Annotated in this window: 54 protein-coding genes and 1 pseudogene (1 of these 55 running past the window's edge); 27 read left to right on the top strand and 28 right to left on the bottom strand. The window is 66.4% G+C overall.

The window, feature by feature from the left end; translation table 11 throughout:
* On the top strand, positions 1-638 hold the final stretch of the coding sequence (locus J1N50_RS11750) for a S41 family peptidase (protein WP_215353639.1). It extends 826 nt beyond the left edge of the window; only the last 638 of its 1,464 coding nucleotides appear in the window; the start codon falls outside the window, past its left edge; its stop codon occupies positions 636-638.
* A 20-nt stretch (positions 639-658) separates the two neighbouring features.
* On the opposite strand, the gene J1N50_RS11745 is transcribed toward J1N50_RS11750, so the two are convergent.
* The 6 genes from J1N50_RS11745 to J1N50_RS11720 form a co-directional block, all read right to left on the bottom strand.
* Positions 659-2,305, bottom strand: coding sequence for a M20/M25/M40 family metallo-hydrolase (locus J1N50_RS11745; protein ID WP_215353638.1), 1,647 nt, complete (start codon positions 2,303-2,305; stop codon positions 659-661).
* A 113-nt stretch (positions 2,306-2,418) separates the two neighbouring features.
* Entirely contained in the window at positions 2,419-2,865 is a 447-nt protein-coding gene (locus tag J1N50_RS11740) for a MarR family winged helix-turn-helix transcriptional regulator (RefSeq protein ID WP_215353637.1), read from the bottom strand.
* Between the two features lie 103 nt (positions 2,866-2,968).
* Positions 2,969-3,379: an Ohr family peroxiredoxin gene (locus tag J1N50_RS11735; RefSeq protein WP_215353636.1), complete on the bottom strand. Its 411-nt coding sequence runs from the start codon at positions 3,377-3,379 to the stop codon at positions 2,969-2,971.
* A 477-nt stretch (positions 3,380-3,856) separates the two neighbouring features.
* Positions 3,857-5,995, bottom strand: coding sequence for a S9 family peptidase (locus J1N50_RS11730; protein WP_215353635.1), 2,139 nt, complete (start codon positions 5,993-5,995; stop codon positions 3,857-3,859).
* 101 nt (positions 5,996-6,096) lie between these two features.
* Entirely contained in the window at positions 6,097-6,504 is a 408-nt protein-coding gene (locus tag J1N50_RS11725) for a DUF2141 domain-containing protein (protein ID WP_246553410.1), read from the bottom strand.
* Positions 6,452-7,171 (bottom strand): sterol desaturase family protein, encoded by a 720-nt coding sequence (locus tag J1N50_RS11720; RefSeq protein ID WP_215353650.1) that lies wholly within the window; start codon positions 7,169-7,171, stop codon positions 6,452-6,454. Before J1N50_RS11720 ends, J1N50_RS11725 begins: the two co-directional genes overlap by 53 nt.
* A 133-nt stretch (positions 7,172-7,304) precedes the next feature.
* Between J1N50_RS11720 and crtY the strand changes: the two genes are divergently transcribed.
* From crtY to J1N50_RS11670, 10 genes are all read left to right on the top strand, one after another.
* The gene (crtY, locus tag J1N50_RS11715) at positions 7,305-8,462 is read left to right on the top strand and encodes a lycopene beta-cyclase CrtY (RefSeq protein ID WP_215353633.1); all 1,158 of its coding nucleotides are present in this window, start codon (positions 7,305-7,307) and stop codon (positions 8,460-8,462) included.
* Positions 8,459-9,928 (top strand): phytoene desaturase, encoded by a 1,470-nt coding sequence (locus J1N50_RS11710; RefSeq protein ID WP_215353632.1) that lies wholly within the window; start codon positions 8,459-8,461, stop codon positions 9,926-9,928. Before crtY ends, J1N50_RS11710 begins: the two co-directional genes overlap by 4 nt.
* A gap of 117 nt (positions 9,929-10,045) precedes the next feature.
* Positions 10,046-10,627: an LOG family protein gene (locus J1N50_RS11705; RefSeq protein ID WP_215353631.1), complete on the top strand. Its 582-nt coding sequence runs from the start codon at positions 10,046-10,048 to the stop codon at positions 10,625-10,627.
* Positions 10,627-11,589, top strand: coding sequence for a phytoene/squalene synthase family protein (locus tag J1N50_RS11700; protein WP_215353630.1), 963 nt, complete (start codon positions 10,627-10,629; stop codon positions 11,587-11,589). Before J1N50_RS11705 ends, J1N50_RS11700 begins: the two co-directional genes overlap by 1 nt.
* Positions 11,586-12,155 (top strand): nicotinamide riboside transporter PnuC, encoded by a 570-nt coding sequence (gene pnuC, locus J1N50_RS11695; protein ID WP_215353629.1) that lies wholly within the window; start codon positions 11,586-11,588, stop codon positions 12,153-12,155. The genes J1N50_RS11700 and pnuC overlap by 4 nt, the downstream gene beginning before the upstream one ends.
* Positions 12,152-12,670 (top strand): AAA family ATPase, encoded by a 519-nt coding sequence (locus J1N50_RS11690; protein ID WP_215353628.1) that lies wholly within the window; start codon positions 12,152-12,154, stop codon positions 12,668-12,670. The genes pnuC and J1N50_RS11690 overlap by 4 nt, the downstream gene beginning before the upstream one ends.
* A gap of 75 nt (positions 12,671-12,745) precedes the next feature.
* Positions 12,746-13,396, top strand: coding sequence for a 5'-methylthioadenosine/S-adenosylhomocysteine nucleosidase family protein (locus tag J1N50_RS11685; RefSeq protein WP_215353627.1), 651 nt, complete (start codon positions 12,746-12,748; stop codon positions 13,394-13,396).
* A 64-nt stretch (positions 13,397-13,460) separates the two neighbouring features.
* Positions 13,461-14,012 (top strand): tetratricopeptide repeat protein, encoded by a 552-nt coding sequence (locus J1N50_RS11680; RefSeq protein WP_215353626.1) that lies wholly within the window; start codon positions 13,461-13,463, stop codon positions 14,010-14,012.
* Between the two features lie 143 nt (positions 14,013-14,155).
* Positions 14,156-15,988, top strand: a complete 1,833-nt coding sequence (gene typA, locus J1N50_RS11675) for a translational GTPase TypA (RefSeq protein ID WP_215353625.1) — start codon at positions 14,156-14,158, stop codon at positions 15,986-15,988.
* A gap of 282 nt (positions 15,989-16,270) precedes the next feature.
* Positions 16,271-16,840 carry a pseudouridine synthase gene (locus tag J1N50_RS11670; protein ID WP_215353624.1) on the top strand — a complete coding sequence of 190 codons (570 nt, stop codon included), beginning with the start codon at positions 16,271-16,273 and terminating at the stop codon, positions 16,838-16,840.
* A gap of 17 nt (positions 16,841-16,857) precedes the next feature.
* On the opposite strand, the gene J1N50_RS11665 is transcribed toward J1N50_RS11670, so the two are convergent.
* Positions 16,858-19,806, bottom strand: coding sequence for a class I SAM-dependent methyltransferase (locus J1N50_RS11665; RefSeq protein WP_215353623.1), 2,949 nt, complete (start codon positions 19,804-19,806; stop codon positions 16,858-16,860).
* Positions 19,807-19,917: 111 nt separating this feature from the next.
* On the opposite strand from J1N50_RS11665, the gene J1N50_RS11660 reads away from it, so the two are divergent.
* The 5 genes from J1N50_RS11660 to J1N50_RS11640 all read left to right on the top strand — a co-directional run bounded on the left by J1N50_RS11660 (position 19,918) and on the right by J1N50_RS11640 (position 24,831).
* Complete coding sequence (locus J1N50_RS11660) at positions 19,918-20,187, top strand: hypothetical protein (protein WP_215353622.1); 270 nt, start codon at positions 19,918-19,920, stop codon at positions 20,185-20,187.
* Positions 20,188-20,287: 100 nt separating this feature from the next.
* Entirely contained in the window at positions 20,288-21,382 is a 1,095-nt protein-coding gene (locus tag J1N50_RS11655) for a hypothetical protein (protein WP_215353621.1), read from the top strand.
* A gap of 140 nt (positions 21,383-21,522) precedes the next feature.
* Entirely contained in the window at positions 21,523-21,987 is a 465-nt protein-coding gene (locus J1N50_RS11650; RefSeq protein ID WP_215353620.1) for a hemerythrin domain-containing protein, read from the top strand.
* Positions 21,988-22,128: 141 nt separating this feature from the next.
* Positions 22,129-24,474 (top strand): TonB-dependent receptor, encoded by a 2,346-nt coding sequence (locus tag J1N50_RS11645; RefSeq protein ID WP_215353619.1) that lies wholly within the window; start codon positions 22,129-22,131, stop codon positions 24,472-24,474.
* Between the two features lie 87 nt (positions 24,475-24,561).
* Complete coding sequence (locus tag J1N50_RS11640; RefSeq protein ID WP_215353618.1) at positions 24,562-24,831, top strand: DUF3297 family protein; 270 nt, start codon at positions 24,562-24,564, stop codon at positions 24,829-24,831.
* Between the two features lie 104 nt (positions 24,832-24,935).
* Here J1N50_RS11640 and J1N50_RS11635 read toward each other — a convergent pair whose 3' ends face one another.
* The 3 genes from J1N50_RS11635 to J1N50_RS11625 form a co-directional block, all read right to left on the bottom strand.
* Entirely contained in the window at positions 24,936-25,502 is a 567-nt protein-coding gene (locus J1N50_RS11635) for a CHAP domain-containing protein (RefSeq protein ID WP_215353617.1), read from the bottom strand.
* Positions 25,503-25,668: 166 nt separating this feature from the next.
* Positions 25,669-27,978 (bottom strand): putative bifunctional diguanylate cyclase/phosphodiesterase, encoded by a 2,310-nt coding sequence (locus J1N50_RS11630; protein ID WP_425516939.1) that lies wholly within the window; start codon positions 27,976-27,978, stop codon positions 25,669-25,671.
* A gap of 213 nt (positions 27,979-28,191) precedes the next feature.
* Entirely contained in the window at positions 28,192-29,943 is a 1,752-nt protein-coding gene (locus tag J1N50_RS11625) for a fatty acyl-AMP ligase (RefSeq protein WP_215353615.1), read from the bottom strand.
* A gap of 181 nt (positions 29,944-30,124) precedes the next feature.
* Between J1N50_RS11625 and J1N50_RS11620 the strand changes: the two genes are divergently transcribed.
* The 4 genes and pseudogenes from J1N50_RS11620 to J1N50_RS17840 form a co-directional block, all read left to right on the top strand.
* On the top strand, positions 30,125-30,697 hold the full coding sequence (locus tag J1N50_RS11620; RefSeq protein WP_215353614.1) for a RecX family transcriptional regulator: 573 nt from the start codon (positions 30,125-30,127) through the stop codon (positions 30,695-30,697).
* Positions 30,698-30,733: 36 nt separating this feature from the next.
* On the top strand, positions 30,734-31,186 hold the full coding sequence (locus tag J1N50_RS11615) for a DUF192 domain-containing protein (RefSeq protein ID WP_215353613.1): 453 nt from the start codon (positions 30,734-30,736) through the stop codon (positions 31,184-31,186).
* A gap of 60 nt (positions 31,187-31,246) precedes the next feature.
* Entirely contained in the window at positions 31,247-31,633 is a 387-nt protein-coding gene (locus tag J1N50_RS11610; RefSeq protein WP_215353612.1) for an NADH:ubiquinone oxidoreductase subunit NDUFA12, read from the top strand.
* A gap of 174 nt (positions 31,634-31,807) precedes the next feature.
* Positions 31,808-32,044, top strand: a pseudogene (locus tag J1N50_RS17840) (DUF2155 domain-containing protein); the annotation flags it as partial.
* 35 nt (positions 32,045-32,079) lie between these two features.
* Here J1N50_RS17840 and aat read toward each other — a convergent pair.
* Positions 32,080-32,871 (bottom strand): leucyl/phenylalanyl-tRNA--protein transferase, encoded by a 792-nt coding sequence (gene aat, locus J1N50_RS11600; protein ID WP_281414836.1) that lies wholly within the window; start codon positions 32,869-32,871, stop codon positions 32,080-32,082.
* Positions 32,868-33,704, bottom strand: coding sequence for a class I SAM-dependent methyltransferase (locus tag J1N50_RS11595; RefSeq protein ID WP_215353610.1), 837 nt, complete (start codon positions 33,702-33,704; stop codon positions 32,868-32,870). Before J1N50_RS11595 ends, aat begins: the two co-directional genes overlap by 4 nt.
* A 68-nt stretch (positions 33,705-33,772) precedes the next feature.
* On the opposite strand from J1N50_RS11595, the gene J1N50_RS11590 reads away from it, so the two are divergent.
* Entirely contained in the window at positions 33,773-33,946 is a 174-nt protein-coding gene (locus J1N50_RS11590) for a hypothetical protein (RefSeq protein ID WP_215353609.1), read from the top strand.
* 117 nt (positions 33,947-34,063) lie between these two features.
* Here the strand turns inward: J1N50_RS11590 and J1N50_RS11585 are convergent, their stop codons facing one another.
* The 9 genes from J1N50_RS11585 to J1N50_RS11545 form a co-directional block, all read right to left on the bottom strand.
* Positions 34,064-35,557 carry a TadA family conjugal transfer-associated ATPase gene (locus tag J1N50_RS11585; RefSeq protein WP_215353608.1) on the bottom strand — a complete coding sequence of 498 codons (1,494 nt, stop codon included), beginning with the start codon at positions 35,555-35,557 and terminating at the stop codon, positions 34,064-34,066.
* A gap of 192 nt (positions 35,558-35,749) precedes the next feature.
* Positions 35,750-36,007 (bottom strand): ATP synthase F1 subunit epsilon, encoded by a 258-nt coding sequence (locus J1N50_RS11580; RefSeq protein ID WP_054589084.1) that lies wholly within the window; start codon positions 36,005-36,007, stop codon positions 35,750-35,752.
* Between the two features lie 10 nt (positions 36,008-36,017).
* Positions 36,018-36,566 (bottom strand): hypothetical protein, encoded by a 549-nt coding sequence (locus tag J1N50_RS11575; RefSeq protein WP_215353607.1) that lies wholly within the window; start codon positions 36,564-36,566, stop codon positions 36,018-36,020.
* A gap of 4 nt (positions 36,567-36,570) precedes the next feature.
* Entirely contained in the window at positions 36,571-38,109 is a 1,539-nt protein-coding gene (gene atpD / locus J1N50_RS11570; RefSeq protein ID WP_215353606.1) for a F0F1 ATP synthase subunit beta, read from the bottom strand.
* A 21-nt stretch (positions 38,110-38,130) separates the two neighbouring features.
* Entirely contained in the window at positions 38,131-38,688 is a 558-nt protein-coding gene (locus tag J1N50_RS11565) for an NMCC_0638 family (lipo)protein (RefSeq protein WP_215353605.1), read from the bottom strand.
* Position 38,689: 1 nt separating this feature from the next.
* Entirely contained in the window at positions 38,690-39,565 is an 876-nt protein-coding gene (locus tag J1N50_RS11560) for a F0F1 ATP synthase subunit gamma (RefSeq protein ID WP_215353604.1), read from the bottom strand.
* 4 nt (positions 39,566-39,569) lie between these two features.
* Positions 39,570-40,010, bottom strand: a complete 441-nt coding sequence (locus J1N50_RS11555; RefSeq protein ID WP_215353603.1) for an Imm39 family immunity protein — start codon at positions 40,008-40,010, stop codon at positions 39,570-39,572.
* Positions 40,011-41,540: a F0F1 ATP synthase subunit alpha gene (atpA, locus tag J1N50_RS11550; RefSeq protein ID WP_215353602.1), complete on the bottom strand. Its 1,530-nt coding sequence runs from the start codon at positions 41,538-41,540 to the stop codon at positions 40,011-40,013. It lies immediately after the preceding gene.
* A 40-nt stretch (positions 41,541-41,580) separates the two neighbouring features.
* The gene (locus tag J1N50_RS11545) at positions 41,581-42,147 is read right to left on the bottom strand and encodes a F0F1 ATP synthase subunit delta (RefSeq protein ID WP_215353601.1); all 567 of its coding nucleotides are present in this window, start codon (positions 42,145-42,147) and stop codon (positions 41,581-41,583) included.
* A gap of 281 nt (positions 42,148-42,428) precedes the next feature.
* Here J1N50_RS11545 and J1N50_RS11540 point away from each other — a divergent pair, with 281 nt between their 5' ends.
* Positions 42,429-43,106: a dienelactone hydrolase family protein gene (locus J1N50_RS11540; protein ID WP_215353600.1), complete on the top strand. Its 678-nt coding sequence runs from the start codon at positions 42,429-42,431 to the stop codon at positions 43,104-43,106.
* Positions 43,107-43,157: 51 nt separating this feature from the next.
* On the opposite strand, the gene J1N50_RS11535 is transcribed toward J1N50_RS11540, so the two are convergent.
* Positions 43,158-44,315: a serine hydrolase domain-containing protein gene (locus tag J1N50_RS11535; RefSeq protein WP_215353599.1), complete on the bottom strand. Its 1,158-nt coding sequence runs from the start codon at positions 44,313-44,315 to the stop codon at positions 43,158-43,160.
* Here J1N50_RS11535 and J1N50_RS11530 point away from each other — a divergent pair.
* A complete protein-coding gene (locus J1N50_RS11530) occupies positions 44,314-44,742 on the top strand; it encodes a hypothetical protein (RefSeq protein ID WP_246553409.1) in 429 nt (142 codons plus the stop codon). The two genes, J1N50_RS11535 and J1N50_RS11530, sit on opposite strands and share 2 nt — an antisense overlap.
* Here J1N50_RS11530 and J1N50_RS11525 read toward each other — a convergent pair.
* The 6 genes from J1N50_RS11525 to purD all read right to left on the bottom strand — a co-directional run bounded on the left by J1N50_RS11525 (position 44,739) and on the right by purD (position 50,236).
* On the bottom strand, positions 44,739-44,984 hold the full coding sequence (locus J1N50_RS11525) for a hypothetical protein (RefSeq protein ID WP_215353598.1): 246 nt from the start codon (positions 44,982-44,984) through the stop codon (positions 44,739-44,741). The genes J1N50_RS11530 and J1N50_RS11525 overlap by 4 nt on opposite strands.
* Positions 44,985-44,987: 3 nt before the next feature.
* Complete coding sequence (locus J1N50_RS11520) at positions 44,988-46,232, bottom strand: low temperature requirement protein A (RefSeq protein WP_215353597.1); 1,245 nt, start codon at positions 46,230-46,232, stop codon at positions 44,988-44,990.
* Complete coding sequence (locus J1N50_RS11515; RefSeq protein ID WP_215353596.1) at positions 46,222-46,995, bottom strand: helix-turn-helix transcriptional regulator; 774 nt, start codon at positions 46,993-46,995, stop codon at positions 46,222-46,224. Before J1N50_RS11515 ends, J1N50_RS11520 begins: the two co-directional genes overlap by 11 nt.
* A gap of 202 nt (positions 46,996-47,197) precedes the next feature.
* Positions 47,198-48,121, bottom strand: coding sequence for an alpha/beta fold hydrolase (locus J1N50_RS11510; protein ID WP_215353595.1), 924 nt, complete (start codon positions 48,119-48,121; stop codon positions 47,198-47,200).
* A gap of 121 nt (positions 48,122-48,242) precedes the next feature.
* Positions 48,243-48,812, bottom strand: a complete 570-nt coding sequence (locus J1N50_RS11505) for a hypothetical protein (RefSeq protein WP_215353594.1) — start codon at positions 48,810-48,812, stop codon at positions 48,243-48,245.
* 143 nt (positions 48,813-48,955) lie between these two features.
* Positions 48,956-50,236 (bottom strand): phosphoribosylamine--glycine ligase, encoded by a 1,281-nt coding sequence (purD, locus tag J1N50_RS11500; protein WP_215353593.1) that lies wholly within the window; start codon positions 50,234-50,236, stop codon positions 48,956-48,958.
* Between purD and xseA the strand changes: the two genes are divergently transcribed.
* The 4 genes from xseA (at position 50,235) to J1N50_RS11480 (ending at position 56,263) form a co-directional block, all read left to right on the top strand.
* Positions 50,235-51,665: an exodeoxyribonuclease VII large subunit gene (xseA, locus tag J1N50_RS11495; RefSeq protein ID WP_215353592.1), complete on the top strand. Its 1,431-nt coding sequence runs from the start codon at positions 50,235-50,237 to the stop codon at positions 51,663-51,665. The genes purD and xseA overlap by 2 nt on opposite strands.
* Positions 51,666-51,741: 76 nt before the next feature.
* A complete protein-coding gene (locus tag J1N50_RS11490) occupies positions 51,742-51,948 on the top strand; it encodes a DUF2093 domain-containing protein (RefSeq protein ID WP_215353591.1) in 207 nt (68 codons plus the stop codon).
* On the top strand, positions 51,945-52,871 hold the full coding sequence (locus J1N50_RS11485) for a M23 family metallopeptidase (protein WP_215353590.1): 927 nt from the start codon (positions 51,945-51,947) through the stop codon (positions 52,869-52,871). The genes J1N50_RS11490 and J1N50_RS11485 overlap by 4 nt, the downstream gene beginning before the upstream one ends.
* 257 nt (positions 52,872-53,128) lie before the next feature.
* On the top strand, positions 53,129-56,263 hold the full coding sequence (locus J1N50_RS11480) for a TonB-dependent receptor domain-containing protein (protein WP_343227871.1): 3,135 nt from the start codon (positions 53,129-53,131) through the stop codon (positions 56,261-56,263).
* Positions 56,264-56,309 lie beyond the last annotated feature (46 nt).

The raw sequence follows: 56,309 nt of genomic DNA, 5'->3' as shown, positions 1-56,309 counted from the left end.
TCCGCTATAATGGCGGCGGGCTGGTCAGCACGGCGGAACTGATGGGCGACCTTCTGGGGCGGAATCGCACCGCGTCGGAGCTGTTTTCGCAGACGCTTTTCCGTCCGTCGAAATCGGCCGAGAACGACCGGCATTTCTTCGAAGCCAGACCGCAATCGATCGCGCCGACGCGTATCGCCTTTATCGGCACCGGCTCGACCGCCTCGGCCTCGGAACTCGTGATCAACGGGATGTTGCCTTATCTCGGCGCCGATATGACGCTCGTCGGCAGCAACACCTATGGCAAGCCGGTCGGCCAGATCGCGCTCGACAAGGCCGAATGCGACGATCGCATCCGCGTCATCGCCTTCGCGACCGGCAATGCGACCGGGCAAAGCGATTATTATGGCGGGCTCGCGCCCAAGATATCGAACAGCTGCGCGGCGGCGGACGATCCGTCCTTCCCGCTCGGTGATCCGCGCGAGGCGTCGCTGCGCGCCGCGATCGACTTTCTCGCGGGCAACGCCTGCACCACGCGTATCGCCGAGGCATCGGCGGGCGCGCTCGCGCGCGGCGGGAGAACACTGGCGGCCGAGCCCGAAATGCTGATCGCGCAAGCCCCGCGCGCGGCGCAGCGCGAGTTGCCGGGGCTTTTCTGACCGAAAACGCGCGGCGTCCTTCAGTTTCGTGCTGCCGCGCTCGCGTCGCGCACCGCCTTGAATTCGCTACCCGCTTTCCAGCCGGGCCATTTGCCCGAACGCGCCAGCTCGTCGCCGATCCGGTAGAAAACCGAAATATCCTCGATCGCGCCGTCGAGGTTCCAGCTGGCGTCCCATGCGTCGCAGGCTTGGTGATAGCATTTGCCGGTATAGTCATCGACCCATTTCTGGCCCGCGTCCTTCCCGCCGCTTACCAGGTCGGAGGCGCCCGCGATGCCCATCATCAACAGGACGGGGACGCCGCGTTTCGCCATGCTGAAATGGTCGGCGCGGTAGAAGAGGCCGCGTTCAGGGAGGCTTTCAACGCTGACGGTGCGGCCCTGTTTCGCGGCGACGCGGGCAAGATCGTCCTCCAGCGTGCTCTGGCCCTTACCGACGAGGACGACGTCCTTCGCGCGGCCCGCGGTCTGAAGGATGTCGAGCCCCAGATTGGCGACCGTCGTCTCGGGCGGATAGAGCGGGCTTTGCGCATAGGCTTCCGAACCCAGCAGGCCGCGCTCCTCGGCGGTCCAGAAGGCGAAGAGGATGGTGCGGTCGGGTGGCGGGGCGGCCTTGAAATTGCGCGCGATCTCGAACAGCCCCGCAACGCCGAGCGCGTCGTCGTTCGCTCCCGCGCGATAGATGCGGCCCTGCTCGTCGGGCCTCCCCTCGCCATAGGCATCCCAGTGCGCGCCATACATCACGACTTCGTTCGGCCGTTTCGTGCCGGGGATTTTCGCGAGGACGTTCTGGCTCTGGACGACTTCATGCTTCACCGGCACCTCGGCATCGAAGCGGGTGCCAAGATCGACGGGCCTGAAATTCTTGCGCCGCGCCGCGATGCGGAGCTTCGCGAGATCCTGTCCGGCGTCGGCAAAGAGCTTTGTTGCAGTCTCGCCCGAAATCCAGCCTTGCAAGGCGAGGCTCGTTCGCTGTTCGGGCGGGACGACGAGGCCATAGTTTTCGCCGCCGCCGCTTTTGACGACGTTCCAGCCATAGCCGACGCCGTCGCTGTCGTGGATAATCAGGGCGGCGATCGCGCCGCGCCGCGCCGCTTCCTCGAATTTGTAGGTCCAGCGGCCGTAATAGGTCATCGTCCGGCCCCCGAACTTGCCGACGCTGTCCTCGCCCTTGGTGGCGACGAAATCGGGATCATTGATCAGGAAGACCGCGACCTTGCCCTTGAGGTCGGCGCCCTTGAAATCGTCCCAGCCGCGTTCGGGCGCGGTGACCCCATAGCCGACGAAGACCATCGGCGCATTCGCGACGGCCGCAACGTCGGCTGGCTGCAGTGTCGAGACATAGATGTCGGTGCCCTGCACGAGCGGGGTTGTCGTGTTCCCGCGCGCGAAGGCTAGTTTCGACGGCTCGCCGAGCGCGGTGTGAAGAAGGGCGACAGGCTGCGTCCAGCTGCCGTTGGTCCCTGCGGGTTCAAGCCCGAGCGCCTGCAGCCGACCGATCAGATAGCCGATCGTGCGCTCCTCGCCGATCGTGCCGGGCGCGCGGCCCTGAAACTGGTCGGAGGCGAGGGTGCGGACGGTTTCGGTCAGGTTTGCGGCGCTGATCTCCTGCGCGGCGGTTGGGGCGGCAAGGGCGAGGGCCGTGGCGGCGGCGAGGCGCAGGATCATGAAAAGCCTTCCGATTTAGATGGGCGGGCAAGCCTAGCCAGCGCGGCGGCCTTTGTGAACCGCCGTGCTGGCACAGGACGGCGGTTCTGGCGCCATGGCCGCTGCAAGTGCGATCAGGGCGCCGTCGACGCCAGCAGATTGTCGCGCAGCGTCGCGATCGCTTTCTGCACCTTGGCGAAATCGCCGCCGAGGCCGGTTGCCTCGATCAGCTTGTCGCCGATACATTCGTCCTGCAGATCGCGGCCCTTCGCTGTCAGGCGGATGCGGACCTGCCGCTCGTCGGCGGGATCGCGGCGGCGTTCGACGAAGCCCATCTGCTCGAGCTTCTTGAGGATCGGGGTCAGCGTGTTCGATTCGAGGAACAGCTTTTCGCCAAGGCTCCCGACCGTCTGATCGTCCTGCTCCCACAGCGCGACGAGCGCTACATACTGTGTGTAGGTGAGCCCGAGCGGTTCGAGCACCGGCCGGTAGGCGCGCCCGAAGGCAAGGTTCGCCGAATAGACCGCGAAACAGAGATAGTCGCTGAGCGGAGGGGATTTGGCGGTCGCAGGGGTGGTCATGATGGTCCTCTCCAAGGCTGTTCGGTCGGACACGATAAGATCGCAAGACCCGATTGCCAACCGGGCGGCGCTGGGGAGGGGACAGCGCCGCCCGGCAACCGGGTCAGGCGAGAGCGGGCTCTGCCAGGGTCAGTTCGATGTCGATGTTGCCGGCGACCGCCTTCGAATAGGGGCAGATCGCGTGCGCGGCTTCGATCAACTCCTGCGCGACCGCGCGGTCGATACCCGGAACCTGCACGTCGAGGCGGGCGCGAAGGACGAAACCGCCGTCCTTGTGAAGCAGGTCGATCGTCGTGTCGATCTCCGGCGTCACCGGCAGCGCGACCTTTTTCTGCTGGGCGGCGAGGCCGAGTGCGCCGAGAAAGCACGCCGACCAGGCGGCGGCGAAGAGATTTTCAGCGGCGGGGTGCGGTTCGGGAAGCTGGATGTCGAGCAAGCCGTTGGTGCTGCGTGCATAGCCTTCGGCGCCGCCTTTGACGTGCGTGGTGCCGGTGAAGAGAATCTTGTCAGCCATTTCAGAATTCCTTTCGGGATTAAGATCGTATCCGTTTAGATCGGATACGATGTAAATACGCGAGTCGCGGCCGATAGTCAATAGGACGCGATTAAATCGCGTACGATTTAACAGGATGTCGCGTATAAATCTTTGAATTATTGCAGAAGAAATTCAGGGGGCGGCGGCGATTAAGCGGCCAAGTTGCCGTCGAAGAGGCCTTCGCCGCTACGAAGGTTCCGGCCTCGGTATGCGCGAGGGGCGGCCCGCGGGTGTTCATCCCAAGGTAACCGGTGAGGAGCATCGCGGGACGAACAGCGCGCTGATCACCGAGAGGAAATACTGATTCTGGTTGGCCTTTTGCGCGGCCTGCACGGCAGTGCGCTGCGGAGCTGCGCCTGCATACTCGCGCCGCCGGTGTCGGCGGCGCTTGTCTTTTTCCGGAATCCGATGCCGGATCGGGCTGTGCCTATGTGATGGCGGGCTTGCGAGGCCGGGTCAGTCGTCCGCCGGCGGCGACCAGCCCTTCTTGTACTTCTCGAACCAGGCGAGGATCGCCGAGGCTTTCGCGGCCGACTGCGACGGGCGCGCGGCGATCCCGCCGTGGCTGGCGCCGGGCACCTTGATCAGCGCGGTCGGCACACCGCGCAGGCGGAGCGCGGTATAATATTGCTCTGACTCGCTGACCGGGGTGCGATAATCCTCGGCGCCGACGATGACCAAGGTCGGGGTCTTCACATTGCCGACGAGCGACAGCGGCGAAAGCGACCAGTAGAGGTCGGGCTTTTCCCACGGCTCGGCGCCCAGCCAATAGGGGCCGAAGAAGCCGGGGCCGTCGGCGGTAAGCGCCTGCGACGTCCAGTTGATCACCGGCTTTTGCGCGACCGCCGCCTTGAAACGGTCGGTCTTGCCGACGATCCAGCTGGTCAGCACGCCGCCGCCCGAACCGCCGGTGACGAAGAGTGCTTGCGGGTCGGCGATGCCGAGTTCGATCGCGCGATCGACGATGCTGATGAGGTCGAAATAATCGTTGCCCGGGTAGGCCTTGTCGATCTCGTTCGCGAAGGCCGCGCCGTAGCTGGTCGAACCGCGCGGGTTGGCCGAGAGGACGGCATAGCCAGCGGCGGCGTAAAGCTGGTTGTCGGTCGAAAAATGACCGCCATAGGCCGCGAAGGGTCCGCCGTGGATTTCGAGGATCAGCGGCACGCGCTGTCCCTCGCGATAGCCGGGCGGCAGGGTCAGCCAGCCCTCGATCGTCTTGCCGTCGTGGCTTGAGACGGCGGTGATCTTGCGCACCGCGCCGAGCGATTTCACCTCGCGCAGGCTTCGGTTGAGGTCGGTCAGGATGCGTGCACTCCCCCCGCGCGCGAGCTGCACCTCGGCGGGGCGTTGCGCGGTGCCGCCGGTGAAGGCGATCGCGCCGCCGTCGGAGACGCTGAAACTGCCGCCGGTATAGGGCCGGTCGAGCCCGCCGCCGGAAAGGCCGGTCGCGGCGGTGCGTGCCGAGCCGTCGAGACCGATGCGCGCGACCTTGGTTTCGCCATGATCGTCATATTGTGCGTAAACCGATTTGCCGTCGGCGGCCCACTGGATCGCATCGACGCTGTAATCCCAGTTTGCGGTCAGGCTGTGCTTGGCCGATCCGTCGCGGCTCATGACATAGAGCTGGGTGTTCTCGTAAGCGCGCCGCTTGTCGTCGAAGCCGAGATAGGCGATTTTCGAGCCGTCGGGCGAGACGAGCGGATTCGCATCGGGACCGTTGCGGTCGGTGAGCGCGGTCACCGACCCGCTTGCGACGTCGAGCGCATGGACTTCGCTCTCGACCGGGTCGCGCTCCCAATCGGGCTTGCGGTTCGCGCTGAAATAGAGCGTGCGGCCGTCGCGCGACCAGCTCAGGGGGCCGGTGTCGTGATAGGGGCCGAACGTCAGCTGGCGCGGCGAACCGCCGGTCGCGGGAACGACGAAGATCTTCTCGAAACCGGGCTCGACGAATCCCTCGCCGTCGGCCTTGAAGGCCAGCAGGTCGTGGACCTCGAGCGGTTCGGCCCATTTGGCGCCCTCCGGCTTGTTCTTCGGCGCGCTGCCGAAGCTCGGCCCATCGTCCGTGACCAGCATCGTATAGGCGATCGATCGGCCGTCGGGGGACCAGGCGAGCGAGGAGGGCGAGGTCGGCAGGCCGGTGAGGCGCACGGTCTCGCCGCCGGTCATCCAGCGCACCCAAAGTTGCGCCGAGCCGCCCGCGGTCGAGACATAGGCGAGGCGTCTGCCGTCGGGCGACCAGCGCGGCGCGAAGGTTGCGCCCTCGTTGGCGCCCAACGGCGTTTCCTCGCCGGTCGTCGTATCGATCAGCCAGACCGAGTTGACCGCGCGGTCGGTCATGATGTCGTTCTGGCGCCGGACATAGGCGATGCGGCGGCCGTCAGGGCTGATCTGCGGATCGGACGCGATGGCGAGGTCGAAAAGGTCAGCGCCGGTAAAGCGGCGTTCGGGCCCCTGTCGCGCGCTGCCCGCTGCGGAGGCCTCGGCAGAAGCGGTTTCGGCTTCCGCAATTGTTTCGGGGGCAGGAGCTTGCCGGGCGAAGGCGGGCTGAACGGCCAGAATGAGAAGGCTGGCGCCGAGAAAGGCGGGTTTGCGCATCGATAGGGTTCCCCTTTTTCCGTCCACGTCTTTGCGCCTTCGTGCCTTCGCGGGAAACAGGAAAAATCCCGAGCGAGGCGTCATCGCTCGCCACGCTGCGCCTACAACATATATTTCATCCGGATCGACTGGCGCATGTCGCCCGTCACCGCGAAGCTCGCCGACTTGAAGCTCGGGGGTCCCATGCCGATCGAAGGGTTGCGCGAAAAGCCGAAGCCTTCCTTCGGCAGGAACAGCGCCATATCCATCTTGTTGTTGGCATTTTCATCATGCACCACGGCGAGCGCATAGGTGCCGTCGGCGGGCGCGTGGATCAGGAAATTGCCGGCGTCGACCGCCTTGACGGCCATCCGTACCGAGGCCTTGTCCTTGCTGCAATCGGGGAAAGCCTTGGGGTTGGTGGTCAGGCAGACGAGAATCTGGCCCTTGTCGTTGCGCAGGCCGGTGATGCCGACCTCAACCGTCGGCGGCGCGCTCGCGGCGGTCAGCAGCAGCGGCAAAAGAGCCAAGCCCGATATCCGTCCCGCACGCCTTGTCCCAGAAACGGAAATACAGCCCATAATTCCCCCGATAGGCCGCGTGATGCGCCTCGTGATGCGTCGCGGTTATCAGCCAGCGCCCTGCCGGTCCATGAACGAGTGCTCGCGGGAACATCTCCCATCCCATATGATTGCCGACGCCCATCACGGTCATGACAGTCAGCACCAGCCCCAGCACCGCGACATGGACGGGAATGAGGAAGACGAGCGCCGGGATCACCACCGCGCCGGTGATCGCCTCGACCGGGTGAAAGCTCATCGCCGCCCATGCGGTCGGCGGGCGGCTCTGATGATGCACGGCATGGGCGATACGGAACCAGCGCGGCTGGTGCATCCAGCGGTGCGTCCAGTAAAACCATGTGTCGTGGATCAGCAGATAGAGGAACAGGCTGACCGGCAGATACCAGAGGGGGAAGGCATCGACGTCGGTATAGATACGCGTCCAGCCATGCGCCTGCCATCCCCAGGCGACGATTCCCGCAGGCACGCCATAGATGGCGGCGCTCGCAAGGCTCCAGCCGATCTCGCGCTTCATCTGCAGCTCCAGCCCGCGATACAGGCCAGGATGCCTGATCCGCGTCGCGAACGCAAAGCCACCGCTGCTGATCAGATAGCGCACGCCGACGATCGCCGTCATGGCGAGGGCGGAGAGCAGGATGGCGGCGACGGTATCGGTCACAGCCTGTTTCTGCCGGATGAGAGCGGCTTTGTCATCGTCGCATGAAATATCGTCGCTTCCCCCGCGCCCATCGCTTCGCTAGGCAACCTCCATGCCAGCGGCCAACAGCGATTCCTGCGACATAGCCATCGTCGGCGGCGGGCTGGCCGGCGGGCTTGCGGCGCTCGCGCTCGCCGAGAAATGCCCCGCCCTCGACGTGCGGCTGATCGAACCGGGCGCCATCGGCGGCAATCATATCTGGTCCTTTTTCGACAGCGACATTGCGAGGCGCGACCGCTGGCTCGTTGCGCCGCTCGTGCAATATCATTGGGACAGTTATGACGTCGTCTTTCCGGAGCGCCAGCGGCGCGTGCCGATGGGCTATAAGAGCATCACCGGCGAAGCGCTGGCCGACGCCGTGACGGCCGCGCTGCCGACCGGCCGGATCATCGCCGACCGCGCCAAGCATGTCGCGCCCGACCATGTGCTGCTGGCGCGCGGCGGCCGACTGTCGGCAAAGCAGGTGATCGACGCCCGCGGTATCGGCAAGACCGCGGTGCGCGACTGCGGCTGGCAGAAATTCGTCGGACAGGCGCTGCGCGTCGAGGGCGGGCATGGCATCGAACGGCCGGTGGTGATGGACGCGACGGTCGAGCAGCTCGACGGCTATCGCTTCGTCTATCTGCTGCCCTTCGATGCCGAGACGATCTTTGTCGAGGACACCTATTACAGCGACACGCCCGACCTCGATCTGGCAGCGCTGCGCGGCCGCATCGCCACCTATGCGGCGCGGCGGCAATGGAATGTGACGGCGGTGACGCGCGAGGAAACCGGGGTGCTGCCCGTCGTCGTCGCCGACGATTTCGGCCGGTTGTGGCCCGCGATCGACCGCACGGCGCGGATCGGCGTGCGCGCCGGGGTGTTTCATGCGCTGACGGGCTATTCGCTGCCCGACGCCGTGCGCACGGCCGCGGCGCTGCCGACGCTGGTCGATCGCGGCGATCTCGGCGCGCGGCTGCGCGAGCGCGCCGCCGCGTCATGGCGCCGCCAGCGCTTCTACCGCATGCTCGGGGCGATGCTGTTCCGCGCCGCCGACCCGGGCGAACGCTACCGGATCTTCCAGCGTTTCTATGGACTTGCTCCCGGTCTGATCGCGCGCTTCTATGCCGGCCGGTCGAACGCTGCCGACAAATTGCGCATCCTTTCGGGAAGACCCCCCGTACCTGTAAGCCGCGCGCTTGCGGCGCTTTCGAAACTGGACTGGAAATGACTCGCACCGCAATTGTCATCGGCGCAGGATTCGGCGGGCTGGCGCTTGCGATCAGGCTGCAGTCGGCGGGCGTCGCGACGACTATCGTCGAGGCGCGCGACAAGCCCGGCGGGCGCGCCTACCACTGGAAACGCGACGGCTTCACCTTCGACGCCGGGCCGACGGTGATCACCGATCCGCCGTGCCTGCGGGAATTGTGGGCGCTCAGCGGGCAGGACATGGCGGCCGACGTCGATCTCGTCCCCGTCACGCCCTTCTATCGCCTCAACTGGCCCGACGGCGCCAACTTCGACTATTCGAACGACGAGGCCGCGCTCCGCGCCGAGATCGCGAAGCTCAACCACGCCGACATCGCTGGTTACGACCGCTTCCTCGATTATTCGAAGGGCGTGTACGAACAGGGCTATGTGAAGCTCGGCGCGGTCGCATTCCTCGATTTCGCCTCGATGATCCGCGCCGCCCCCGCGCTGATGAAATATCAGGCCTGGCGCAGCGTCTATTCGATCGTTTCCTCCTATGTTCGCGACGAGCGGCTGCGGCAGGCGCTGTCGTTCCATACGTTGCTCGTCGGTGGCAATCCGATGACGACCAGCAGCATCTATGCGCTCATCCACACGATCGAAAAGGATGGCGGCGTCTGGTTCGCGCGCGGCGGAACCAATGCGCTGGTCGGCGGAATGGTCGATCTATTTCAGAGGCTCGGCGGCGAATTGCGCCTTGCCGATCCGGTAACCTCGATCGCCACAAAAGGGAACCGCGTCACCTCTGTCACGACACAAAGCGGTTGGCACGCCGACGCCGACATGATCGCCTGCAACAGCGACCTGATGCACAGCTACGAGGACCTGCTCGATCATCCGCGTGGGGCCAAGGTCGCAAAGAGCCTGTCGCGCAAGCGCTGGTCGCCGTCGCTGTTCGTCGTTCATTTCGGCGCGAAGGGCGATTATCCGGACATCGCGCACCACAGCATCCTCTTCGGCCCGCGCTACAAGGGGCTGCTGAGCGACATTTACGGGGGCAAGGTGCCGGAGGATTTCTCGCTCTACCTCCACCACCCCAGCATCACCGATCCGGGAATGGCGCCGCCGGGCCATTCGACCTTCTACGCGCTGGCCCCCGTCGCGCATCTCGGCAAGACGCAGCCCGACTGGGACGGGGCGTTCGGCGAGCGCTTCGCCGACGCGATCATCGACGAGGTCGAGCGCCGCGTCGCGCCCGGCCTTCGCGCCAATCTCGTCACCCGCTTCCACTATACGCCGACCGATTTCGGCCGCGACCTGTCGGCGCATCTCGGCAGCGCCTTCAGCCTCGAACCCGTGCTGTGGCAGAGCGCATATTTCCGCGCCCACAATCGCGATGACAAGCTCCCGAATCTCTATTTCGTTGGCGCCGGTACGCATCCGGGCGCCGGCATTCCCGGCGTGGTGGGGAGCGCGAAGGCGACGGCAGCGCTGATGCTCGAATAACAAACCTCCGTTCGCCCTGCGCTTGTCGAAGGGCCGTTCTTCCTTCAAAGGCGGCAGGAGAAAGGGCGGGGCTTCGACAGGCTCAGCCCAAACGGAATTTGTGAAAGCTACGAAGCGATGAAACGCCTTGCCGTCTATTGCGGGTCCGCGACCCCGGAAGATCCGATCTATATCGAAACCGCGCGCCATGTCGGCCGCACGCTGGCCGAGCGCGGGATCGGCGTCGTCTATGGAGGCGGCCGCCTCGGGCTGATGGGCGCTGTCGCCGACAGCGCGCTCGAAGCCGGCGGCGAAGTGATCGGGATCATCCCCGAAGCGCTCGTCGGTGCCGAGGTTGCGCACCGCGGCTGCACCGAACTCCACGTCGTGTCGGGGATGCACGAGCGCAAGAAGATGTTCACCGACCTCAGCGACGGCTTCCTCACCATCCCCGGCGGGGTCGGGACGATGGACGAATTGTGGGAAGCGATCAGCTGGGCGCAGCTCGGCTATCACGCAAAGCCCGTCGGCCTGCTCAATGCCGCGGGCTTCTACAACGAGCTGATCGCATTCAACCGCAAGATGGTCGAGGTCGGCTTCATCCGGCCCGCGCATGCCGGGATCATGATCGTCGACGCCGGACTCGACGAGCTGCTCGACAAGATGGCGTCTTACGTTCCGCACCAGACGATCTTCGCGATGAAGGCCGAAAATCTGTAATGATCGGGGAGGGGGCCTATGACGCGCAGGCTCTCCACGGTTTCGCGCACGACAGCATCGCGCGCGGATCGAAAAGCTTCGCGCTCGCCAGCCAGCTGTTCGACCGCATCACCCGCGAGAGGGTGTGGCTGCTCTACGCCTGGTGCCGCGCCGCCGACGATTTGACCGACGGACAGGATCATGGCGGAACGATGCGGCCGGGCCACGATCCCGCCGCGGCCGTCGCGCATATCCGCGCGCAGACCGGCAAAGCCTTCGCCGGCGAGCCGACCGGCGAGCCTGCGTTCGACGCGCTCGGCTTCCTGCTCACCCAGATCGATATTCCGCGCGGGGTGATCGACGATATCGTCGCCGGGTTCGAACTCGATGCACAGGACTGGCGTCCGCGCAGCGAGGCCGACCTGCTGCGCTACAGCTATCATGTCGCGGGCGCCGTCGGCGTCGCGATGGCGCTGGTCATGGGGATCGATCCCAAGGACACAACCACGCTCGACCGCGCCTCCGACCTCGGCATCGCCTTCCAGCTCGCAAACATCGCGCGCGACGTGGCCGAGGATGCTGCCGCCGATCGCTGCTACCTGCCCGTCGACTGGATGGTCGAGCTCGACATTCCGCCCGGCCAGCATATGCACCCCGCCTATCGCCCGCGGCTCGCGGTGATGGCGAAATGGCTCGCCGAAATGGCCGGAGAATATGAGGCGTCGGCGCGCTGGGGCGCGCGCAAGCTGCCGCCGCGCAGCCGCTGGGCGGTGCTCGCCGCGGCGGGCATCTATGGCGACATCGCGCGCGAGGTCCGCGCGCGCGGCGACCATGCGTGGGACCACCGCGCGGGGACCTCGCGTCTCGCCAAGCTCGGCTGGGTGGCGCGGGCCGGCTGGTCGGTCCTCCGCCGCCCGCCGCAACGCCGGATCAGCCGCGACGGCCTGTGGACGCGTCCTCGGACAGAAGAGGCGCCTGGATGAGCTGGATCGAATGGCTGGCCGCTGGGCTGGTCCTCGTCAATGTCGCGCTCGTCGCGCTGCGCAGCGTGTGGAACTATCCGTTCGCGCTCGTCGCCGTCAGCCTTTATGCCTTCGTCTTTTTCGAGGCGAAGCTTTACAGCGACATGCTGCTGCAGGGATTCTTCTTCATCCTCAATCTTTACGGCCTTTTCGCGTGGGTGCGGGCGCGCGCGGACAGCGGTATTCCGGTCGGCTGGCTGAGCGATCGCGCACGCTGGATCTGGGGCAGCGTCACTTTCACCGCGTGGATCGCCTGGAGCAGCGCAATGCACCGCTTCACCGATGCCGCGGCGCCATGGATCGACGGCGCCATCGCGATGATGAGTATCACCGCGCAATGGCTGCTCGCGCGCCGCAGGGTCGAAAGCTGGTGGCTGTGGATCGCCGTCGACCTGATCGCGGTGCCGCTGTTCGCGTGGCGCGGCCTCTATGCGACGAGCGCGGTCTATGTCGTGCTGCTCGGCCTGTCGATCGATGGACTGATCCAGTGGCGTCGCGCGGCTTTGACCGGCGCGATCCCCGAATGACGCGCCATATCTGCCTTCACGGCGCCGAGAGCACCGGCAAGTCGACGCTCGCGCCGCGGCTCGCCTTTCGCCTCGGCGCGCTCGTCGTTCCCGAATACGGCCGCACCTATGCCGAGGCGCACGGCACCGAGTTCGACGAGATCGACCTGCTCGCGATCTTCGACGGCCATGTCGCGGCGACGCGGGCGGCGCTGGCGCAAAATCCCGGATGGCTGGTGTCGGACACCGACCCGCTGATGACGCAGGCCTGGGCGGTGATGCTGCTCGGCAGGCGATTGCCGGAGATCGACCTGTGGGACGAGCCCGCCGACCTCTATCTCGTCCCGGCGATGGATCTGCCGTGGGAGGAGGACGGTACGCGCCTGTTCGGAAGCGACCTCGCGCGGCGCCAGTTCATGGACGTTGCGATCGGCGAGCTCGAGCGGCGGAACCTGCGCTGGGCGTGGGTCGATGGCGACGGCAACGAGCGGCTCGAGAATGCGCTGGCGGCGATCCGGGCGGCGGGGCTTTTATAGGCGCAAGCCGGTCGGCTGGCGCCATCTCCACGCGAATCCTCTTCCATCCGGCCTTGCGGTCGCTACACAACCGCCATGGCCAAGATCCTGATCCTCGCCGCACTTCCCGAAGAGGGCGATGCGTTGTTTGCCGACGCGGGCGTGAAAGACGACAGCCCCTTCGCCGTGCGCCGCCTGACCGCGCACGGCCATGATTTGACTATCGCCATCTCGGGCCTCGGCAAGGTCAATGCCGCGCTGGCCGCCGGGATGCTCGGCGGCGATGCTGACCTGCTGCTGATGAGCGGCACTTGCGGGTCGCTGGGCGCGGCGCCCGGCGCATACTGGCTCGCCGAGGCGGTGCAGCATGATTATGGCGCGAATGAGCCCGGCCGGTTCCGCCGTTACCGCGCGGGCGAGTGGCCGATCGGCGAAGCGGGCGAAGCGCATTTCGCGGCGATGCCCGACCCGGGGCTCGGCCTGCCGCACGCACGGATCGCGAGCGGCGACAGCTTTGTCGCTTGTCCCGACGCCGCGGCCGACCTCAAATCGCTCGGCGCGACATTGGTCGATATGGAGGTCGGCGCGGTTGCCCAGGTGGCGGCGCGGCTTGGCAAGCCGTGGGCGGCGATCAAGGCGGTGACCGACGAAGCCAACGGCGACAGCGCGGACGATTTTCACGGCAATCTCGCACGTGCGGCGCATTCGGCGGGGCGCGAGATCGAACGGCTGGTCGCGGCGATCTGACCATTTCCCGCGGACCCCGGCTGTGTTAGCCTCGCGGCTTGACTCGGCCATGGGAGAGGTCGTCATGCACTATCGGTCTTCGTTTGGCCTGTTCGCGGCCTGCGCATTGTTTGCCGCGCCGCCAGCCGTCGCGGCGGACGGAGACGTCGGCGGGGGAGGTTCGACCCCCGACCAGATTGCGGCCGCTTATGATCCGACCGCCGACTATCAGGCGGGTGCCGACGCCTATGCGACGGGCGATTACGCCGCAGCCGCAAAGGCGTTTCGCAAGATCGTCGCGGCGGTGCCGAAGAATCCGCAGGCCAATTATCTGCTCGGCGCCAGCCTGATGGCGCAAGGCGATTACGCGCGCGCGGTCAAGCCGTTCGAGACAGCGCTGCGCTATGACGAAAAGATGATCGACGCGCGGCGCGACCTCGGCATTGCGCAGGCGACGCTGGGCAAGACGGAAAAGGCGACCGAACAGCTCGCGGCGCTGAAAGCCCTGCAAGAGGCGTGTGGCGGCATTTGCGCCAATGCGGCAAAGATCACCGACGGGATCGCGCGGATCGAGGCGGCGATCGCAGCCGGTCCGCAGGCGCAAGGCTGGGTCGAACCCGAGGTCCGGCTGGCGTAACGGGGCGGCGCGCCCATCGGCGCAGGCGCTGCGCCTTGAGGCAGCGCGTTGGCAATTTTGTTGCGATGCAGCAGCGCTTCTGTTAGGGGCGCGGCGTTTCGCGGCGCCATTGCGCTGCCCCCTCCCATCAAGGCCCTCTCCGCATGTCTTTGCGCAATATCGCCATTATTGCCCACGTCGATCATGGCAAAACCACCCTCGTTGACCAGCTTTTTCGCCAGTCGGGCACCTTCCGCGACAACCAGCGTGTCGAGGAAAGGGCCATGGATTCCAATGACTTGGAGAAAGAACGCGGGATCACGATTCTGGCGAAGTGCACATCGGTCGAGTGGGGGGAAGGCGACGACGCGACGCGCATCAACATCGTCGACACGCCGGGCCACGCCGACTTCGGCGGCGAGGTCGAGCGTATCCTCTCCATGGTCGACGGCGTCATCCTGCTCGTCGACGCCGCCGAAGGCCCGATGCCGCAGACCAAGTTCGTGACCGGCAAGGCGCTCGCGCTCGGCCTGAAGCCGATCGTCGTCGTCAACAAGATCGACCGCAGCGACGCGCGCGCCGCCGAGGTGCTCGACGAGGTGTTCGAGCTGTTCCTGACGCTCGAAGCCAATGACGAGCAGCTCGATTTCCCGATCCTCTATGCCTCGGGCCGCGGCGGCTATGCCTCCGAAAGCCCCGACGCGCGCGAGGGCGACCTGACCCCGCTGTTCGAAACGATCGTCCGGCACGTCCCCGAACCGGGCCTGCCCGTCGATGCGCCCTTCACCTTCCTTGCGACGCTGCTCGACCGCGACAATTTCATCGGCCGCATCCTGACCGGCCGCGTCCAGTCGGGCACGGTCAAGGTGAACCAGCCGATCCACGCGCTCGACATGGACGGCAAGGTGATCGAAGCCGGCCGCGCGTCGAAGCTGCTGGCGTTTCGCGGCCTCGACCGCGTGCCCGTCGAGGAAGCGAAAGCGGGCGACATCGTCGCGATCGCGGGCCTGACCAATGCGACCGTCGCGAACACGATCGCCGACACCAGCGTCAGCGAGCCGATCGCCGCGCAGCCGATCGATCCGCCGACCTTGTCGATGCGCTTTGCCGTCAACGACAGCCCGATGGCGGGCCGCGAGGGCAGCAAGGTGACGAGCCGCATGATCCGCGACCGCCTGCTGCGCGAAGCCGAGACGAACGTCGCGATCCGCATCACCGAAAGCGCCGACAAGGACAGCTTCGATGTCGCGGGCCGCGGCGAGCTCCAGCTCGGCGTGCTGATCGAGACGATGCGCCGCGAGGGCTTCGAACTCGGCATCAGCCGCCCGAAGGTGCTCTACGGCACCGACGAGAGCGGCGCGCGCACCGAACCCTATGAAACCGTCGTCATCGACGTCGACGACGAGCATAGCGGCACGGTCGTCGAGAAGATGCAGATCCGCAAGGCCGACCTCACCGACATGCGTCCGTCGGGCGGCGGCAAGACGCGCATCACCTTCAGCGGCCCGTCGCGCGGCCTGATCGGCTATCACGGCGAATTCCTGTCCGACACGCGCGGCACCGGGATCATGAACCGGTTGTTCGAGAAATACGGGCCCTACAAGGGCGTGATCGAGGGGCGCAAGAACGGCGTCCTCATCTCGAACGGCAATGGCGAAGCCGTCGCCTATGCGCTCGGCCCGCTCGAAGAGCGCGGCATCCTGTTCGTCTCGCCCGGCGAGGCGCTGTACGAGGGCATGATCATCGGCGAGAATGCCAAGCCCGAGGATCTGGAAGTCAACCCGATGAAGTCGAAGCAGCTCACGAACTTCCGTTCGACGGGCAAGGACGACGCGATCCGCCTGACCCCGCCGAAGCGCATGACGCTGGAACAGGCGATCGCCTATATCGACGATGACGAAATGGTCGAGGTGACCCCGAAGAACATCCGCATCCGCAAGGCGATCCTCGACCCGCACGAGCGCAAAAAGGCGAGCCGCAAGAAGGAAGCGGCGTAACGTCGCCGACGAAAGGGGAATGTGTGTCCCCGCGAAGGCGGGGACCCGTCACCGGACTGCGAAAAATGGCATCGTCAGGAGATGGATCGTGTCGGGAGGCGCGTGACTCCCGGCACCCTGCCCGGGAATGTACGTCAGGATAAGCCGGCGGCGCTTGAATCTTGCGGACGAGCAGCGCATCACGGCGTCGCGCCAGCGGCGGGGAGTCGTCCGTCGCTCCGGTCCGATGCACGTCTGTCCTCCGCATCGGGTGGCGCATCTCCATTCCGCGAGGAGAAGGCGTTGGGACGGCTCATCCTGTTCAACAAGCCCTACGGCGTGCTGTCACAGTTCACCGACAGGCGAGGGATGGGGGGCATGACCGCCCCCGCCGACGGCCCGCGCGCGACGCTGTCCGACTATATCGACGTGCCCGGCGTCTATCCCGCCGGGCGGCTCGACAAGGATAGTGAAGGCCTGCTGATCCTGACCGACGACGGCGCGCTGCAGGCGCGGATATCGTCGCCGAAGCACAAGACGCCCAAAACCTACCTCGCGCAGGTCGAGGGCGAGCCCGACGACGCCGCGCTGGCGGCGCTCGCCCGCGGCGTCACGCTGAACGACGGCCCGACCCGCCCCGCGGTGGTCCGCCGCATCGAGGCGCCGACGCTGTGGGACCGCGACCCGCCGGTGCGATACCGCAAGAGCGTGGCAGATAGTTGGATCGAACTCACCATCACCGAAGGCCGCAACCGCCAGGTGCGCCGGATGACGGCCGCGGTTGGGTTCCCGACGCTGCGGCTGGTGCGGTGGCGGATCGGGGGGTGGGAGATTGGGGGTTTGGGGTTGGGGGAGTGGCGGGAGGTTGGGTGAAGGGTCTTCCGGCTCGGTCAGAGCGGGAGCAGCGCATCGACGAGCCGTTCGATCGTTTCCGCGACCCCATCGGCTTCCAGCGCCAGTCGGATCAGACGCCGCTTGGTGGTGAAATGCGCGTCGTCGGGCAATGCAACACGCGCCGACACGTCGGCGGCGTGCAGCGCGGCGGCGGCGAGATCGACATGCACAGCATCGTTCGCATCGAACTCGGGAATCGGCAAGGTCCAGACCAAATTGTCGAAATCGCGCGGATCGCGCTGCCCGACCGGCTGAAGATCCTTGACCCGATCGAGCACGATCGCCGTGTTCAGAACGGCAGCTACATAAGCGGCTTCTTCGAGCGAGTTGGCGGCCGACCAATAAGCCTTGTGGTCGACGATGACGTCATCGTCATCGAGCCAGCATGCGCTCAGGCGTGTTCCCGCCTTGGTGTAGAGAATGCGTATTGGCGCGCGGTTGCCTTGTGCCCGCATTGTGCCCATCGCATCGACGCGTTCAGCTAGCGACATGCGAGCATTGCCTTGGACGTCCTTGTTGCTGTGTTCGTTCCACTTCGCCTCGGCGTCGCGCAGCCAGGCTGCCAGTCCGCGGTGCCCGTGAGCCTCCGCGCTGGCGGCGGTCAGGATCGCTCCCTCTTCCATCGGAACGACGCCGGTCGCGAAATCGAGAAGGCGATAGGGTGCGATGGACTCGCCCAATGCGATCCGGCGCACGAAGGGGCGCTCGACCGGCCCCTCGGGCGGCTCGACGGTCGTCCACGGCCGCTTGTCGAGATTGCCGACGCGACCCCGCAGACGCGGTGCATCGCGCCGACTTTGCAAGCGCCCTGCAGCTGCATGCTCGACCAAAAAGAACCGACGCGGCGTAAGGGTTGCCCCCTGCCGAAAGCGTCTGCGATATGGCGATGCGGCAATCAGCGTGCGCGGGCGGGGCCAGGCGGCGCGCACATGTTCCAGCGCTTCTGCTGCCTCGGCCTCGCTGGCGTCACGTCGGGGCAGCACGCCCACCCAGCGATCGATCTCGGCAGGCGGGCCGCCCGTCCGGTCGCGCTGGCCGAACAGCACACAGGTGCTGGTCGTGCTGCTGCCCGACTGCGCGCCGAAGATCGGCCAGGCGCGCTCGAGGCCCCAGCCGCCTGTGATCGCAACCTGAACGCGCTGCATGCTGCCGTCGCGCATGGCGGCAAAGGCAGGGGCGTTGAGCGCCGCGTAAGGGAGCACGAGCGCCAGCGAACCACCGTCGCGCAAATAGCGTTCGGCGCCGCGCGCCCAGAACAGGGCGAACATGTCCTGATGGGTGGCGAGGCTGCCGCCGACCCACAGATTATAGCTTTGCAGCGCCTCGCGCAGCCGGTCCTTCATCTCGGCGCTGAGGTGGCGGTAGACGATCCAGGGCGGATTGCCGATCAGCACATCGGCGCGGTGATCGGGATGCGACAGCCACACCGGGCGCAGCAGGTTGCGCAGGATGAAGGTCCAGATGTGGTTGCGGCCGTCGAGGAAGAGCTGCTTCAACTGCGAAAAGGTGCGTGCGAGCAGCGCCGCGTCCTCGGCCGTGGCGCCCTCGCGGAGGATTGCCGCCTGCACCGTTTCGGGCTCGGCGAGCGTGTCGAGCCCGCGGTTGAGTTCGTCGAGCGCACGCTCGAATAACGTCTGGTCGCTGGCGAGGCCCGCGGGAATGCGCAGCGGCGGGTCGTTGGGCGGCACATCGACGAGCACTTCGGCCGATGCGCCGAGCGGGCGCAGGCTCCATTGCATCGAATCGCCCATGAAGACGGGGACGCTGAGCGTCGGCGGGCGATCCTGGACCAAGTCGCCGAGCGCAAGCAGCCAGGTGACGCGCGCGAGCGCGACCGCGACGGGATGGACGTCGATCCCGAAGACGCGCTCGGCGCAGGTGGCGACGATCTCGGCAGGCGGCACACCGGCTTCGCGGCCGGCCGCGATCAGGCGGCGGATCGCATGGAAGAGGAAGGTTCCCGAGCCGCAGGACGGATCGAGCACACGCTGCTCCAGCGGGCGCGGGACCGCGGCAGCGACGACGCGCGCCGCCAGCCAGTCGGGTGTATAATATTCGCCGAGATCGTGGCGTTCGTCGGGGTCGATGAGGCTTTCGTAGAGGCTCTTTAGCACATCGACCTCGACGTCGCGCAGGCGGAAGCGCACCGTTTCCGCCGCAAGACGGCGCACCAGCGCGTCGCCGCCTTCGGCGAGCAGCGGCCAGTCGAAAAAATCGGCCTCGACGGCGCCGATGATGCCTTCGTTCGCGAGCAGCCGGCCCGACAGCATCTCGGCCGGATCGTCGACCGCCAGATCGAGCACGCGCGCCGCGATCGCTTTCACCAATATCGTCAGATAGGTGTGCTGCAGGAACAAGGCGTCGCTGCCGACGTCGTCGCCATAAACCTGGCGCAGCAACCCGTCCCACAGGTCGCGCTTCAGCCGGACTTCGGGATGATCGCCGATCTCGGCCCAGAGGCGCTGAAGTTCCGCATGGTCACGGCCAAAGGCAAGGCTGTACCGGCCGAAGGTGAGGGCGACAGCGATCGGGGTCGGCATGACCTCCGGCACAGGAGCGAGGAGCGGTTCGAGCCAGCTCAGCAGGCGTTCGGGATGGTCGGGTTCGACGTCGTAGCGACCGATCTGCGCGAGGGCGCCGCGATCGAGCGCGTAGGCGAGCAAAGTCGCGCCATCGGTCGCGAGGCCGACAGTCGTACGGCCAGGTGCACTCCGGCCGCAGGCGTCGGCCAGATAATCGGGCATGCGGGCGACGACGTCGCGTTCTTCGCGGCGGAGATCGGTCTTCAATTCGATGACCGTGGCGCCCCAGGCGACATCGACGCGGCCGCTGTTGTCGACGAGATAGCGCTCATGTTCAAGTTCGCTGAACGCCGCTCCAAAACCCTCGCGCAGCAGCTCGGTGACCAGGCCGCGAAGCGCCTCGTGGCGGGGTCGCGCGGCCATCGACCGGACTATCTCGGGCAGGCGGTCGCGCCGCCAAATATCGGTCACAGCTCACCTCGATTTGAAAGCGCAGTGGTTGCCGTCGCTGCGACGCGGGCATAAGGTGTGACAATGAAATACATTCAGGCCGATCTGTTCGCCGAAGACGGCACCGAGCGCAACCAATTATCCGAGGCGATGGCTGCGTCGATTCGTACCAGATTGGAGGCAACGCTTGCCCGTCTGGAAGCTGCCGTGGTGTTTCCGTGGTCCGACCCGCTGGACGCCGTTCATGAAGAGAATCGGTTCCAGCGCGGTGCGGAGCTGCTGGGCGATGCAGGTGCCGAACTTTGGGCGCGGTTCGACAAGGAAATGGACCGTCTTTACGCATCACAGACTTGATGTCGGCGATCATAAAAGAACAAACCATAAACAAATCCCTTTCCTACATTCCCCCGCTCCGTCATATCCTGTCCGGTTTTGACCGACAGGAGAGCAGGATATGCAGAATCGCACCCCCATCGCGAAGGAGGCGCGGCCGCCGCTTCCCGACTTTACGCCGGTGCCGCGCAAATATCGGCACGACGGGTGGACGCCCGAGCGGCAGAAGGCGTTTATCGCGGCGCTCGCCGATACGGGGTCGGTCAGCCGCGCGGCGGCGATGGTCAATATGGCGCAGACGAATTGCTATACGTTGCGGCGCGCGCCCGGCGCCGAGAGCTTTCGGCGGGCGTGGGAGGCGGCGCTCGATTTCGGGGTCGCGCGGCTGAAGGACATCGCGTTCGAACGCGCGATCGACGGCTATCTGGTGCCGGTCTTCGTCGCGGGCAAGCTGATGGGGTTCCGGCGGCGGCACAATGACGCGCTGCTGATGTTCTGCCTCCGCCACTACGGGCAGGATGCGCGCGGCAAGCGCACGACGATCAACTATTTCTCGACGCGCGCCAGCGCGGGGGCGGGCGCTGCTGTCGCGGGGAACGGTGAGGGCGGTGCGGCGGCGGGCGCGATGGCCGAGGCTTCGACGACGACGGTGCGGACGGTGATCCACGGCGCGGCCACCGGCGCGGGCGGCTCGGCGGGCGATGCGGCGGGGACGCAGGATGCCGCCGCCGGGCTGATCGAGGGGTTCGACGGGGTGGTGCTCGACGCGCAGGCGCAGGCCGAAATCGACGCGGCGCTGCTCGCGCTCGCCGCGCGGCAGCGCGCGCAGATCGCCGCGGCCGGCGAGGGCGGGCCCGAGGCGATCGAGGCGCAGCTGGACGACCCGGAGGTCGCGCTGGTGCAGCTGGGCGAGACGGGGGCGCCCTTTTACGGGCCGCTGCAGCCGTATGACGGGCCCGCCGATGCCGAGCCGGTCCAGCGCTTTGCGGGCGAGGCCGACTGGGTTTCGGCGGGGGACGATATTCCCGAGGGCTATCGCGAATGGATCGAGGCGGCGGAGGCGCGCGGCGAGGCGGTGCCGGCGGTGCCGCTGGCGCCGCGGGGCGCGGGCCGGACCGCGGCGGGGGAGGCCGGAGACGACGGGGTGGCGGCGGTCCGGAAGCGGCCCTCGTGGCGGCGCGCGCGAAAGGTGCGCGCGGGCGGAGGCGAAAGCTGAGCCCGGTCGCCGGCGGCGGCGGAGCCTCGCCCGACGCGCCGACGCCGCCATATCGGCCGCGTTGGCGGGGCTGCGATTTACGCTCTCTTCACGCCCGCCGGCTAGAGAGGCGGCGAGGGACCGCTCATTCTGGATCGGTCATGCCCAATATCCGCGAAATCGAGAGGCTGCGCGCCGAACATGCGGCGATCGAGACGCTGTCGCGCTTCCTGCTGGCGCTGGTCGCGGCGCCGCATCCGCCGCGCCCGACCGAGCTCGCCGCGGTGCGCGGGATGCTGCGCGACACGCTGCTCCGGCACCTGAAATGCGAGGATTGGGCGCTCTATCCGCGCATGCAGTCGAGCGGCGACGCCGAGGTCGTGCGGATCGCACGGATCTTCGTCGACGAGATGGGGCATATCGCGGGCGATTTCGCCGCCTATGACGCGCGCTGGACCCCCGAGGCGGTCGAGGCCGACTGGGACGCGTTCCGCGGCGAGACCATCGGCATCCTCGATGCGCTGGGAATGCGGATCGAGCGCGAGGAGGAGCAGCTCTATCCGCTGGCCGAACGGCTCCCGAAGGGCGGAGAACGGCAGGCCCAGCCGCCGCGCGCGGCTGCCTGAAGTCGATTTTCCCGGCTTTTCACAGAGGGTTCATCGCCATGTCATCGCCATGTCACGCCTTCGCCGCAGTGCAGCAATCTGACCGATCTAGAGCCCCCGCGACCCCGGCGCCATTCCGGCGCCGGACAAGGGGATATCCGGATGACGACCTATTTTTCGCGCGGCCTGCGGGCCGGAGTGGCGGTGATCGCGATGCTGGCCGCGACGCCCGCGCTGGCAGGGGAGGCTGTGGACGGGGCGGCGGGCGACGCCGCGGCCGATGACGCCGCCGGCTATGGCGACGAGATCGTCGTGCTCGGGCAGGGCGAGGCGCGGCAGGTGCAGGAAATCGGCGCCGCCGACATCGCGCTCGACGTGCCGGGGATCAGCCCGCTCAAGGCGATCGACAAGCTGCCCGGCGTGAATTTCCAGTCGGCCGATCCGCTGGGCGCCTATGAATGGTCGTCGCGCATCTCGATCCGCGGTTTCTCGCAGAACCAGCTCGGCTTCACGCTCGACGGTATTCCGCTGGGCGACATGAGCTATGGCAACCATAACGGCCTCCACATCAGCCGTGCGATCATCAGCGAGAATGTCGGCCGCGTCGAAGTGGCGCAGGGCGCGGGGTCGCTCGCCGCGGCGTCGTCGAGCAATCTTGGCGGCACGATCGAATTCTTCTCGCGCGAGCCTGCCGAACGGCTCGGCATCGACGTCGCGGGCACCTGGGGCAGCGACGAGAACAAGCGCATCTTCGCGCGGCTCGACAGCGGCGAGATCGTCCCCGGCGGGCCGCGCCTGTCGCTGAGCTATGCCTGGCAGGACGCCGACAAGTGGAAGGGCGACGGCGCCCAGCGGCAGGACCAGGTCAATGCGCGCATCGTCCAGCCGGTCGGCGACGGGCAGGTCTTTGCCTTCGTCAACTATTCGAACCGCCGCGAGAACGACTATCAGGACCTCAGCGCCGAGATGATCGGCCGTCTCGGCTACAAGTGGGACAATTTCGCGAAGAACTGGGACTATGCGGTGCTGATCGCCAGCATCTACCAGAACCAGAATGCCCGCGCGGCCTATAACGCCGGGATCGCGAACGGGACGATCCCCGCGGGCACGCCGTTCGTCGCGCCCTACGCCGGGGTCGGCGAGACCTTTCCGCTGCTGATCAAGACGGTCGACGACGCCTATTACGACGCGTCGGGGCTGCGCAAGGACTGGCTGGCGGGCGTCGGGCTCGACGTGCCGTTCAACGACTATTGGTCGATGAAGCTGCAGGGCTATTATCACGGCAACGACGGCCGCGGCCTCTGGTACACGCCCTATGTCGTGACCCCCGGCGGCGCGCCGATCACGATCCGCACCACCGAGTACGAGATCGAACGCTATGGCATCGTCGCGTCGAGCAGCGTGACGATCGGCGCCAACGCCTTTGAAATCGGCATGTGGTACGAGGATAACGACTTCAACCAGGCACGGCGCTTCTATGGCCTCGCCGACACGCGCGGCGCGCCGAGCCGCGGCAGCCTGACCTTCCCGAAAGACCCGCTGGCGACGCAGTGGGAGTTCGATTTCAACACCCAGACGCTGCAATATCATGTGCAGGACACGCTCGATCTGGGCGCGCTGCGGATCAACGCGGGTTGGAAGGGGCTGCGCGTCACCAACCGGGCGACCCCGATCGTCCGCGGCGGTCTGGCCGCGGGACGGACCGAGGCGAAGGACTGGTTCCTGCCGCAGGCCGGCCTGCTCTATCGCCTGAACGACGATAACGAGCTGTTCGCAAGCTATACCCAGAATATGCGCGCGTTCGAATCGTCGGCGACCGGCGGCCCCTTCGCGACCACGCAGGCGGGCTTCGATGCGCTCGACCTGAGGCCCGAAACCTCGACCACCTATGAACTGGGTTTCCGCACCAAGTCGCGCGTCTTCCAGGGCGTGATCGCGGGCTATTATGTCGACTTCAAGGACCGGATCATCGCCTTCGCCAACGGGTCGGGCATCCAGGGCAATCCGGCGATCCTCAGCAACGTCGGCGACGTCCGCTCGTGGGGCATCGAGGCCGCCGGGACGTTCCATGTCACCCCCGAACTCTCGCTCTTCGCCTCCTACGCGTACAATGACTCCGAATATCGGGACGACGTCGTGAATGCGGCGGGCACCGTCATCGTCGCGACCGCGGGCAAGACGGTGGTCAATTCGCCGAGGCATCTCGCGAAGGGCGAGATCACCTGGGACAACGACCATCTGTTCGCGCGCATCGGCGCCAACTACACGTCGAAGCGCTATTATTCCTACCTCAACGACGCGGCGGTCGGCGGCTTCGTGATCGTCGACGCCAGCATCGGCTATCGCCTGAACGAGAAGATCTCGATCCAGGCGAATGCGACGAACCTGTTCGACAAGGCCTATGTCTCGACGATCGGGACGAACGGCTTTGCGAACAGCGGCGACAGCCAGACCCTGCTGGCGGGGGCGCCGCAGCAGTTCTTCGTGACGCTGAAGGCGGGGTTCTGACGCCGCTCCGACCAGCGCCTTGTCATTGACTGGGATGGCGCGGTCCAGCTAGGGCCGCGCCATTCTCATTTTTTCGGAAGTTGCATCATGACCGACACGCCCCCCGACCATCTGTCGACCAACCCGCGCTCGCCGCATTTCGACATGGAGGTGCTGCAGCGCGGCATCGGCATCCGCTTCAAGGGCAAGGAGCGCACCGACGTCGAGGAATATTCGATCTCCGAAGGCTGGATCCGCGTCGCCGCGGGCAAGTCGAAGGACCGGTTCGGCCAGCCGATGACGATCAAGCTGTCGGGCGAGGTCGAGGCGTGGTTCGAGGATGTTGCCGGCGAGGACGGCGAAGCGTCGGAAGACTAACTACCCATCGTCATTGCCAGCGCAGCGAAGCAATCCAGAGTAGCGTTAGGCCGCCCTGGATTGCTTCGCTGCGCTCGCAATGACGTGTCTGGAATAATTTCCGTTCAGCGGAGCGAGGCGACGACGAGGTCGAGGCCGTTGCCGGGCTTCCAGTCGTTCGCGGCCCATTTGGGCTCGCCGCCGCCGAAACGGTGGTCGGGCTTCGCGTCGCCGTCGGCATAGATGAAGCCCTGCACCGGATTGGCGCGCAGGCCCAGGTCGCCGATCGGGGCGTACCAGACGCGGACCGAACTCCAGTCGCCGGCGGCGCTGACATCGACGACGCGGACGTTGCGTTCGATCTGGCCGCGGCGGCCGCCGATCGGCGACCAGTTGGCATGGTCGATCAGGATCTCGCGGTCGCTGACGACCTTCTTCACCACGGCGACATGGCCGAGCGGCATGCCGCTGGTGCTGGCGAAGGCCATCACCGCGCCCTTGCGCGGTTCCTGCCCGCGCTCATAGGCGCCGGCGGCCTGTGCCCACCAGGTCTTGGCATTTCCGCGGATGTCGACGCCCGACTCGGCGCGGGCAAAGGGCACGCATTGCAGATAGTCGCGGGCCATCGCGGGGACGCCGGACAGCAGCGTGGCGCACAGCGCGAAAGCACCCAGGAAGCGACGATGGAACATGGAAGGCGACCCCCGTTTGGCTTGTCTTCAAGCGTTGGAGCGTCTTTGCCGGACCTGCGGACGGTCACCAACCATCTAGCGGCGAATCGCGCCGTCGATGCGGTGAGCGGGGGAACCTTTTGTTAAGTCGCTCAATTCGTCGCGCGAGGGGGTCCGGTCGTCGCCGTCAGGCCGCGGCGGTGGAGGCCGCGTCGGGGCGACGGAACAGCGTCAGCACGTCGGAGGCGGGCATCGGGCGTCCGTAATAATAGCCCTGGATGTTGCTGCAGCCGAGGGTGCGGAGCGTATCGACCTCGACCTCGGTTTCGGCGCCCTCGGCGGTCGTCGACATGCCGAGGCTGTCGGCGAGCGCGACGACGGCGCGGATGATGGCGATCGATTCGATGCTGCCCTTGGCGGCGCCGACGACGAAGCTGCGGTCGACCTTGATCGTCGAGAATTGCGTCTTGCGCAGATAGCCGAGCGACGAATAGCCGGTCCCGAAATCGTCGAGGCTGAGGCGGATGCCGAGTCCGATGAGCTGGTCGAGCAGTTGGGCGGCGCCGCCGCCATCGCGCAGGAAGACGCTTTCGGTGACCTCGATCTCGAGCCGCTGCGGGGGCAGCCCGCTCTGCGCCAGCGCCGAGACGACGACCGAGGCGAAGGCGGGATCGGTGAGCTGTTCGGCCGACACGTTGATCGCGACCTTCAGGTTCTGCGGCCATTTCATCGCTTCGTGGCACGCGGTGCGCAGCACCCATTCGCCGATCGGCGCGATCAGGCGGCTGTCCTCGGCCAGCGGGATGAAGCGCCCGGGCGAGACGTTGCCGAGTTTCTGGTTGTGCCAGCGGATCAGCGCCTCGAAGCCGTTCAATGTCCCGTCCTCGGCGGTGACGACCGGCTGGTAGTAGAGTTCGAATTCGCCGCGATCGAGCGCGCCGCGCAGTTCCTGCTCCATCACGCGCCGCTCCTCGGCCTGCGTGTGGAGCGAGGCGACATAGGCGGCAACGACATTGCCGCCCTTGTCCTTCGACTTGTAGAGCGCAAGGTCGGCGTTGCGGGTGAGCGTCTCGACCGTCGCGCCGTCCTGCGGACCGATCGCATAGCCGACGCTGGCGCCGACGAAGAGCTGGTGGTTGTCGACCACATAGGGGCGGCTGATCGTCTGGATGATCCGTTCGGCCAGCTCCTCGGCCGCGGTCGCCGAGGCGACATTGTGGAGCACGACCGCAAACTCGTCGCCGCCGAGGCGGCCGCAGGTCATGCCGCGCTCCATGATCCCCTTGAGCCGTGCCGACACTTGCGCCAGCAGCTTGTCGCCGGTCGGATGGCCGAGCGTATCGTTCACCGCCTTGAAGCGGTCGAGATCGATCATCAGCATCGCGCAGCGCGACTTGGTATCGATCGCCTGCGACAGCGCGCGGGCGAGATCCTCGTGCAGGCTGAGGCGGTTCGGCAGGCCGGTGAGATTGTCGAAGCGCGCCATGCGCGCGATCTGTTCGGCGCTGGCATGTTGTTCGGTGACGTCCGACCCGACGCCGCGGAAGCCCAGGAACTTGCCCGTTTCGTCGAGGCGCGGCGAGGCCGACAGCTCCCACCAGCGCGGCTTGCCGCCGATGGTGACGGGAACGATCAGGTTCGAGAAGCTTTCGCGCCGCTTCATCCGCTCGGCCATGTCGTGCAGCGTCTTCGAGAAATTGCCCGACTCCCAGGCATCGCCCGACAGCGCCTGGAGCAAGGGCACGCCCTCGAGCGCTTCGGCGGTGCCGCCGAGCGCATAGGCGAGGCGGGGCGAGACGTGGACGAGGCGGCGGTTGTTGTCGGTCTGCCACAGCCAGTCGGCGGAGGTTTCCTCGAACTCGCGGAGCAACAGGCTGACCGTCTCGGTCTTTTCGTGCAGCGTTTCCTCGGCGCGCCGGAACCGGACATGCTGCTGGCCGAAGCGGATGCAGAAGGTCGAGAGCATCAGCGCGGCGAGGCTGGCGACCGCGGCCATCGGCGGCGATCCGGCGGCGACCATCGCGCCCGCCGCCGACACGCTGACGGGCATGATGAACTGCAGGCAGGCGCGCGGCATACTGTGCGCGATGATCGCCAGTGTCAGCATCATCAGCAGCACGATCATCCACAGCGACAGCACATGGTCGAGCGGCGGCGCGGTGCCGCGCAGCCAGAAGGGGATCGACCACAGCGCCGCGGCATAGAGGGCGTGGCGGTTGCACAGCCGGTATTCGGTGATTCCCGACAATTTGGGGTCGCCGAGCGGAAGCTTTGCGAAGAGATTGTACGACCAGAGGCAGAAGGCGAGCGCACAGGCGAGCCAGCCGCTGACGATCGGCCAGGGCATCGACGGCGCCATGGTGAAGGCGGCGACGAACGCCATCGCCGCGCCAACCCACAGGCGCAGCGGATCCTTGCCGCGGAGCGGCGCGAGCTGGAGCTGTCGGAGGTCCCCCAGATCCTCGTCGCGCGGCCCCAGCCCCAAAAGGGTCCGCACAGAAACATCCTTGGCAACAATCTGGTCGGTCAGCAGGCTCTTCACGCGGCCTGCTTAGCGCCAGCGGGTTACCCGAAGGTAACTATGCACTTCTGGGTGCTGGATTTTTCGTCCCGCAGCGGGACAGCGGAGGAGGGGCGCGTGGCCGCTCGCCACCCCCGATCGCGTCCGGGACGACGAAGCGGAAATGCCCGAAAGCGTCGCCCGCGCGCCTCAGGCCGCGAGCGCGAAGGGCTGGATTTCGCCGGCCAGATATTGCGCGCGCGCCTTCGAGCGGCTGAGCTTGCCCGAGCTGGTGCGCGGCAGGGTGCGCGGCGGGATCAGTTCGACGAGGCAGTTCATGCCGGTGATCGCGCGGACGCGGTCGCGAATCGTCTCGCGCAGCGCGAGCCGTTCGGCCTCGTCGCTGGTGCGGCATTGGACGAGCACCGCGGGGGTCTCCTCGCCGCCCGGCGCGGTGATCGCAAAGGCGGCGATGTCGCCCGACTTGAAGCCGGGGAGCTGCTCGACCGCCCACTCGATATCCTGCGGCCAGTGATTCTTGCCGTTGATGATGATCATGTCCTTGGCGCGGCCGACGATATAGATGTAACCGCCTGACAGATAACCCATATCTCCGGTGTCGAGCCAGCCGTCCTTCATGCACGCCCCGGTCGATTCGGGGTCGCGGAAATAGCCGGTCATCAGCGACGGGCCGGTGCACCACACCTTGCCGACGGTCTGGTCGGGCAGGATGTTGCCATCCTCGTCGCGGACCTCGATCGTCATGTCCTTGACCGCCTTGCCGCAGTTGACGATCGCACGGAAACGCGTCGGCCGGTCGGCATCGCCCGCCGCGCCCGACAGCTCGGTTTCCTCGACCAGCTCGACGACGATACCCTCGCCCGGGGGCATGATGCTGACCGCGAGCGTCGCCTCGGCAAGGCCGTAGCTCGGCAGGAAGGCGCTCGCCTTGAAGCCCGCGTCGGCGAAGGCGTCGACGAATTTCTGCATCACGTCGGGGCGGATCATGTCGGCGCCATTGCCCGCGACGCGCCAGCGCGACAGGTCGAAACGGTCCGCGACATGGCTCTGGCTCGAGATGCGGCGCGCGCAGATGTCGTAGCCGAAGGTCGGCGAATAGCTGAGCGTCGTGCCCTCGTTGCGGCTGATCAGGTCGAGCCAGGCGAGCGGACGGCGGGCGAAATCCTCGGTCTTCAGATAGTCGACCGACACCTGGTTGGCGACGGGCGAGAGGAAGCAGCCGACGAGGCCCATGTCATGATACCAGGGAAGCCACGAGACGCAGCGGTCGCTGTCCTGCAGCTCCATGCCGTGCGAATGCGCCGACAAATTGTTGAGCAACGCGCCGTGGGTCACCGCGACGCCGTGCGGGAAGCGCGTCGAACCGCTGCTGTACTGGAGATAGCAGGTCTCGTCGCTCTTCTGTTCGGGGAGCGCAGCGATCGGCGCGGCGCGCGTTTCGAACTCGCTCCAGTCGATCGGTTCGACCCCGCGCTCGTTCGCCGCGTCGGTCGCCATCGCGGCGATTTCGGGCGGGAAAAACAGCATCCTGGGGTCCGAGCTCGTCAGCTGGACGACGAGCTGGCCGACATAGGAGTCGCGCCCGCCGAAGCTGGTCGGCAACGGCAGCGGCACCGGCCAGGCGCCGGCGTAGATGGTGCCGAAGAAGAGCGCCGCGAATTCGGGGCCGGTCTCGGCGATCAGCGCGATGCGATCCTGGGGCTGCACCCCGGCGGCGATCAGGCGATAGGCGGTGGCGAGCGCGTCGGCCTTGAGCTCGGCGTAGGAATAGGCACGCACGAGCTTGCCGCGCGGATCGTGGAAATTGAGGCCGCGCGTGCCGCTGGCGGCATAATCGAGCGCTTCGCCGACGGTGGCGAAGTCCGAAAAGCGGCGCGGCTGGGCGCAGAAGGTCGGCGTCGGCACGAGCGCGTCCGCCGCGGGGGCAGGGGTGTCGGTCATAAAGGATGCTGGGTCCCGGGAAACAGGGCGCGCGGCAACAATCATGTCATCTTTCGGTGCCATCATTTGTTTGCGCGACCTCTGACAGTTGGAACGAATTGGCCCTTTCGCGGGCCGCTCGGCCCGATATGCGGGTTCTGATCGTTCTCAATCGGGCCCGACTGTGGCACAAACATGGCATATGGCCAATCGTCGCAATCCATCCGACCGGCGCAGGGCGCGTCTCGACGCCGCACGGCTCGACGAACTGGCGCTCGCTTATGTGGCGCGCTTCGCGACGAGCCGGGCGAAGCTGCTGCGCTATCTGTCGAGAAAGGTTCGCGAATCGGACTGGATCGACGCGGGTGACGCCATGGCGGCATGCGCGGCGGTGGCCGACCGGATGGAACGGCTGCGCTTCCTCGACGACAAACATTACGCCGCGATGCGCGCGGGCGCGATGACGCGGCGCGGGCTGGGGGTGCGGCGGGTGAGGGCGCAGCTCTTCGTCGACGGTATCTCGTCCGACGACAGCGGCGAGGCGATCGCGGAGGCGGAGGAGCAGGCGCTCGCCGCCGCGATCGGTTTCGCGCGGCGGCGGCGGTTCGGGCCCTTTGCGGTGCGCGCGGCGGACGATCCGGCGCTGCGCGAACGGCAGATGGCCGCCTTTGCGCGCGCGGGGCACAGTCTGGCGCTCGCGCGGCGCATCCTTGCCGTCGCGCCGGGCGACGAGGCGGCGCTGGCGGCGCTGGACGGCGAGGCGGCGCTCGATTAGGTCCGCCTGATCTTCTTCCGGCGAAAGGTTCTGCCGATGCGTGCCCTGATCACCGCCCTTGCGCTGTCGCTCGCCGTGCCGCTTGCCGCGTGCGGCGGCGACGCGGCGGACGACGCCACGATCCCGCTGACGATCGCGATGGATGGCAAGACGCACAATTTCCGCGTCGAGGTCGCGCGCACCCCGGACGAGCAGGCAAGGGGGCTGATGTTCCGGACCGGCCTGCCCGCCGACGGCGGGATGCTGTTTCCCTTTCCGAAGCCGAAGATCGCGAGCTTCTGGATGCAGAATACCGTGATCCCGCTCGATATGATCTTCGTGCGCGCCGACGGCAGCATCGACCGGATCGCCGAGAATACGATCCCCGAATCGCTCGAACCGGTGGTCAGCGGCGGCGAGGTCGCGGCGGTGCTCGAACTCGCGGGGGGGACGTCGGCGAAGCTCGGGCTCGACGAGACGGCGACGGTGACGTGGAAAGACGAGAAATAGGGTTGCGGCGCGCGGTTTGCGGCTTGCTTCGCGCGGGGGCTTGCCTGTAAACGCCACGCCATGAGCATCCTTGGCAAGATTTTCACCTGGTGGGACGGCGCGACCTTCGGCACGCTGCTGGACAGCTGGAAAAATGGCGAGAAAGTGGGCGAGGACAGCCTCGGCAACGCCTATTATCGCGCTCGCAAGGGCAAACGTCGCTGGGTCATCTACAAGGGATCGAACGATGCGAGCCGCGTGCCGCCCGAGTGGCACGGCTGGCTGCACGGCACGCTCGACGAACTGCCCGGCGATGCGCTGCCCGCGCCGCGCGCCTGGGAGAAGGAACCGAGCCCGAACCTGACCGGCAGCCTCGGCGCCTATCGCCCCGCGGGCGCGCTCGAACGCGGCGGCCACCGCGCCGCGGCGACCGGCGATTACGAGGCGTGGCGTCCCGGCGCCGACTGAGTTCGCGTGACGCCCACCGCAACCCGGATCACGCTGCTGGCGCTTGTCGCAGCGACCGCGCTCGCCGCCTGCGATCGCGGCGGGGACGGCAAGCGGCCGGGCGAGACGAGCGCACAGCTCGCCAAGTCCGACCATGTGCCGAAGGAAGTCGGCGGCATCGCGGGAGCGACCCCGATGGAGCAGCGCGTCGCGGTGCTCGGCCTGCTCAACAAGCGCAACGGGCTGGTCCGCGAGATCGAGATGAAGCCCGGCGAAAGCGTGCGCATCGGCCGCGCGATCGTCCGCCTGCGCGCATGCGAGACGACCGCGCCGTGGGAAGATCCGCCCGAAACCGGCGCCTTCGTCCAGCTGACCGTTCAGGACCAGCGCGACGACAAATGGTATCGCGTCTTTTCGGGCTGGCTGTTCCGCGAACGGCCCGAACGCAATGTCATCCAGCACCCGATCTATGACGTCTTCGTCAAGAGCTGCGCGATGACATATCCGGGCGGCGAACCGGTGGCTCGTCCCGCGCCCAAATCGGCCTCGGCGGCGCCCAAGGCGTCGAGCGCGCCCCAGTCGCCCGCGACGAACGGCGGCGAGGGCACGCCCGCGGCGCCCGCGCCCGCCCCCGCTGCCGCGGCGCCCAAGGCTGCGCCGTCGCCAGCCCCGTCCGACAGGACCGAATAAAGCCGTCCCAGATAATCGGCCTGGCTGATCTCGATCGCGCCGAGGCTGGCGAGATGCGGGGTGATGAACTGGCAGTCGAGCAGCCGCCAGCCGCCCGCGATCAGCCGCGCGACGAGATGGGCGAGCGCGACCTTCGACGCGTCGCGTGCGCGGCTGACCATCGATTCGCCGAAAAAGGCGCGGCCTAGCGAGACGCCGTAAAGACCGCCCGCCAGCGCGCCGTCCAGCCAGACCTCGACGCTGTGCGCGTGGCCGAGGCGGAACAGCCGTTCGTAGCTCGCCTTGATCACCGGGTTGATCCACGTCGTCGGCCGGTCGGCGGCGGGCGCGGCGCAGAGCGCCATCATGTCGGCGAACGCCGTGTCGGTGGTGACGCGAAAGCGGTCGGAGATGATGACCTTCCTGAGGCTGCGCGACAGGTGGAAACCATCGAGCGGCAGGATCGCGCGCAGCCGCGGCTCGACCCAATGGACCGACGGGTCGTCCGCCCCGTCGGCCATCGGGAACAGCCCCTGCGCATAGGCGCTGAGCAGCAGCGCGGGGTCGATCGTTTCCTGATGCCGCGTCAGGAGGCGGGCTTCACGAATTTCAGCGTCATGCGGTCCGATTCGCCGATTGCGAGATATGTGTCGCGGTTCGCATCGCCCTCGGTCAGCGTCGGCGGCAGCGTCCACACCCCCTTCGGGTAATCCTTCGTATCCTTCGGGTTGGCGTTGATCTCGCTCTTGCCCGCCAGCTTGAAGCCCGCGGCCTCGGCGAAGCCGATGATCGAGCTTTCCTTCATATAGCCCGATTTCTCTTCCTTCGCGCTGTCGTCGCTTTCGTTCAGGCGATGGTCGACGATGCCGAGCGTGCCGCCGGGTTTGAGCATCGCGAAAATCTGCTTGAAGGCCTCGGCGGTGTTGTCCTTGCCGTCGAAACGCCAATTGTGGACGTTGCGGAAGGTAAGCACGACATCGGCGCTGCCGTCGGGCACCTTGGGATTGGTGCCCGCGTTCGGGAATTCGGCGAGCTTCACCGCGCCATAAACGTCGGCATTCTCGGTCTGCTTGGCCTTGACGCGATTGAGCCCGCGGTCCCAAGGCGCCGCGGCATAGAGCGTGCCGCCTCCCGCTTTCGCGAGTGGGGCGAGGATTTCGGTGTACCAGCCGGCGCCGGGCCACAGCTCGACGACGGTGTCGCCGGGCTTCACGCCAAAAAAGGCGAGCGTTTCGGCGGGGTGGCGATATTTATCGCGCGCGAGGTTGGCGGGGGTGCGGGTCGGCGCGGCGACGGCCGCGGCGAGGGCGTCGCCCGGCTTTGCGGCCGAATCCTTCGCGACCGCATCGTGCGAAGGGGCGCTGCAGGCGGCGGCCACGGCGGTCAGCAGCGCGGCTATTGCAACGGGACGGAAATGACGCATATCGGCACCTCTTTCTTGGGGGGAAGAAGCCCCTGTTTGCGAAGGGATGCGCGTCAATGCAAGGGTCGATGCTGGTCGTGAGTGCGGTGGGCGCCGCGGTCGGCGTGATCGCCGAGATCGCCGACCATCGCCGCCGTCACCGCCGCGACGTCGACAATGTCGGTTTCATGCCGTGGCGCGGGATCGCGCTCGCGGGCATCGCGGTGGCGATCTTCGCGGCGGCGTTTGCACTGAAGCCTTAGAGCCGCTCGTCATTGCGACCCCGGCGAAAGGCGGGGGGAAGCAGTCGAGGGCGGGTTGCGCTCCCCTGGATTGCCGCGTCGCCTTCGGCTCCTCGCAATGACGAGGAGGAAAGACCGTTAGAGGCACGCCTCGAGATAGGGCTGGTCGAAGCCGTACTGGCGCGCCTTTTCGAGCGTGTAGGGGCGCAGGCCCATCGCGCGATATTCGCCGACGATCTTGCCGTCCTTGTCCTCGTCGAGATATTCGAACTTGAACAGTTCCTGGGTGACGATGACATCGCCCTCCATGCCGATCACCTCGGTTACGTTGGTGACGCGGCGCGAACCGTCGCGCAGGCGCTTGATCTGGATGATCATGTCGACCGAGTCGGCGATCTGTTTCGAGATCGCTTCCTTCGGAATCTTGATGTCGCCCATCAGCACCATATTTTCCATACGGCCGAGGCATTCGCGCGGGCTGTTCGAGTGCAGCGTACACATCGAGCCGTCGTGACCCGTGTTCATCGCGGCGAGGAGGTCGAAACACTCCGCGCCGCGAACTTCGCCCATGATGATGCGGTCGGGGCGCATACGCAGCGCGTTCTTGACGAGGTCGCCCATGTGGATCGCGCCATTGCCCTCGAGGTTCGCGGGGCGCGTTTCGAGCGGCAGCCAGTGCGGCTGCTGCAACCGGAGTTCGGCGGCGTCCTCGATCGTCAGCACGCGTTCGCCGGGGTCGATCATCTTCGAGAGGGCGTTGAGCATCGTCGTCTTGCCCGAGCCGGTGCCGCCCGAGATGACGATGTTGAAGCGGCTGGCGCCGGCGATCTTGAGCGCGGTGCACATCTTCTGGCTCATCGCGCCCCATTGGCACAGCATGTCGAGGGTGATCGGCTTGGCCGAGAATTTACGAATCGAGATCGCGGTGCCGCGAAGCGAGAGCGGCGGCACGATCACGTTGACGCGGCTGCCGTCCTTGAGGCGGGCGTCGGCGAGCGGGGTGGTCTGGTCGACGCGGCGGCCGACCATGTTGCAGATGCGCTGCGCGATCTGGAAGAGATGCTGTTCGTCGCGGAACTGGATCGGCGCAAGGACGAGCTGCCCCTTGCGCTCGACATAGGTCTGGTACGGACCGTTGACCATGATGTCGCTGATTTCGGGATCGGCGAGCAATTCCTCGAGCGGGCCGAAGCCGAGCAGCTCGTCGACGAGCACCTTTTCGAGCGCGAATTGTTCGCGGCGGTTCAGCGTGATGCGCAGCTCGGTGAGCACTTCGAGGATGATCGGCCGGAATTCCTCGGTCAGCTCGTCCTTGCTCAGCGTCGCGGCGGCTTCCGGGTCGACGCGTTCGAGCAGGCGCGGCAGCACCTGTTCCTTGATCTTGTGGACGCTGGCTTCGAACCCCTGCGCCTTTTCGGGCTCGGCCATTTCGGCGGTCGAGCGCTGGTTCAGCCGCTCCATCGCCTCTTCTTCGGGTGACAGGTTCGACGGAAGCGGCGGCGCTTCGGCGGACGGCGTGTCGAGGGCAGGGAATTGCGATCCCCCGCCGAAGCCGGGGCCAGTCTGCATCGGCTTGGCCACGCCGAAGGCGGGGCGGCCAGCGGTACCGGGTCGGCGTCCGAATGCGCTCATCACATCATCCTGTTTTAAACCAACAAGCTGGGAAATTTGACGATTTTCGTGGCCAAATCCCCATTCGATACGGTGAATAAATCGGAAACTTTGACATTCTCCTAATGCGAGGGAAGTTGTGGCATCGCGCATGGAAAAAGGGCCCGCATCCGGTGGATGCGAGCCCTTTTGATGCGCCGTGGACGGCGAAAATCAGCCGGCGATATGCTCGGCGAGGACGGTGAGGCCGGCCTCGTTCACTTCGGCGAAGCCGCCTTCGACCTCGATCGTCTCGGGGGCGGCGCCATTGGTCGCATAGATGGTCAGCGGGCCGTTGCGCAGCGTCGCCATGAAGGGCGCGTGGCCTTCGAGCACCGAGAAATCGCCCTCGCTGCCCGGCACGGTGACCATATAGACGTCGCTCGACCGCTCAAGGCGGGCGGGGGTGACGAGTTCGAACTTCAGAGCCATTCGATAAATCCTAATAGACGAAGGTCAGATAAGCGACGGGCTTTCGCTTATCGGAAACGAATTCAAAAAATTCCCCGTGGTCCGACAATTTGACGTCCGCGAGTTGATAGCGCTGGCCGACCCATTTCTTGTAGACCGAACCGAGCAGCGTTTCGCGATCGACCTCGAAGCCTTCCCGTTTCAGCCGCTCGAGAATAGCGGAGAGCGCCTCGTCGCGAACGCTGCTGCTGAGCGCCACGACACAGCTATCCCCCTGTCGCATCCCGCCTGCCGGATCGACACCCGCCGAATATTGCGTGCCGAAGGCGATTTCGCCGACTTCGGCGACCGACATCCGCAACAGGTCATATTCCGTTGCCTGGACGCCGAGCCCATTCTGCGCGGCCATTTCCAGATCGGTCGTTCCCGCCGGTTTCGCCAGAAGCTTCGGACATGTCTCGAAGGCAATGGTCATGGCCCGATCGATATAATCGGCCTTTCCGTCGCGCGGGCTGTCCGCCGCGTGCGCGCCTGCCGCGCTGCATAGCAGCAGGGGCAGGATGACAGCGCGGCGGATCATCGCATCAAGCCTCTTCGGCGAGCTTCGCGGCCTTGGCGACCGCTTCCTCGATGCCGCCGACCATGTAGAAGGCCGCTTCGGGGAGGTGGTCATATTCGCCGTCGACGACGGCCTTGAACGACTTCACCGTCTCCTCGATCGGCACGAACTTGCCGGGGATGCCGGTGAAGACTTCGGCGACGTGGAAGGGCTGCGACAGGAAGCGCTGGATCTTGCGCGCGCGGGCGACGACCAGCTTATCTTCTTCCGAGAGCTCGTCCATGCCGAGGATCGCGATGATGTCCTGCAGCGACTTGTACTTCTGCAGCGTTTCCTGAACGCGGCGGGCGGTTTCGTAATGCTCCTGGCCGACCGTGGCGGCGGTCAGCACGCGCGAGGTCGAGTCGAGCGGGTCGACCGCGGGATAGATGCCGAGTTCGGAAATCGCGCGGCTCAGCGTCGTCGTCGCGTCGAGGTGGGCGAACGAGGTTGCGGGAGCGGGGTCGGTCAAGTCGTCCGCGGGGACGTAAATGGCCTGCACCGAGGTGATCGAGCCCTTGGTGGTCGAGGTGATGCGTTCCTGCAGCGCGCCCATATCGGTCGACAGCGTCGGCTGGTAACCCACGGCCGAGGGAATACGGCCGAGCAGCGCCGACACTTCCGAACCCGCCTGGGTGAAGCGGAAGATGTTGTCGACGAAGAACAGAACGTCCTGGCCTTCCTGGTCGCGGAAATATTCGGCCATCGTCAGGCCCGAGAGCGCGACGCGGGCGCGGGCGCCCGGCGGCTCGTTCATCTGGCCGAACACCAGCGCCACCTTCGACCCGTCGGGGGTCGGGTTGCCGTCCTTGTCCTTGGCGATAACCCCGGCGTCGAGGAACTCGTGATAAAGGTCGTTGCCTTCGCGGGTGCGTTCGCCGACGCCCGCGAACACCGACACGCCGCCGTGGCCCTTGGCGATGTTGTTGATCAGTTCCTGGATGAGCACGGTCTTGCCGACGCCCGCGCCGCCGAACAGGCCGATCTTGCCGCCCTTGGCATAGGGGGCGATCAGGTCGATGACCTTGATGCCGGTGACGAGGATCGCGGCTTCGGTCGACTGGTCGACGAATTCGGGAGCCTTGGCGTGGATCGGCGCGGTCATGTCGCTGTTCACCGGGCCGCGTTCGTCGATCGGGTCGCCGATGACGTTGAGGATGCGGCCCAATGTCTGCGGGCCGACGGGGACCGAGATCTGCGCGCCGGTGTCGGTGACCGGCTGGCCGCGGGTCAGGCCGTCGGTCGCGTCCATCGCGATCGTGCGGACGGTGTTCTCGCCGAGGTGCTGCGCGACTTCGAGGACGAGGCGGTTGCCGTTGTTCTCGGTCTCCAGCGCGTTCAGAATGGCGGGCAGCGGGCCGTCGAACTGGACGTCGACGACGGCGCCGATCACCTGCGCGACGCGGCCGGTGGCGGTCGCGTTCGACTTCGCCTTGGGCGCAGCGGTCTTGGCAGCGGCCGGCTTCTTGGGCGCGGCGGCCTTTTTGGCGGGTGCCTTCTTCTCAGGGGCGGGTGCGGTTGCCATGAATTCGTTCCTTGCTCAAAATCAGCTTACGAAGCTGAAAGTAATAACATGCTGCTGTTCGCCGACGCGTTGGTCGGAAGTGGTGATCGCTAGAAGAGCCTTCTGTCCACCTACCTCGTAATTGAACGTTTCGTAGGTCAGATTTGCATTGCCTTGGCGTCGCTTCTCAGGCTGTCCTGAGTTGCTGGAAGACCTAGTGCTCAATGACGTCGTCAGCGCATGAAACTGTTCAATCATTGCTGCTTCGTCAGCCTCAGCGATACGAACTTCACAGATGCCCATCGGGTTATAGGCGAGTAGAAGTTGGGCTTGGCTGGGGCTGCTCAGCGCCCAAGCCACCCCGCCCGATTTTCCAAACATTGCTGTGGTAACCGCCTCGGGTAAGCGGCGAGCAAGCGCATTGCCTTCTCCCAGTACGGATAGCGCTCGGGCCTTGTCGCCAGCGGTCGCTACACAAAATGATTTGAACAGAGCGACGCTCTCGTTTGCACGCGCATCAGATGCCATGGCCTCGCTGGCAATAGCCGTAAAGCTCGTCGCGAGCCCAACGCAAACGAAGACGAGGCGAAGTTTATGCATGCTACAGAGCTTCCGCGCCCGCGATGATTTCGATGAGTTCGGTGGTGATCGCTGCCTGACGTGTCCGGTTGTACACGATGGTCAGCTTGTTGATCAGGTCGCCCGCGTTGCGCGTCGCATTGTCCATCGCGGTCATCGACGCGCCCTGTTCGGACGCGGCGTTTTCAAGGAGGCCCTTGAAGATCTGGATGGTGACGTTGCGCGGCAGCAGGTCGGCGAGGATTTCTTCCTCGCCCGGTTCATATTCGACCGCCGCGCCGCTCGTCGCGGGAACGTCGGCCGGGGGCGGAACCGGGATCATCTGCTGACCGGTCGCGATCTGGAGCAGCGCCGAGCGGAACTTCGAATAGAAGAGATGCGCGACGTCGAAAACGCCGGCTTCGTAAAGCTCCATCACCTTCGCCGAAATCTCGTTCGCCTGTTCGAAGCCGATGTCACGGATGCCGGTGGTTTCGTAACTCTCGATGATCTGGCCGGGGAACAGGCGTGCGATCACCGGGCGGCCCTTGCGCCCGACGAGGTAGAAGACAACCTTCTTGCCCTCTGCCTGCAGTTCGAGCGCCTTGTCGCGCGCCGCCTTCACGATGTTCGAGTTGAACGCACCCGCAAGGCCGCGGTCGCTGTTGAGCACGACCAGCAGGTGCGTGTCGCTCTTGCCGGTGCCCGACAGCAGCTTCGGCGCCGAATCCGACGCGCCGACCTTCGACGCGAGGCTGGCGACGACGCCTTCGAGCCGCTCGGCATAGGGGCGCGCGGCTTCGGCCGCGGCCTGCGCCTTGCGCAGCTTCGCGGCGGCGACCATCTTTTTGGCCTTGGTGATCTTCTGGGTCGATTTGACCGAGACGATACGACCTTTGAGTTCTTTAAGGCTTGCCATCGTTTTAAGCTTTCAATGCTTCCAATTCGGCCGAGATTTTGCCCATCTTGCACCCGAACTTTTTGCCTGCGGCGATAAGCGATTTCAAAGTCGCCAGTTCGAGCACTCGTTGAATTTCCTCTTTGCCCACGTCGATCAGGTCGTTGGTATCAATTTCAATCGTCAGTTCGAGATCTCCATACTTGGGATCCACCTTGCCGATTTTGGGCATCTCGTCATTCACGAGCCCCTCTCTGATGATCAAACCGATCCAAGTGAACGGCTGATCGTCGCAATAGGCATCGTCTATGACAAGTTGCTCGATCCTGTTTCGAGCATCATTGGCTGCGGTGAAATACTCCTTTTTCTTGATGCGCCCTTGGGCAATTCCAAATTTTGCGTTGGTTAGCGAAACGCCACCGATAACCAGTTTTCTTCCATGCTTTGGTTCCGGCGGCGCAGCCACTTACGCGAAAATCTTGGCGAAGGCGTCGAGCGCCGCGACAAGGCTCTTCTTGGTGTCGTCGCCAAGATCCTTGGTGTCGCGGATCGTCTTCAGCACATCGGCATGATCGCTGCGCAGATAGGCGAGCATCGCGGCTTCGTAGCGCGACACGTCGGTCGTCGCGACGCTGTCGAGATAGCCGTTGGTGCCGGCGAAGATCGACGCGGTCTGTTCCTCGAACGGCATCGGCTGGAACTGCGGCTGCTTCAGCAGCTGCGTCAGGCGCGCGCCGCGATTGAGCAGCTTTTGCGTCGAGGCGTCGAGGTCCGAACCGAACTGCGCGAAGGCTTCCATTTCGCGATACTGCGCGAGCTCGAGCTTGATCGAGCCCGACACCTTCTTCATCGCCTTGGTCTGCGCGGCCGAGCCGACGCGGCTCACCGATAGACCGACGTTGATCGCGGGGCGGATACCGGCGTTGAACAGGTTGGTTTCGAGGAAGATCTGGCCGTCGGTGATCGAAATCACGTTGGTCGGAATGTACGCCGACACGTCGCCCGCCTGCGTTTCGATGATCGGCAGCGCGGTGAGCGAGCCCGAGCCATTGTCTTCGTTCATCTTCGCAGCGCGCTCGAGCAGGCGGCTGTGGAGATAGAAAACGTCGCCCGGATAGGCTTCGCGGCCCGGCGGGCGGCGGAGCAGCAGCGACATCTGGCGATAGGCGACGGCCTGCTTCGAAAGGTCGTCATACACGATCACGGCGTGCATGCCGTTGTCGCGGAAAAATTCGCCCATGGTGCAGCCGGTGTAGGGCGCGAGGAACTGCAGCGGAGCGGGCTCCGACGCGGTCGCGGCGACGACGATCGAATATTCCATCGCGCCATTTTCTTCGAGCTGGCGAACGATCTGCGCGACGGTCGAGCGCTTCTGGCCGACGGCGACGTAGATGCAATAGAGCTTCTTCGATTCGTCGGCGCCCTTGTTCGCTTCCTTCTGGTTGATGAAGGTGTCGATCGCGACGGCGGTCTTGCCGGTCTGGCGGTCGCCGATGATCAGTTCGCGCTGGCCGCGACCGACGGGGACGAGCGCGTCGAGCGCCTTCAGGCCGGTCTGGACGGGTTCGTGAACCGAGGTGCGCGGGATGATGCCCGGCGCCTTCACTTCGACGCGCATGCGCTTGTCGGCCTTGATCGGGCCCTTGCCGTCGATCGGATTGCCGAGGCCATCGACGACGCGGCCGAGCAGGCCCTTGCCGACGGGGACGTCGACGATCGTGCCGGTGCGCTTGACGACGTCGCCTTCCTTGATCTCGGCGTCCGAGCCGAAGATCACGATGCCGACGTTGTCGGCTTCGAGGTTGAGCGCCATGCCCTGCACGCCGTTGGCGAATTCGACCATTTCACCGGCCTGGACATTGTCGAGGCCGTGGACGCGGGCGATGCCGTCGCCGACCGACAACACCGAGCCGATCTCGCTGACCGTGGCGTCGGTGCCGAAATTGGCGATCTGGTCCTTGATGACCTTGCTGATTTCAGCGGCGCGGATTTCCATTATTCAGCCTTTCATCGGGCGTTTTGGCGCAGGGGGCTTTTCAGCCCTTCATCGCCTGGGCGAAACTGTTGAGACGGGTACGGATGCTGCCGTCGATAAGCTGGCTGCCCAGCTGGACGACGAGACCGCCAAGGATGGCGGGGTCGATGGCGGCTTCGATCTGAACATCGCGGCCGACACGGGTCTTGAGATTTGCGGCGAGCGCCTTGAGCTGCTCGGCCGTCAGCGGGTGCGCGCTGGTGACCTTTGCGGTCACTTCGCCGCGGTGGCCCGCGACGATCGCGTTGAACGCGTCGATCATCCCGCCAAGGTCGGCGAGGCGGCGGTTCTCGGCAAGCACGCCCAGGAATTTCGAGGTCAGCGAATCGAGCTTCAGCAGCTTGGCGACCGCTTCGATCGCCGTCGCGGCGTCGGCGCGGCTGATGACGGGGCTCGACACGAGCGCCTTCAGGTCCGCCGATTCGGCGATTCCCGCCTTGAGCGTCGCAAGGCTCTTCTGGACGCTGTCGATATCGTTCGATTCGCGGGCCAGATCGAACAGCGCGCTGGCATAGCGGCCCGCGAGGCCCGCCGTGATGTTGCCCTGAATGCCGCCGGAATTCTCCACGCGCGAAAGTCCTTTTCTACGATCCCTTGGGGGATGGCTGCGCGGATTTTCCCGGCGTCCGAAGACACCCCCGCTGCACAGTCGCGGCGCGCGTAGCAACGATTTTGCTGCAATGCAAGGCGGGGGTGGATGGAATCCCGCCGCCCCCCAAAGCCCGTTCGCCCCCCGCCTTCGCGGGGGCAGGCTCCGAGCTTGTCGAAGCGCCGTTCTTTCTTCAAAGGTCGACAGACAGAAGGACGGGACTTCGACAAGCCCGGTCCGAACGGACGAGAGGTGCGCATATGGGCGAGATGGTTCGGATGACGATGGACGATGGCGCGGACATCGCGGTCTATCATGCGCAGCCCGAGGGCGAGCGGCGCGGCGGGCTGGTGCTGATCCAGGAAATCTTCGGGGTCACCGATCATATCCGCGAGCTTTGCGACGAATATGCCGCCGACGGCTATGAGGTGCTCAGCCCCGCGCTGTTCGACCGCGAGCACCCGGGGTTCGAGAGCGATTATTCGGGACCGCAGTTCGAACGCGCGGTCGAGCTGGCGCGGACGCTGCATCCGTTCGAGCAGAGTCTGAAGGATGCGCAGACGTGCATCGACGCGCTGAAAGCGAAGGGGCCGGTGTTCATCACCGGCTATTGCTATGGCGGCTCGGTTGCCTGGCGGATGGCGCAGATCAGCCCCGACCTGGCCGCATCCTCTTCCTACTATGGCAGCCTCGTGCCGACGATGTTCAAGGACGAGGCGCCGGCCTGCGCCACCATCGCGCATTTCGGCCGCTTCGATGCCGGCATTCCGATGGAGGGTGTCGAGGCGCTGATCGCGAAGGCGCATCCGACCGCGCAGATCTTCGTCTATGAGGCGGGGCATGGTTTCAACAGCGACCGGCGCAAGGATTATCACGAACCGAGCGCAACCCGAGGGCGCGAGCGGACGCTGATGCTGTTCAAGGCGTGCGGGGGCTAAGGCGATGGCGCCCGCAACCGATCGGAGCCGGCCCCGGGCGCGGCTGGCAATTCAGAGCGCGGCGGTCAGATCGGCCAGATGCCGCCGCAGCGCCGGGAACTGGTCGTCCTTCGTGATCCCCAGCCGCACGATCGTCACGCGCTGCGAGGGTGAGACGATGATATATTGCCCCTGATGACCGATGCAGGCGAACAGGTCGTTGGGGCCGCGGTCGGGCCATAGCGCCTCGTCGGCGCCTGCGGGCCGACGCCGGTTCAGCCAGATGTGCCCGCCATATCCTGCGTCCTCGGGCGACGGCGACAGCATGAACCGCATCCAGGTTTCGGGCAGCAGCCGCTGGCCGCCCGCGACGCCATGGTTGCGCAGGAACTCGCCGAACTTTGCATAATCGCGCGCCGTCGCGTGCATGATCGAACCGCCGATCATCGTCCCCTTGGCGTCGAACTCGGGCGTCAGGCTGGTCATGCCGAGCGGTTCGGCGAGCCGTCCCGCGATGAACTCGCGCATCGCCTCGCGGCGCGCCTCGGGATTTTGCGACGGGGTCAGCGTGTCGGTCAATATGTCGGAGAGGATGACGCTGGTCGCCGAGCTGTAGTTGAAAAGCTCGCCCGGCCGCGCTGCCGCAGGCTTGGCTTCGGCAAAGGCGGCCATGTCCGGTGCGCCCGCGCCGAACAGCATCTCGACCGTGTCGCCCTTCCACACCGGATCGCCATTTTCGACATGTTCGAGCCCCGAGGCCATGTGGAGCAGGTGGCGCAGGCTGATCGTCCCGCGCGGGTCGCCGCTGCGTTCCCACGCGCTGACCGGCGCGGGCGCGTCGAGCGACAATTGCCCGTCGGCGACGAGGAAGCCGGTGAGGACGGCGGTGATGCTCTTCGCCATCGACCAGCTGATCAGCTTTGAATCGGGGCCGAAGCCCTCGCCATAGCGTTCATAGACCGGCTGGCCGTCGCGCAGCACATAGAGCGCGCGCGTTTCGCCCACATCCTCGGCGTCGTCGAACAGCGCGTCGGCCTTGGCCTTGATCGCGGGATCGAGCGCCGGGAGCGCGGGCGACGCATCGACCGGCGCGATCTCGTCGAGCGACGCGCCGAGCCGGGGCGCGGGTGCGCCGGGCGCGATACCGCCCTGCCCGGCGGCCTGGCCCAGCGACCAGCCGCCGAGAAGGAGCAGCGCCGCACTTGCCAGCATGGCTTTTTTCGTGATCATGGCACCGGTGACTAACACCAACCCGCCCGAGACGGCAACGCCCGACCGCCAGCCGTCGGCGCCGCCCCCCGAAGTGCCCCCGCACCTGCGCGGCCGCAAGCGCCGCGACGGCAAGCGCGGGGGTTGCCTGCCATGGGCCATCGGCTTCGGTGTCCTGCTGGCGATTTTCCTCGTCTGGAAATTCCCCGCGTTCAAGGCGCAGGCCGAGCTGGGATCGGCCTACGCCGCGCGCGTCGGCTGTTCGTGCCGCTATGTGCAGGGGCGCAGCCTCGAAAGCTGTCAGACCGATTTCGAGCCCGGCATGGAAATGGTCTCGCTGAGCGACGACCCGGCGACGAAGACCGTGACCGGCAGCGTGCCGCTGCTCGCCGCGCGGAGCGCCCGCTTCGCGGGTGCAAGCGGCTGCCTGATCAATCCGCCGGATTAGCCCCCGACGCGCGCGGCGATCAGGGCGACCGCCGCGGGCAGTCCGAAGACGAACAGCCAGACGACGGCTTCCTCGCCCCAGCCATAGCCTGCGCCGAGCACGCCATAGAGCAGGTTGGCGATCGACACGAGCAGCCACAGCACAAGGAAAGCGCGCGTTGCGCGGGCCTTGTCGCGGACGAGCAGGCGCAGCCCGATCAACAGCCCGAGCGCCGCGATCAGCATGATGGCGGTATGCGACATCGTCTATTCTCCCTGCCCATAATCTCTTTGTCCGGTGCGTTCGAGCCGGCCGAGCCACGGCGCCCAGCGCCGCCAGCCGCCGTGATAGCTGCCCCATTCCCAGATCGCGGTGAAGACGAGGACGGCGAAGGTCGCGATCCCCAGCGCGATCGGCTGCCATTGACCGAACCACGCCGCCGCGCCGACGCCGAGCAGCGCCGCGGCGCCGATCATGTGCGAGACGGGCGGCAGCGACCGGCCCGATGTGGCATGCTTGAACCCCATATTGCCGACGAGGAACAGCAGCGGCCCGCCGATCGACACGGCGAGCATCGGAAATTCGATATGGCCCTTCGGGTGCGCGAGCAGCATTTCGTCGGCGACCGCCGACACGACCAGTCCCGCGACGATCGGAATATGCCAATAGGTATAGGCATAGCGCGCGAGCAGCCCGGCCGCCTCGGTCGTTTCCATGGCCTGGCTGCCGCGCCGCGCGCCGGTGTCGAAATAGAGCCACCACAGCGCCGCGGACCCGAGGAAGCAGGTCGCGAAGGCAAGCCAGTGCAGCGGGCTTTGCGGTGTCGTGGCAAAGGTCGCGCCGGTGATCAGCACCCCTTCGCCGAGCGCGATGATGATGAACAGCGCGCAGCGCTCGGCCATGTGTGCGCCCGAGATGTCCCAGCTCCCGGCGTCCGACCGGCCCAGTCCCGGGACACGGAAGAAGGTCGCCGGGCCGGCATAGTCGATCGCGAGCGCCGCCGCCCACAGCAGCATCCGCTGCCCGGGGTCGGCGAGCGCGCCGCCGATCCAGAAGGGCAGGGAGAAGACCGACCAGATGATGATGCGGGTGAAGTTGCGCGCCCGCGCGGGATGAACCCCTTGGCTCGCCCAGATCATGTAGAGCGAGCGGCCGATCTGCATCGAACAATAGGCGGCGGCGAACAGCCAGCCGGACTTGCCGAACGCCTGGGGAATCGAACTCGACAGCGCAAGGCCCGCCAGCATCAGCGCGAAGAGCATCAGCCGCACATTGGCGCGCTCCGGATCGAGCCAGTTGGCGGCCCATGTGGTGAAGATCCACACCCACCATACCGCGAACAGCAGCATCAGCGTTTGCAAGGCGCCGAGCCAGCCCAGATGTTCGAGCAGGCCGTGCGACAATTGGGTGATCGCGAAGACGAACACCAGATCGAAGAAAAGTTCGATATTGGTCACCGGCGCATGACCGTGGGCATCGCGAATGCGGAACAGATTTGCCCTAATCGTCACAACTTACCCTCCCGCTCGCAAACGCGCGCCACTCCCCCGGCGACATAGCAAGCTTGCGGCGAAAGACCGCACAAAGATGCGCGTGGCTGGAAAATCCGGTGGCAAAGGCGATCTCGGCGATCGAGAGCGGCCGGTTGGCGAGGAACCAACAGGCGCGCCGCAACCGCTGATGCAGCACATATTGCGCGGGCGTTCGGCCGGTGGCGCGCGCAAAATTGCTGATCAGGCTGTTGACCGACATGCCGGTCTCGGCCGCCATATCCTCGACCGTGATCTGGATTTCGAGCTGCGTCTGGATCGACGCCATCAGCCCGTCGATGCGGCGCAGAAGCGTCCGCGGCAAGGGCGGCGCGATGGTTCGCGCCAGCGTCTCCGCCAGGAGCGCGACCAGCGCGGCGGCCGCTTTGGCGTCACCGGCCAGCAGTTTGCGGACGAGGACCGTCATCGCCGGATCCCGATGCGCGGCGATCGCCCGCGCCCCGCCGGGGACCGCAAGCCGCGCGGCCGGAATCTCGATGTGGATCGACCGCGCCGTTCCGCCCTTGGCCGTCGCCTTGAACCGCCGTCCGGCCGGCACGAACCATATCTCGTCGGGCAACGGATCGCCCAGCGCGGTGCGATGACCGTCGAGCCAGGTTTCGAGCCAGTGATAGCTGCCCGCGTCGTGAAGGATCAGCATATGGACGTCGCGCTCGACGGTCCAGCTGGCCGGGCCATCGATCGTGTCGGTGATCGAGGCGACCCTGAGTCCTCCCACATCCATGACGCGAATATGGCAAAGGTGGGAGAATCTGAAAGCCTGCAATAGAGGCGAAACTTATGGTTAACTCGCGCCCGGCTTTATCGGTCGCCTGATTTGACGACTTGCGGACCACCCGCAGAACCGACCCCTCCCGGCAGGCGGCGGCACCCCTGCCGCCTGCCAACTTTTTCCAGGGATGCAGGGGTTTGGCGGCGACCGCGGATCAGCCGTTGCCGAGAAAATCGTCCATCGCCGCGTTGACCGCGTCGGGGGCTTCCCACGGCACGAAATGGCCGCAGCCCGGAACCTTCACGATCGACACATGCGGAACCAGTTCCTCCATCCCGTCGAGGTTGCACGCGGGCAGCGCGACGTCGTCGAGCGCCCAGACCACCAGGGTCGGGATCGTCAGTTTCGGGAAGGGCGCCGCGGGCGGCTCGGCATAGGGCTCGTCCATCGCGGGCACGGCCATCGGCGAACCGCGATACCAGTTGATCATCGCGCGGCAGGCGTCGCGGTCCTCCCAATCCTTGAGCAGCCGCGCAATTTCGTCGGGCGGCTGGATGCCGCCGCTCGGCACCCGGTCTGCGAAGGCGTGCGCCAGGATGCCCGCGATGCCATGTTCCTCGATGATCGCGTCGCTCGCAGGGTCGCGGAAGGTGCGGATATACTGGCTCGCCGCGCGCTGTTCGGAGTTGGCGAGCAGCAGGCGCTGGAAGATCGCGGGATGCGGCGCGTTGGCGATCACCGCACGCGTCACGCGTCCGCCCCATCCCGGATGCAGCCCGCCCGGCTGGCCGCCGAGCGCGACCCCCCAGGCGATCGCCCCGCCCCAGTCGTGCCCGACGATCGTGAAAGTCCCGATGCCCAGCGCGTCCGCCAGCGCGAAAATGTCGGCGATCAGCTTGTCGGGCGTGTAGGATTCGGCGTCCTGCGGCTTCGACGACCCGCGATAGCCGCGCTGGTCGGGCGCGATGCAGCGAAAGCGGTTCGCGAAATGCGGCAGCTGAAAGCGCCATGTGCGGTGCGATTCGGGGAAGCCATGAAGGAAGACCAGCGCAGGCGCATCGCGCGGCCCGACATCGACGACGTCGAGTTCGACGCCCGTCGAGAGCTTCACCCGCTGCTGCTCGAAATCACCGATCATGCATCGCTCCTAATGGGTCCTGACCCAGGTTTCGTTTCGAAACCAGATGTGGCGGCGATCGGCGCGGCTGGCAAGCGGCAACGGGGGATGGCGCGGGTTGGGGCGACGCCGGTATCGGTCGTCAGCCGCCCTGTAATTCTCCGCCCAGCGCACCATATTTCGCCTCGAACCCCGCCTTGTCGCCGCGGGCGAGATAGCCGGCCTGGTCGACGATCGCATCGCGCGCGATACGCCCCTGAAACGCGCCGAGTTGCGGGTCGATCGCCGCGACATCGGCGTCGGTCCAGTCGGCGATCTGCTGGAAGCGGGTAACGCCGAGGCCGTTCAGCAGCGCGGCCATCTTGGGCCCGACGCCCTTCAGCAGTTGCAGATTGTCGGCGCTGGGAGCCGGCGCAGGCTGCGGTTCGGCCGCAGGCGCCGGCGGGGTTTCGGCCACGGGTTCCGGCGCCGGCGGTGGCGGGGCCGGAGCCGCTACGGGCGCAGGGGTGGGTTCCCTCGGTTTGAAACGCGCGGGTTCGGCGGCGATGATTTCGGGTTTTGCGGCTTCGAGCGGCTTCTTCGGTTCGGCGGGCGGCGCGATCGGGGTTTCGATCTCCTCCGCCTTCTTGCGGCCGAAGAGGAACCAGACCAGCAGCACCGCGACGACCAGGCCGACGACCGCGATGATCCAATTTTCCTGAAGCCACGCCATGACGATCTCCTTGTCCTGTGGTGAGCCTATGCGGGGTTAGGGATCGGGTCGACCCAATTCTTCGTCATTCCCGCGAAAGCAAGGACCCGGTTGCACCGCCGGTTCGCTGGGTTCCCGCTTTCGCGGGAATGACGAAGGGGTGGCTACTTCTTCGCCTCGCGCGCGACTTCGCGCCAGCCGATGTCGCGGCGGCAGAAGCCGGTCGGGAAGTCGAGCTTGTCGACCGCGGCATAGGCGCGCGCCTGTGCTTGCGTGACGCTCTTGCCCGTTGCGGTGACATTGAGGACGCGGCCGCCCGCGGCGACGAGCGTCCGGTCCTCGCGCGCGGTGCCGGCGTGAAAGACGCGCACGCCGCCGGCCTCGGCATCGGCGATGCGGCGGATCGCGCCGCCCTTTTCGGGCGTGCCCGGATAACCGTTCGCCGCCATGACGACGGTGAGGGCATAGTCGTGCGAAAAGGCCGGGGTGTCGGCGGTGGCGATCGTCCCGGTTGCGGCGGCATGGAGCAGCGCGGCGAAGTCGCCCTTGAAGCGCATCATCAGCACCTGGCACTCGGGGTCGCCGAAGCGGCAATTATATTCGATGAGCTTCGGGCCTTCATTCGTCAGCATCAGCCCGGCGAAGAGGACGCCGACATAGGGCGTGCCTTCGGCGGCGAGCGTTGCCACCGTCGGGCGGATGATGCGGTCCATGACGGCGGATTCGAGCTCGGCGGTGAGCACGGGCGCCGGGCTGTAGGCGCCCATGCCGCCGGTATTCGGGCCGACATCGCCGTCGCCGACGCGTTTGTGGTCCTGCGCGCTGCCGAAGGCGATGACGTCGGTGCCGTCGGCAAGCGCGAAGAAGCTCGCCTCCTCGCCGGTCATGAACTCCTCGATCACCACCTCGGCGCCGGCGCTGCCGAAGGCGCCGTCGAACATATCCGCGATCGCGGCCTCGGCCTCTTCGCGCGTCTCCGCGATAATCACGCCCTTGCCGGCGGCGAGGCCGTCGGCCTTGATCACGACGGGGATCGCAAAGCCTTCGAGGACGGCGAGCGCTTCCTCGGCCGACGTGCAGCGGACGTAGCCGGCGGTCGGGATGCCGGCGCGCGCGCACAGATCCTTGGTGAAGCCCTTCGATCCTTCGAGCCGCGCGGCGGCGGCGTTCGGGCCGAACACCGGAATGCCGGTCTCGCGAAGCCGGTCGGCGAGCCCCGCAACCAGCGGCGCCTCCGGCCCGACGACGACGAAGTCGATCGCGTGGGCGCGGACAAAGGCGATCAGGCCATCCAGATCGTCGGCGGCGATCGGGACGCATTCGGCGTGGAGTTCGATTCCTGGGTTGCCGGGCGCGGCATAGAGCTTGGCGCAACTCGGCGATTGTGCCAGTTGCCAGGCTAACGCATGTTCGCGGCCACCAGAGCCCACCAGCAGGATATTCATGTCAGTCCCTTTTCCCGATGCGGCGTCCGACGATGGCACCGAAGCGCGGCTGTTAGCCGAGGCGTCGCCGGGCGACAATGCACCTGCGTTATCCGTCAGCCAATTGTCCGCTGCCATCAAGCGCACGGTCGAGGACGGTTTTGCCCGCGTGCGCGTGCGCGGCGAGCTGTCTGGCGCGAAACGCGCCGCGTCGGGGCATTTCTATGCGGCGCTGAAGGACGATAATGCGCTGATCGACATGGTGATGTGGAAGGGACAGGCCGCGCGGCTCGCGTTCCGGCCCGAAGACGGGATCGAGGTGATCGCGACGGGCAAGCTCACCACCTATCCGGGACGCTCGAAATACCAGCTCGTCGTCGATACGCTCGAGGTCGCGGGCGAAGGCGCGCTGATGCTGCTCTTCGAGAAATTGAAGGCGCGGCTGGGCGGCGAGGGGCTGTTCGACCGGACACGCAAGCAGCCGCTGCCCTATCTGCCACGGGTGATCGGAGTCGTGACCTCGCCGACCGGGGCGGTGATCCGCGATATTCTCCACCGGCTGGCCGACCGTTGTCCGACGCGGGTGATCGTCTGGCCGGTGCTGGTGCAGGGCGACGGCGCGGCGGCGCAGGTCGCCAACGCGGTGCGCGGGTTCGATGCCCTGGCGCCCGGCGGGCCGGTGCCGCGCCCCGACCTGGTGATCGTCGCGCGCGGCGGCGGGTCGATCGAGGATCTGTGGGCGTTCAACGAGGAGGTCGTCGTGCGCGCGATCGCCGATTGCCGCATCCCGACGATCAGCGCGGTGGGGCACGAGACCGACGTGACGCTCGCCGACTATGCCGCCGACGTGCGCGCCCCGACGCCGACCGCCGCGGCCGAGATGGCGGTTCCGGTGCGTGCCGAACTGCAGGCGCAGCTCGCGACCTGGCAGGGGCGGATGATCGGTGCGGCGAGCCGCCAGCAGGCTTTGCGGGCCGAGCGGCTGGCGGCGCAGGCGCGGCACCTGCCGAAGCGCGAGGCGCTCTATGCGCCGCAGCGCCAGCGGCTCGACGACAATGGCGACCGGCTCGACCGCGCGCAGCGGCATCGGCTCGCCGTGACCGGCGAGCGGCTCGCGACGCGCGCGGGGGCGCTGCGGCCCGCGCTGCTGACGCGGGCATGGGACCGCGAGCGCGCGAAGCTCGAAGGGCTCGGGCGACTGCTGACCTCGCTCGACCCGCGCGCGCTGCTGTCGCGCGGCTATGCCATGGTGCGCGATAGCGAGGGTGCGATCGTGACCACCGCGACCAAGGCGCGCGATGCGGGGCATCTGCGCCTGATCTTCGCCGATGGCGAGGTGCCGGTCGCGGCAGCCGATAGCGACGCGCCGCCGCCGCCGCCGAAACCCGTTCGCAAGCCGTCGGCTGCGCCTGGCGCTTCGTCGGGGCGGGGGCAGGGCGAGCTGTTCTGATCGGGCGCGGGGGTGGCCGAACGGCGCATCGATGCTATATCGGCGGCCTGACCTGTAAACTTATGGAACCGGACCCATGTTGATCGCCAGCAGCAACCGCCTCGCCCGCCTGCACTATGGACCGAACGGGTTTCGCGTCCTGGCGCCCGGCGACCATGTGCTCTGCGCGGTGAGCGGCGTGCCGATCGCGCTCGAGGAACTGCGTTACTGGTCGGTCGCGCGGCAGGAGCCCTATGCGACCGCCGCCCTTTCGGTACAGGCCGCGCTCGACCACAAGGCATGAGGCGGGTGAAATTCCGGCGGCGGCCGATGGCCGCGCTGCCGTTGCTTGCGATCGCGGCGGGGTGCGTTCCGGCGTCCGAAGCTCCGGCGCGGCCCGCGCCGTTCCCGGCCGCGAGTGCGCCGGTGCAAGCGCCGCCTCCGTCGCCCGCCGAGCCCGTCCGCGCCGACTTCGCGTTGCGGGGCAGTCCCGAACAGGGCGCGATGATCGTCGGGCGGGCGCCGAGCGGGACGCAGGCGCTTACCCTCGACGGCGCGCCGGTGCCGCTGGCGGCCGATGGCGGCTTCCTGATCGCCTTCGACCGCGACGCCGGACCCTCGGCGCTCCTCGTCGCGATGCTGGCGGGCGGCCGGACGGTTGAACGGACGCTGGGCATCGCGCCGGGAAGCTGGCGGATCGAGAAAATCAACGCGCCCTATCGCGGCAGTGCGTCGAGCGACGCCGAATTCGAACGCCGCCGCCCCGCCGAACTGGCGCAGATCGCCGCGGCGCGCGCGATACCGGTGAGATCGGACGGCTGGCGGCAGGCGTTCCGCTGGCCGCTGACCGGGCGCCTGTCGGGCTTTTTCGGGTCGCAGCGCGTCTATCAGGGCAAACCCGGCGCCTATCACAGCGGCACCGACATCGCGGCGCCCGCGGGCACGCCCTTCGTCGCGCCCGCCGACGGGGTGGTGACGCTGGCGGCGGCGTCGCCCTTCACGCTCGAGGGCAATCTGCTGATCGTCGATCATGGCATGGGGCTGTCGAGCGCCTTCCTCCACTGCCAGCGGCTCGACGTGAAGGCCGGCGATCATGTGGTGCAGGGGCAACAGCTCGGGCTGGTTGGTCAGACCGGGCGCGCGACCGGGCCGCATCTGCACTGGGGCCTGAAATGGCGCGATGCGCGGCTCGATCCGGGCAAGCTGGCGGGGCCGATGCGGCCCTGATCGCCGCTAACGGCACTCCATTGTAATTTTATTGCGCTTCTTGGCGCGGCTTTATTCGATCTTTCCGTGCCGCCGGGCGGCATGTTGCAAATTCGTCACAATGGCTGGCGAAACGGCCACGCGCGCCGGGAATTCCCTTTACTCCCGATGAACGAAAGATCATCCCGCACCGATCAGGGTGCGTTCGTCATGCGTTTTTGACGCCGATTTTTCGCATTCGGGTATCGTAACCAACTCAGTAGCAAGGGACTGCAACTGTGAAGAAAACCCATTTTTCCGCACTGCGGCTGGGCGCTGCCCCGCTCGTTCTCGGCGTCGGCCTGCTGGCCGCTGCGCCGGCGATGGCGCAGGACGCGCAGGGAAGCGAAGACAGCGCAACCTCGGGTGACGAAATCATCGTCACCGGTACGCGTATTCCCCAGGCCAATCTCGAATCGGCCGCTCCCATCACCGTCGTCAGCCAAGAGGACATCAAGCTGCAGGGCACGACCCGCGTCGAAGACCTGCTGAACTCGCTGCCGTCGGTGTTCGCGAGCCAGAACTCGACGACCGCCAACGGTTCGGACGGCACCGCGTCGGTCGACCTTCGCGGCCTCGGCACCACCCGTACCCTCAGCCTCGTCAACGGCCGCCGCCTGCTGCCGGGCGACCCCAGCCCGTCGAGCGGTTCGGCCGCCGACATCAACATCATCCCCGCCGCGCTGCTGAAGAACGTCCAGGTCCTGACCGGCGGCGCTTCGGCGACCTATGGTGCGGACGCTGTTGCCGGCGTCGTCAACTTCGTGATGGACACCGACTTCACGGGCTTCCGTCTCGACGGCCAGTACAGCCTGTACCAGCACAACAACCGCAACAAGTTCCTGCGCGGTCCGCTTGACGCGCGCGGCTTCGGCTATCCGCGCGGCAGCACCGCCGACGGCGGCACGATCGACGTCACTGCGACCTTCGGCGCGGCGTTCGACGACGGCCGCGGCCATATCGTCGCCTATGCCGGCTATCGCAAGGCGAACGAAATCACGCAGGCCAAGCGCGACTACAGCTCGTGCGTCCTGCAGAACACCCGCGGCGGCGCTTCGGTCTGCGGCGGCTCGCTGACCAACTCGTCGGGCACGGCGATCCTGTTCGATCCGAACGTCGCCGTCGGCACTTCGACCGTCTACACCTTCTTCCCCAACGGCGGGTTCGAAAACACCACGTCGCGCTACAACTTCGCGCCGACCAACCACTATCAGCGCCCCGACGAACGCTACACCGCGGGCCTGTTCGCGAACTATGAGATCAACGAGTCGATCAAGCCGTATCTCGAGTTCATGTTCATGGACGACCGCACGGTCGCCCAGATCGCCCCGTCGGGCAACTTCGGCAACACGCTGACGATCAACTGCGACAATCCGCTGATGTCGGCTGTCCAGCGCAACATCATCTGCGCCGCTCCCAACCTGATCAACGGTTACATCGGCAACTTCCCGACCGCGGTTGCGGCGCCGTACAATCCGACGCCGGGCGCGGCTCCGCTGGTGTTCACCGGCGCGTTCGGTCAAACGTACAACCAGGCGTTCCTGCAGGTGCTTCGCCGCAACGTCGAAGGCGGTCCGCGCCAGAACGACCTGCAGCACACCAACTATCGTGCGGTGATCGGGACGAAGGGCGACCTCGGCAAGGCCTGGTCGTACGACACCTATTACCAATATGGCCGTTCGAACTACACGCAGGTCTATTCGAACGAATTCTCGGTGGCTCGTCTGAACCGCGCGCTGAACGTCGTTGACGAAGGGTTCGAACGTACCGGCGTCGCCAACGGCAACATTGTCTGCCGTTCGGTCGTCGACGGCAGCGATCCGAACTGCGTCCCCTACAACATCTTCAACGGGGCCGGCGGCGCGAGCGCGGCAGCGGTCAACTATCTGTCGGCGACCGGCTTCCAGAAGGGCTATACGTCCGAACAGGTCGCCAACGCGTCGCTGACCGGCCAGCTTGGCGAATATGGCATCACCTCGCCGTGGGCGAGCGATGGCATCGGCGTCAACCTGGGCTTCGAATGGCGCAAGGAATCGCTTGATCTCAACACCGATAACGCTTTCCAGACCGGCGACCTCACCGGCCAGGGCGGCGCGACGCTGCCGCTGTCGGGCAGCTTCCGGGTCTATGAATTCTTTGCCGAGACCCAGATGCCGATCATCCAGGACAGCTTCATCTATGAGCTGACCTTCAGCGGCGGTTATCGCAAGTCGTGGTACAAGACGAGCGCCGACCGCAAGTATGACACCGACACGTACAAGCTGCAGCTCGAATTCGCGCCGATCCGCGACATTCGCCTCCGCGGCCAGTACAACCGCGCGGTGCGTGCGCCGAACATCCAGGAGCTGTTCGCGACCCCGACCGTCGGCCTTGCCGGTTCGAGCGATCCGTGCGCCGGCGCGCCGGTCACCGCGACCGACTATGGCTGTATCGCGCAGGGGCTCGCGGTGGGTCAGGGCACAACGCCGAACCCGGCCGGCCAGTATAACGGCCTGCTCGGCGGCAACCCCGACCTGACGCCGGAAAAGGCGACGACGAAGACCTTCGGTGTCGTCCTGCAGCCGAGCTTCCTGCCGCGCTTCTCGCTGACCGTCGACTATTTCGACATCAAGCTGAAGGATGCGATCCAGCCGCCCGCGCAGGATGCGATCCTGAAGGATTGTACGCTGAACGCCACCGCGACGTTCACGCCCTTCTCGTGCAGCCTGATCAAACGCGACGCGGCGGGTTCGCTGTGGCTGACCCCGAACGGCTATGTCGATAACATCCCGTCGAACCTCGGCAAGGTCCGCACGAAGGGCATCGAAATCAACAGCGCGTACAGCCATGAAATCGGCGATTTCGGCACGCTGTCGATGAGCTTCATCGGTACGTACCTCGACAAGTATCGCGTCGATAACGGCATCACCGAAGCCTATGACTGCGCCGGCCTCTATGGTCCGGTGTGCTCGGGCGGCGGCACGACCGCCGGCGGTTCGATGCTGCCGAAGTGGCGCCACAAGCTGCGCACGACGCTGCAGACCGCAGGCGGCATCGGCGTCTCGCTCCAGTGGCGCTTCATCGGCAAGGTCAAAGCCGAAACGTTGGACGACAGCCAGTCGCTGGCGGGCGATTTCAACTTCGATCCGGGCCTGCACATCAAGTCGTACAGCTACTTCGACCTCGCGGGCACCTTCGCGATCGGCGACAACTATACGTTCCGTCTTGGTGTGAACAACATCTTCGACAAGCAGCCGCCGTTCGTTACCTCGGGTAACGCGGGGCGCGACGGGTCGAACCTGTGCCCGACCGGTCCGTGTAACGGCAACACCTACCCGGGCACCTACGACGCCCTCGGTCGGTATCTCTACGCGGGCGTGACGCTGGACTTTTAAGGTCCGGAATTCGTCCTAAGATAGGGGGCGGCCGGTCGCAGGACCG

It is taken from the genome of Sphingopyxis soli (genome assembly GCF_018682675.1).
GTDB classification, from domain to species: Bacteria; Pseudomonadota; Alphaproteobacteria; order Sphingomonadales; family Sphingomonadaceae; genus Sphingopyxis; species Sphingopyxis soli.
The sequence above is the reverse complement of the archived record's forward strand: the minus strand, read 5'-3'. Positions and strand labels throughout refer to the sequence as shown.

Bases quoted from the DNA above. Each gene is read 5' to 3' on its own strand.
- J1N50_RS11745 (WP_215353638.1), bottom strand. From the start codon at position 2,305: ATGATCCTGCGCCTCGCCGCCGCCACGGCCCTCGCCCTTGCCGCCCCA.
- J1N50_RS11740 (WP_215353637.1), bottom strand. From the start codon at position 2,865: ATGACCACCCCTGCGACCGCCAAATCCCCTCCGCTCAGCGACTATCTC.
- J1N50_RS11735 (WP_215353636.1), bottom strand. From the start codon at position 3,379: ATGGCTGACAAGATTCTCTTCACCGGCACCACGCACGTCAAAGGCGGC.
- J1N50_RS11730 (WP_215353635.1), bottom strand. From the start codon at position 5,995: ATGCGCAAACCCGCCTTTCTCGGCGCCAGCCTTCTCATTCTGGCCGTT.
- J1N50_RS11720 (WP_215353650.1), bottom strand. From the start codon at position 7,171: ATGACGGCGATCGTCGGCGTGCGCTATCTGATCAGCAGCGGTGGCTTT.
- crtY (WP_215353633.1), top strand. From the start codon at position 7,305: ATGCCAGCGGCCAACAGCGATTCCTGCGACATAGCCATCGTCGGCGGC.
- J1N50_RS11710 (WP_215353632.1), top strand. From the start codon at position 8,459: ATGACTCGCACCGCAATTGTCATCGGCGCAGGATTCGGCGGGCTGGCG.
- J1N50_RS11705 (WP_215353631.1), top strand. From the start codon at position 10,046: ATGAAACGCCTTGCCGTCTATTGCGGGTCCGCGACCCCGGAAGATCCG.
- J1N50_RS11700 (WP_215353630.1), top strand. From the start codon at position 10,627: ATGATCGGGGAGGGGGCCTATGACGCGCAGGCTCTCCACGGTTTCGCG.
- pnuC (WP_215353629.1), top strand. From the start codon at position 11,586: ATGAGCTGGATCGAATGGCTGGCCGCTGGGCTGGTCCTCGTCAATGTC.
- J1N50_RS11690 (WP_215353628.1), top strand. From the start codon at position 12,152: ATGACGCGCCATATCTGCCTTCACGGCGCCGAGAGCACCGGCAAGTCG.
- J1N50_RS11685 (WP_215353627.1), top strand. From the start codon at position 12,746: ATGGCCAAGATCCTGATCCTCGCCGCACTTCCCGAAGAGGGCGATGCG.
- J1N50_RS11680 (WP_215353626.1), top strand. From the start codon at position 13,461: ATGCACTATCGGTCTTCGTTTGGCCTGTTCGCGGCCTGCGCATTGTTT.
- typA (WP_215353625.1), top strand. From the start codon at position 14,156: ATGTCTTTGCGCAATATCGCCATTATTGCCCACGTCGATCATGGCAAA.
- J1N50_RS11665 (WP_215353623.1), bottom strand. From the start codon at position 19,806: ATGGCCGCGCGACCCCGCCACGAGGCGCTTCGCGGCCTGGTCACCGAG.
- J1N50_RS11660 (WP_215353622.1), top strand. From the start codon at position 19,918: ATGAAATACATTCAGGCCGATCTGTTCGCCGAAGACGGCACCGAGCGC.
- J1N50_RS11655 (WP_215353621.1), top strand. From the start codon at position 20,288: ATGCAGAATCGCACCCCCATCGCGAAGGAGGCGCGGCCGCCGCTTCCC.
- J1N50_RS11650 (WP_215353620.1), top strand. From the start codon at position 21,523: ATGCCCAATATCCGCGAAATCGAGAGGCTGCGCGCCGAACATGCGGCG.
- J1N50_RS11645 (WP_215353619.1), top strand. From the start codon at position 22,129: ATGACGACCTATTTTTCGCGCGGCCTGCGGGCCGGAGTGGCGGTGATC.
- J1N50_RS11640 (WP_215353618.1), top strand. From the start codon at position 24,562: ATGACCGACACGCCCCCCGACCATCTGTCGACCAACCCGCGCTCGCCG.
- J1N50_RS11635 (WP_215353617.1), bottom strand. From the start codon at position 25,502: ATGTTCCATCGTCGCTTCCTGGGTGCTTTCGCGCTGTGCGCCACGCTG.
- J1N50_RS11625 (WP_215353615.1), bottom strand. From the start codon at position 29,943: ATGACCGACACCCCTGCCCCCGCGGCGGACGCGCTCGTGCCGACGCCG.
- J1N50_RS11620 (WP_215353614.1), top strand. From the start codon at position 30,125: ATGGCCAATCGTCGCAATCCATCCGACCGGCGCAGGGCGCGTCTCGAC.
- J1N50_RS11615 (WP_215353613.1), top strand. From the start codon at position 30,734: ATGCGTGCCCTGATCACCGCCCTTGCGCTGTCGCTCGCCGTGCCGCTT.
- J1N50_RS11610 (WP_215353612.1), top strand. From the start codon at position 31,247: ATGAGCATCCTTGGCAAGATTTTCACCTGGTGGGACGGCGCGACCTTC.
- J1N50_RS11595 (WP_215353610.1), bottom strand. From the start codon at position 33,704: ATGCGTCATTTCCGTCCCGTTGCAATAGCCGCGCTGCTGACCGCCGTG.
- J1N50_RS11590 (WP_215353609.1), top strand. From the start codon at position 33,773: ATGCTGGTCGTGAGTGCGGTGGGCGCCGCGGTCGGCGTGATCGCCGAG.
- J1N50_RS11585 (WP_215353608.1), bottom strand. From the start codon at position 35,557: ATGAGCGCATTCGGACGCCGACCCGGTACCGCTGGCCGCCCCGCCTTC.
- J1N50_RS11580 (WP_054589084.1), bottom strand. From the start codon at position 36,007: ATGGCTCTGAAGTTCGAACTCGTCACCCCCGCCCGCCTTGAGCGGTCG.
- J1N50_RS11575 (WP_215353607.1), bottom strand. From the start codon at position 36,566: ATGATCCGCCGCGCTGTCATCCTGCCCCTGCTGCTATGCAGCGCGGCA.
- atpD (WP_215353606.1), bottom strand. From the start codon at position 38,109: ATGGCAACCGCACCCGCCCCTGAGAAGAAGGCACCCGCCAAAAAGGCC.
- J1N50_RS11565 (WP_215353605.1), bottom strand. From the start codon at position 38,688: ATGCATAAACTTCGCCTCGTCTTCGTTTGCGTTGGGCTCGCGACGAGC.
- J1N50_RS11560 (WP_215353604.1), bottom strand. From the start codon at position 39,565: ATGGCAAGCCTTAAAGAACTCAAAGGTCGTATCGTCTCGGTCAAATCG.
- atpA (WP_215353602.1), bottom strand. From the start codon at position 41,540: ATGGAAATCCGCGCCGCTGAAATCAGCAAGGTCATCAAGGACCAGATC.
- J1N50_RS11540 (WP_215353600.1), top strand. From the start codon at position 42,429: ATGGGCGAGATGGTTCGGATGACGATGGACGATGGCGCGGACATCGCG.
- J1N50_RS11530 (WP_246553409.1), top strand. From the start codon at position 44,314: ATGGCACCGGTGACTAACACCAACCCGCCCGAGACGGCAACGCCCGAC.
- J1N50_RS11535 (WP_215353599.1), bottom strand. From the start codon at position 44,315: ATGATCACGAAAAAAGCCATGCTGGCAAGTGCGGCGCTGCTCCTTCTC.
- J1N50_RS11525 (WP_215353598.1), bottom strand. From the start codon at position 44,984: ATGTCGCATACCGCCATCATGCTGATCGCGGCGCTCGGGCTGTTGATC.
- J1N50_RS11515 (WP_215353596.1), bottom strand. From the start codon at position 46,995: ATGGATGTGGGAGGACTCAGGGTCGCCTCGATCACCGACACGATCGAT.
- J1N50_RS11510 (WP_215353595.1), bottom strand. From the start codon at position 48,121: ATGATCGGTGATTTCGAGCAGCAGCGGGTGAAGCTCTCGACGGGCGTC.
- J1N50_RS11505 (WP_215353594.1), bottom strand. From the start codon at position 48,812: ATGGCGTGGCTTCAGGAAAATTGGATCATCGCGGTCGTCGGCCTGGTC.
- xseA (WP_215353592.1), top strand. From the start codon at position 50,235: ATGTCAGTCCCTTTTCCCGATGCGGCGTCCGACGATGGCACCGAAGCG.
- purD (WP_215353593.1), bottom strand. From the start codon at position 50,236: ATGAATATCCTGCTGGTGGGCTCTGGTGGCCGCGAACATGCGTTAGCC.
- J1N50_RS11490 (WP_215353591.1), top strand. From the start codon at position 51,742: ATGTTGATCGCCAGCAGCAACCGCCTCGCCCGCCTGCACTATGGACCG.
- J1N50_RS11485 (WP_215353590.1), top strand. From the start codon at position 51,945: ATGAGGCGGGTGAAATTCCGGCGGCGGCCGATGGCCGCGCTGCCGTTG.